Genomic DNA, 57,671 nt, shown 5'->3' with positions numbered 1-57,671 from the left:
AAAATCACGATTACCAATGAGCCGGTCATAGGAAATGCAGAATTGGTGAGCACCGTTTATAAAAACCTTCCAAATGATGTCAGAGGAGGAGATCGTATTTTGATTGATGACGGAAATATTGAATTAGCTGTTAACAATACAGATGGGAAAAATGTGCGCTGTGTAGTTATCCACGGGGGTATTTTGAAATCCAGAAAAGGTATCAACTTGCCAAACACCAAAGTGTCCGCTCCTTCCTTAACAGAAAAGGATTTGATAGATTTGGAGTTTGGGTTGGCTAATGATGTGGATTGGATTGCGCTTTCATTTGTAAGGTCTGCCGATGATATCCGTGATCTTCGGGAGCGTATCGTAAAAGCTGGTAAGCATTGCCGCATTGTAGCAAAAATCGAAAAGCCTGAGGCTTTGGAAAATATTGATGAGATCATCAAAGCTACTGACGCAATCATGGTCGCCCGTGGTGATTTGGGAGTGGAAGTGCCTATGGAAAAGGTGCCTTTATGGCAAAAGACCATCGTACAGAAATGTAAACTCGCCAGCAAACCGGTTATTATCGCTACACAAATGTTGGAAAGCATGATCAATCATCCAAGACCTACACGTGCTGAGACCAATGATGTGGCAACAGCTGTATTGGATGGAGCGGATGCCGTGATGCTTTCTGCGGAGACAGCATCGGGTCAGTTCCCTGTAGCAGCAGTAAAGGCGATGACTAGTATCATTTCTTACATCGAAAATAATCATGATGTCTACCATCATTTGTATAAAATACCGGAAGATGACCCGAAGTTTTTGAGTAAAAACCTCACGTTGATGGCTGCCAGGCTTTCGAGAAATGTGAAAGCAAAAGTATTGGTAGGGATTACTGCATCCGGTATGACAGCTTTCCGTCTATCATCCTTCAGACCTTTGGCTAATTTGATTGTGTTTACCAATAATAAAAACTTGTTAACACAACTGAGCTTGGCTTGGGGAGTACATGCTTATTACTACACTAGTAATGTATCTACGGATGCCACTTTTATGGATATTCAAAACAAGCTGAAAGCCGATAATTACGTGAAGACAGGTGATGTCATTATCAATACGGCTAGCATGCCTTTAAAAGAAAAAGGTTCTACCAATATGCTGAAGATTCATATTGTAGAATAATACAATCTTACCAACCAACCTTTCAGAGGCGCTTGATAGAATCAGGCGCCTCTTTTTTTTTCAATTCAGCTGGTTTAATGCACAGTTCAGCCTGTAAAATCTACGGTTCAGCCAAATCAATGTATCTACATTGGATTTTCTCAGTTAAAGAATACGAAACTAAACAAATTCAACTATGCAAAATTTATCAAAGTACCTATTGGCATTCGCATTTTTATTTGCGATCGTAGCATGTAATGACGATGAAGACATGCGACCAGAAATGGAAGCTCCAAATTTGGTTGAAGCTGCTTCTCAGGCGGGATTATCCACGTTATTGACTGCTGTACAAGCTATCCCTGGCTTGGCTCCAGCACTTCTAGAAGCACCAGCTATCACTGTGTTTGCTCCGACCAATGATGCATTCGGTGCAGCCCTTGCTGCTTTCAACGCTGGAGATCTAAATGAACTAGTGGATGCTTTGGGTGGAGCTGAAAACCTAGAGACTGTCTTGGGTTTTCACGTAGTACCTGCAGTTGCTTTTGCCGCTGATTTGAATGCTACTAATAACTTTACAACATTATCTGGTCAGCAATTGACTGTAAATAGATCAGGTAATACAGTAACAGTAGTAGACGCAGCTGGTAATACTGCTAACGTGGTTACGGCAGACGTACGAATCAGCAATGGTGTGGTACACGTGATCGACAGAGTCTTGTTACCTGAAATTCAATTACCTGAAGTGCCTGCTCCAAATTTGGTAGATGCCGCTAATAGCGCTGGTTTAACTACCCTTTTGGCTGCTGTAACAGCTGTGGATGGCTTAGCTGATGCCTTGTTGGCTGCGCCTGCTATTACAGTATTTGCTCCAACCAACGATGCTTTTGCTGCTGCTTTAGAAGCATTTAATGCATCTGATTTGAATCAGTTAATTGCAAGAATAGGTGGAATTGAAAATTTGCAAACGGTACTTGGCTTCCATGTTGTAGGTGCAACAGCTTTCTCTGGCGATTTGCAGGCAACCAATACTTTTGAAACATTAGCTGGTCAATCATTGACAGTAACTAGAAATGGAAATGGTGTAACTGTAACGGATGCTGCTGGTAACACAAGAAATGTAGTAGCCGCTGATGTGGCTATCGAAAACGGTGTGGTACACGTAATCGACGGTGTATTGTTGCCAGAGCTTGAAATCCCTAATGTGGTTGAAGCTGCAACTGCCGCTGGATTAACTACACTCTTGGATGCAGTAACTGCTGCTGATTTAGGTGGTGCGTTGTTAGGTGCTGAGGCTATTACAGTATTTGCTCCAACCAATGAAGCATTTGGTGAATTATTACAAACATTAGGAGTGACTTCTTTAGATGGTTTAATTGCAGAACTTGGAGCTGAGGCAGTAATTAAAGTGCTTGGATTCCACGTAGTTCCTACTGTTGCTTTCTCTTTTGACTTAGCATCAGGTGCACAGACAGTACCTACATTGGCTGGTGAAGAATTGACGGTAACAAGATCTAATGGAAATGTAACTGTAACGGATGCGGCTGGTAATACATTCAACGTAGTAGTTGCTGACGTAGCAATCGCTAATGGTGTGGTACACGTAATTGACGGAGTATTATTACCAACTTTAGACTAATACCTATCACAATATGGTAAGGGAGTTCGACAGGACTCCCTTATTTTTTTCAAAACATTTCCACAAACTGACGGTTAAATTAACTCATCCACCTCCCTTATTCTCATCAGATGTTTGGTCACGCATACAGGTATTTGTTTGCCACGCTCTTAGGAATTTATTCTTTTCTGAACATCTCTCTTTTGGATGGTGATCGCTTGTATCAAGTTGATCTTCCTCCGCAATATTTATTTGTTGTAGTTTTTTTCAATGTCTTCGGTATTTGGGTTATCAATGAGTGGCTCGAAAAAAAAACTGGAATTTTCCCCAAAAACATTCATCCTTTAATTACCCAATTCCTAAGCAGTTTAGTCTTGGTGGGATTATTGGCTTTGACTTCTGTGCTGATTACAGGCAATATCTTGGGAGGACCATTCGCATATTCTATACAAAACTTTTTTTTGACAGCAGCATTTGTTTATAGGGTAAATTTGTTTCTAAACTCCGTGAACGCCATTTATTTTTTTAATAAAAAATTTAATGAGAAAAAGCTCGAAGCAGAGCGCTTAAAAACATTAACAGTAAATGCCAAGCTGGATGCTTTGAATGCGCAGATCAATCCGCATTTCTTCTTCAATAATCTCAGTATACTATCCTCCTTGATTTATGAGGATCCTAAATTGGCAGATAAATTTCTCCACAAACTTTCGGATATTTACCGGTATATCCTGAATAAAAGGAATGTGGAATTGGTGACTTTGGAAGAAGAATTAAGTTTTTTGAAAAAATATCTAGAGTTATTGGAAATACGGTTTCAGGGATCCTTGACCTTTCACAAAGTCATTGACGAAAAGGCCCTTCCCAAGATGCTTCCCCCCGCTGTATTGCAGCTATTGGTGGAAAATGTAGTCAAACACAATTTTTTTACCGACGTAAAACCCTTGGAAGTTTGTATCCAAGCAAAGGAATCTTCCGTCATTATTCACAACAAAAAGCAGTTAAAATCCATCGTGGAAGTGTCTACTGGCATAGGACTTGAAAACATTCGAGCAAGATATAAGTTCTTAGGTAGAAAAGTAAGCGTAAGGAGTACTCAAGAGTTTTTTGAAGTTGAACTACCATTAATCGAAGGATATGAAAATAGCGATAGTAGAAGATGAGCCGTTTACCAAAAAAAGAATCCAAACGATTATTACCCAGCATTATCCTCATGCCCAAATCGTAAGCACTGGGCAGACCTTGGAGGAGCTTTCCCTTATCCTAGGGCGACAGCAGGAGATAGATCTGCTATTTTGTGATTTACACTTGGCAGATGGATTAAGCTTTGATGTGCTCAAAGTCTTTGAAATCAGCATTCCTATCGTCTTTATTACTGCTTATGATCAATATGCACTCCAATCGTTTGATCATAATTGTATTGATTATTTGCTCAAACCCATAGAAGAAGAACGCCTAATTCTTGCCTTGGAAAAAGCTAGTAAGTTTATCCGCGACACCCAAAAACCGGTCATCGCTCCCGAGATTTTACACCAAATCTTCCACGGCTACCAAAATAAAATTTACAAACAGCGTTTTTTAGCCAAATATGGCAACAAAATTAAGTTGATATCCGTCAAAGATATAGCCTATTTTTTTACAGAAAATAGCGTCACCTATTTGGTTTGCTCCGGTGAGTCAAAAAAGTATATTGTGGATTACAGCTTACAGGAATTGGAAGAACAGCTCTTAAATCCCTTGGAGTTTTATAGAATCAACCGTTCCTCTATTGTAAGCTTGGATTACTTGCAGGAAATGAAGCCTTATCAAAATGGGCGCCTGCAATTATCTTTGAATTCACCTGCATTTACCGATTTAATTGTGTCAAGAGAAAAAGTCAATCAATTTAAGGAGTGGATCAACAAATGAAAAAATTATTTACACTGGTATTGTTTGTTTTTTTGGGTGTACAAACTGGATTTTCCCAATCCGACCAATCAGCCGTGAACCAAGAAAGTATGCAGCGGACCATCATGCAATTGCAGCATGATGTCTATGAGGTGCAATTAAATTTGCATCAGGCACAGCGTCAATTGAAAAATGGTATTTTAGTGTCTACCATTGGGTATTCAGTAACTATCTTAGGAGGTCAATTACTCGGGAATAATCCGGAATTGGGTAGAGGATTACTGTATGCGGGTGGTGCTATTGGCATAGCCGGAACAGTCGTACTGGTCAAAGGTTTTAACAAAATAAGCTTAGGACCGCCGACCAAACCAAAATCCTGGAATTAGCGGTTTTGGGGTCCTTGAGGTACAACCAACACGGTTTTTTCTTTGTCCACCATAACTGCACCTGGAGCTGATCCTTTCACTTTTCGGACAAATTTGGCCGGTGTTACAATCACAGCTGCTAAACTTTCATTTTTATTTTTGGAATAGTAAGCAGCTAGGGAAGCAGCTTGTTCGATCACCTGTGTAGGAAAGGTTTTCCCTGATTTGTATTTGATCAGCACATGGGAGCCCGAAACATCTTTGGCATGTAACCATAAATCTTCTTTCCAGGCAAATCTCCTCAACAATTCATCGTTGGCTTTGGCTGACTTTCCAACCAATACTTCGAAACCTTCGATTTCAAATCGCTTGAATGGTACGGTGTCCTCTTGAGCTTGTGCTGCATGTACGAAATGATGGTCTTTGATAAATTGCCTTAGTCGCTTGAAATCCTCTATGACTGCTAGTTCTTCCTTTTGAGCTTGCAAGGAACTGATGAGGTTTTCCTTGGCCTCCAGGTTTTCTTCCAATTGGGCGATTTCAATCTTTCTATTTTTAGACTTCCTGTACCAGTTTTCGGCTACTTTTTGCGGACTCATCCCCTGTTTCCAGGTAAATTCTTCTTCCTGATTGGTGTAAAAATTAAAGAGCTTGGCTGAAATGCTACCCGATGGAATCTGATGCAAATTTGCCATCAGTACATCTGCTTTTTGTGCAGGGGATATCTCTTCGAGCAATTCGTACAGCTTCTCCTCTGTTTTTCGGATATAGGCCTGACTTTTCTTCAATTGCTCCTCTACATGCTTCACCCATTTAGCCTTTTCCTTTTGAAAAGTCTGCACGACCACCCGGTAGCGAAACAACTCGTTCACAGCCTCAATTGCCTGATTGCTTTGAAAAATAGGGGAGGACTCGGGTAAGAGAGAAAGCTCGTATTCCCCTCCATGTTGGATGATTGAGAATAAGGGGCTAGCCAACATGTCCTGCATTTCCTCCATCAACTCCCATTTACGGGAGAGTGGCGCCTCGATATATCCCCGTTTTTTCAGCCATTCCCTCGGGATTTTCCCTAAGGTCGGCAAAAATTGGGAGGCATTTCCCTCTAAGGCTTCAAAGCGTTCATAGCTGAGATCCAAGCTTACAGATATCTGCGATTTTTTTATCTCAAAATCTTCTTTCAGTTCATTCCGAAATACCTTGATAGGAAAAGCTGCTCCTGCAGGAAAGTACAGGATGTTGCTTCGAGTCCCGTGTAATTTGAAGACGATGCTATCTCCATTCGTCAGTGCCAATTCAAATGCACGCTCAAAACTGTAAGCAGTGACCGAAAGGACTTCCTGTCCCAACCATTCATCGAAGAGATTGATAGTGTTCTTTTTACTACGTTTGAAATCCTTGGGAAAGCTCAGGCAGGAAAAAATGGGGAGTAAATTGGCCCGTATACAGGCTGTTTCCTCTCCTTTGGAGAACAGGATGACCAATTCGTCCTTGTTTTGGGAAAAGCAGGAACTGATATGAAAGCCTTGAAAGGTCTCATGTAGTTCCGGGCAAAGAAATCGTAGAAAATGGTAATTGAGCTGCATGTCAGAGCGTGATTGTTAAGCCATCATACGCAAGTTTGACATGCGTAGGTAAATGCGGCTCTATCTCATGGTGAGCTCCCAGTTTGTGGCTGATATGGGTGAAATAAGCCTGTTCGGGCTGAATGCGATCTACCCATTCCAAGGCTTCATCCAAGGTAAGATGGGATAGATGATGCGTCTTTTGCAAGGCATTCAATACCAAAATTTTGCTTCCTTTGATTTTTTCAAACTCCTCATCTTCGATGTATTTGGCATCGGTGATGTAGGTGAAATCTCCAAAACGGAATCCAAATACAGGCAATTTATAATGCAGAACTTGAATAGGTGTAACTGTAGTACCGTTGATGCTAAATGGCGTATTGGAAATTTCATTGACTTGTACCGATGGTACACCCGGGTATTTGACTTCCTCGAATATATAGGCAAATTCCCGTTTGATTTGGTTCAAGACGCGGGGAGTGCCATAAATCGGCATGTCTTTTTTCTGTAAAAAATTGTAAGAGCGGATATCATCCAGTCCTGCGGTATGGTCTTTATGCTCGTGGGTAAAGATAACTGCATCTAGTTTTTTTACCTTTGCCAGTAACATTTGCTGTCGAAAATCAGGTCCTGTATCAATTACAAAGCTTTGATCGTCTATTTCAACTAAAATGGAACTTCTTAGTCGTTTATCTCTAAAATCCAAGGAACTACAAACCGGACAGTCGCATCCTATCACGGGTACGCCTTGGGAAGTTCCTGTTCCTAAGAATGTAATTTTCAAAGTTTAAGTACTGTTTGTTGTAATTCGATAAGTAAGTCTTGAATTTTTTTGTCTCCAAAATCTTGTGGATTAAAATTCAATTCTTTGATAATTTCAATCAACGTGTTGATCTTTCCATCAAGCGTATAATACTTGTTGACCACTACTACTTTATTGTCCTTTAGAATACAATAACCTGATTTGAAATTGCCTTTTTCATATCTCAGTATGTACTCAGAGGAAGCAAAAATATTTTCTAATTTATCAAGAAAGCTTTTCGTGAACTTAATTTGCATGAATTAGACTAAATGTTTTTTTACGGTGGCTAAGAGATGATCATAATCCAATGGTTTTTGGACATAATCATTCATTCCAGCCTTTTTAAAATCATCCATGGTAAAGTTTTTATAATTACCTGTTATGGCAATAATTGGAATCCTTGCTTTGTTTTGATCTTCCAATCCACGAATAGCCTTTGTACATTCAATACCATCCATCAATGGCATATTGATATCCATCAATATAAGATCGAAATCTTCGTTGAAAAGTTTTTCTAAAACTTGCTTCCCATTCTTTACAGCGGTAATGTGGTACTTTTCGAATAATAAAACATTTTTAGTCAAATTGATGATTACAGAACTATCTTCAGCAACTAAAATTTTTTTTGTAATAGTCATGAGTTTAAAATTGGATGAGACTTCAAATGATTTGCAAATTCAATTACTAACGATTTCAAATTTAGATATTCTTTTTCAATGTTATTGAATTTTTGATTTTTAATGTTCAATTCATAGGATTCACAAAATTTATACAATGCTATTGCTCCTAATGTACCAGAGTTCCCTTTGATTGTATGTAATTTTTTCCCTACCTCATTAAAGTTCTTTTGTTCCAGTAGTTCTTCTATTTCACCTAAAAGCATGTACGTTTCTTCAAGAAAATCTCGATAAACCGTTTGTATATTTTCAATAGAGTTGAATTTAAGTAATTTTTGAATAATTTCTATTGAAAAAATAGGATAGTCTTCAAAAGAATTATTTGGTGCTCTATTTTCCAAATAGGAATTAAGTAATCGCAGTAGTGTTTGAGGTTTGATAGGTTTAGGTAAAAAATCATCAAAACCAGAAGATATAAATAATGCTTTATCTGACTCATCAGCATATGCCGAAAGCGCAATGATAGGTGCTGTACTTAATTTTTCGGATTTTATTATTCTGCATGCTGTGATTCCATCCATAATAGGCATTTGAATGTCCAATAAAATAATGTCGAATGAATCCTGTTTTATTTTTTCAATTGCTTGGAATCCATTCTCTGAGGTTTCTAAAAAATATCTTTTACCTATAATGTTCTCAAAAACTTTTCTATTCAATGCGTTATCTTCAGCAATTAAGACCCTTTTGTTAATCATTTGATTAATTTAATATTTTTGTATCAATTTACTAAAATTCTTGATAAATTCCATTTAATCTGCTTAGACATTGAAGACTTATCCTTCCACGCTGCTTGTTTTAGCTGGTCCTACGGCTGTTGGAAAAACTGAAACAGCCATTTCTCTTGCCTCAATATATAAGACAGAAATACTATCAGCAGATAGTAGACAGTTTTATCGTGAAATGAACATAGGTACAGCAAAACCTTCAAAAGTTGAGATGGCTATGGTTCCGCATCATTTTATTGACTCTCATTCCATAAATGATGAATATGATGTAAAGCAGTATGAAATAGACGCACTAAAAATTTTGACAGAGCTGTTTAAGAAAAATAGATTGGTTATCCTAACAGGTGGGTCTGGCTTATATATAGATGCAGTATGCAAGGGGTTAGATGAAATGCCAGAAATATCTTCTCAAGTTCGAGAAAAAATTATTGAAAATTTTGAGCAAAATGGCTTGAATTGGCTTCAAGCCGAAGTTGAAAAAGTAGATCCGGAATATTTTCAAATAGTAGATCAAAAAAACCCTCAGCGACTCATGCGTGCTTTGGAAATTTTTTTAGGAACAGGAAAGCCCTATTCAAGCTTTAGGAGACAAAAATTCATAGAAAGGCCCTTTAATATTCTTAAGATAGCATTAGAGCGTGATAGAGAAGAATTGTATGCACGTATCAATCTACGTATGGATGCGATGCTGAATGGAGGCTTATTGGAAGAAGCTAGAGCACTCTATTCTAAAAAATCCTTAAATGCCTTGCAAACTGTCGGATACACAGAAATCTTTGATTTTTTGGAAGGAAGGTATGATTGGGAAGAAACAGTACGCCTACTAAAGAGAAATTCCCGACGCTATGCCAAACGTCAATTGACTTGGCTGCGACGGGATAAAGACTATCAGTGGTTCCATCCATCTGAAATTTCTGCTATCCAAACATGGATAGCTAATCAAGTTAATGGTTGATGACCCATTAACTTGCCAATAAAGCTATAGGGTTTCTCGGCTAGTAGCTGATTGTAACCGGCTTTTGCCATTTTAAGATTTTTCATAGTAGGAATCAAAGATTTTTCTGTAGTATCAGCGTTTGAGCTTAATAAAGAATCTTTTTTTTCCTGAAAGCTTTTAATCACCTGCTCAACAAATTGGAGATTACCAGAATTTTGTACGGTGATACTATTATCTATTTTATTCATTACTAAAAGCGCCTGCTCCGCTAATAGAAGGAGCCTCTTTTTTTTATTGTTAAAGGTGCTACTAACTACCATGACAAACAGCAATATAAATCCGCCAAAGGTTAGAAATAATGGAAGATATCCCATAACTTTTAAATGCTTAAAATTTCAATTAAACGTAAATGATCTTCATTGAGTGCCTTACTTTTACCAATACAATCAGCAAAAGGAGTATAAACTACTTCACCATTGACAACACCAGCCATACAGTTTTGTTCTCCTTTAAGCAATCCTTCTACGGCAGCCATTCCGCAACGTGAAGCCAATACGCGATCCCTTGCAGTTGGATTTCCTCCGCGCTGAATATGTCCCAAGGTAGTGACTTTAAAATCCTTATCAGCATCCTTCAATTTTTCTTCAACTTTGTGCATAATTTCTTCCCCACCACCTTCTTCGTCTCCTTCTGCTACTACAATGATGCTCGAGGACTTACTTTTTCTAAGATTTTTGAGTGATTTTACGACTTTATTTAAGTCTGTTTTAGTTTCCGGGACCATTACAAATTCAGCGCCTCCACCAATGCCACATTCAACGGCAATGTAACCAGAATCTCTTCCCATAACTTCAACAAAGAAAATCCTGTCATGAGCAGCTGCTGTGTCCCTGATTTTATCAATTGCTTCTAAAGCAGTGTTTACAGCAGTATCAAAACCTATCGTATAGTCAGTCCCATAAATGTCATTATCAATTGTACCAGGACATCCAATAATAGGCATTCCAAACTCCTCAAAAAAAGTTTTTGCACCCGTAAATGTTCCATCACCTCCAATAGCAACAATTCCTTCTATACCCTGTTCAGTGAGTTTAGCAAATGCTTTTTTTCTCCCCTCAGGGGTTCTGAAATCTTCACTTCTAGCTGATTTTAAGATTGTTCCACCCCTTTGAATGATATTACTTACAGAGTAAGAGTGCATCCGCTTGATGTTACCATTGATCATTCCGTCGTACCCATATGAAATGCCATAAATTTCAATATTGTGAAAAATTGCCGTACGAACTACAGCTCGAATACATGCATTCATCCCTGGGGCATCACCACCAGATGTGAAAACTGCGATTTTTTTCATCGTTTAATAGGTTAGTCTCCGCAAAAATACTGATAAATAGGTGTATTTGTTTGCTTATTTTAAAATACAAGAGTAAAAAATGGAAGCTGCAGTGAATTCTAAAAAGTTAATATACAACAGCAGCTTCCTTTAAATCATTGATTAACTTGAAACTTTTTCACCAAATAGAACGAATTCCTCTACAATTATTTCAGTCAGATATTTTTTTACTCCATCTTTATCTTCATAAGAACGGTTAGAGATTTTGCCTTCAATAGCCACTTCAGAACCTTTATCCAATAGCTTGAGCATGTTTTCAGCAGATTTATCCCAAGCGATAAGATTGTGCCATGTTGTTTCTTCTACTCGCTCACCGGCTTTATTATAATAATACTCATTGGTAGCTAAGCTAAAAGAAACTTTCTTCTTTCCTGATTCAAATTCTTTCATTTCAGGTTTGGTACCTAATCTCCCGATCAGTTGTACCTTGTTTCGGATACTACTCATAATGTTTGTTTTTTAGTTGATAAGGTGTATGTTTTATTAGATAAATTTCTTGAAAAAAAAATTAACTAGCCATTTATGAAACGTTTATAGTCGTTTATAAACGTTTACAAACTAAACTATTGATAACAGAGGTAATTCTCGGAAAAAGTAAATCGCTTAACTCCATAGATTGTCCGTCTAGTTGATTTATTTAAAATTCATCCTATTAATTTATTTATCGTTAGTATCTTTCTTTAAAAAATAATGAGATTTACCACAATTACACTGGAGTTAAAAAGAATATATTGCGATGATCGACCATAATTAACGTTATATAACAATGTGATCCTTGTAAAGTTAGTTATTTGATCAATTGTATAGTTTCTGTAATGAATGCGGACAATCTTAAAAAAATAATCATTAAAATGGCAACAAAAATATATCAAGTTGATGCTTTTTCTGAGCAAATATTTGGAGGTAATCCAGCAGCTGTGGTACCATTAAATTCATGGTTGCCAGACGAACGTTTGCAAGCCATTGCTTTAGAAAATAACCTTTCAGAAACTGCTTTTTATGTGCAAAACGAAGAAGGGTTTGATTTGCGATGGTTTACACCTACCACTGAAGTTGCTTTGTGTGGACATGCTACACTTTCCGCTGCGCATGTCCTGTTTGAAGAAGAAAACTATTGTAGCAATGTTATTAACTTTTATTCCCGATACTCCGGTCTTTTGAAGGTTTATCGCACTGCTAATGGTATCACACTAAACTTTCCTGCAGATGAAATTAAAAAAATACCGTTAACAAAAGAATTAATGGAGGGTTTTCAATATCCTCCATATGAAGCTTATATGGGGAAAACAGATATCATTTTAGTTTTTGATTCAGAACAAATGATTCAAACCATGAAGGTTGCAATACCAGCTATTGAGCGTATTGATGCCAGAGGAGTAATAATTACAGCGCCTGGATATCAAGTAGATTTTGTTTCCAGATTCTTTGCTCCTAAAGTAGGAGTTCCGGAAGATCCTGTGACAGGTTCAGCACATACAAGTTTGACTGTACTATGGAGTCTCAAAATGAATAAGACAAAATTTGTAGCAAGGCAATTATCAAAAAGAGGTGGAGAATTAAATTGTGAGATTTTGGAAAATAGGGTATTAATAACAGGTAAAGCAGTTACCTATCTTAGAGGTGAAATAAATTATTAATTGATTGAAAGCTACGGACTGATTTCATAAATAATAAAGTGATTAAATTATTTAGCCAATTGAGTATCTATTGTTATTGTCTCTCCATCGTTAAGATAAGTTTCTTTAATTTGGCTGAATATGCAAGCCTTGAAATATTCCCATGAGTGTCAAGATTAATATCCGCAACTGGTTTCCATACGTTTTTGGAAACATTTCTGGAAACTAATGTTGAACCTGAACCCATTAAAAGGATGTCCTTTGAAATCCAAATCATATCTTCTGAATCTGGTGATGTTCTACCGAAATCATGATAGATTCTATTTTTAATATCAAAACCTTTGATTGCATAAGTTTTTCCTTCTGGAGTGTCTAGTAGATCGCTTTTATCTATGTAACTGATAATTGAACTATTTGGTCTTAAATGAATACTTCTTCCTACATTTTCTGCTATGGTAAATATTTCATCGCGGGAGTAAGGGTATATTAGTTTATTTGGTGAGCCCAAAATAAATAAAGCAGCTTTATTATCATACCAAGCATAATATCCTACTGGTTCAAGATTATCATACAGTAGTTCTGGTTCACCAAAGTTATTTGGATACAACCATAATCGTTGTTTACCTGTTGGCTCTACTGTTACAGAGGAAACATACAAACCGCAATCGGTGGTAGCAGGCGAAAATTCATTAAAATCGCGTGTTTGGGTTAAGTTAATGAATTTTTTTGAGGAGAATGTATAGATAATTATGTCATGATTTCCTTTGTCGTCTGCCGCAGAAAATGCCAACTGTTTTTCATTAATAAAAAAAGGCTGATTGTCATACATATTTCGATTTGTAAGAAGTTCTAAGGATTCAACATCGATTTGCAGGCTTCCTTTTTTTAATCGAGCATCTACTACTACTAGATCAGTTTGTTGCTGTGCTAAACTGATTTGCCAAGTGGAAAGGATAAGATAAAGTGTTACAATATAAAATCTCATGAAGAATATGTCCTAAATTCAAGAAACTAAAGTAGCAATTCGGAGTTAAATTCTTGTGAAAAATTTATCTTACTACAAAAAATCTTACCTAAACGCATTACGTCAACAAGGCGACCCTTTGGCTGATGCGCTTATTCCAGAATTGTTAGCAAACCCTGATTGGGCAGTCGCAATAAATTCATGGAAAGGATATGTACCAGTTGTAGCTGATTTAGCCGCTTTTAGTAACAATTTTCAGAATTTTTTTGCTGTTTATCGTAGTGTTCCCAAACAATTGGACCAGCGAAAAGTGAACCTTGCTCAAGATTTTTTTGGCTCTCAGGGAAATGATTATTTGTCTCTTTTAGGTCTTTACTCGTTACCTTATTGTTATGCATTTGCAGATGGGGCACAGGTTTTAGTCCGTTCCAAACGGATCACTGAGGAAGTTGGACAGCGCTTAATGGAAACTGCTTTATTTCTCCTAGACGCTTTTAAGCCAGGGACATTTTTACAAGTCAATGAAAGTTTGTTGACCTTGGCCAAAGTTCGATTGATTCATGCTTTTAGTCGGTACTTTGTAAAGCATTATGCAAAAGATTGGAAAGCTGAGTGGGGTGTTCCTATCAACCAAGAGGATATGATTGGGACCAATCTTGCTTTTAGTATGTTGGTAATTCGGGGTTTGGATAAGTTAGGTAAATATCCGGGTTTGGAAGTTTATGAGGCAGTTTTGTATTACTGGAAGCTCGTAGGTCAATATTTAGGATTAACTATAGAGTCCTGGCCGGAGACTTCCAAAGAAGCCTTTGAATTGGAGCGCTTGATTCGAAAACGTCATTTGAAGCAGTCTGAGGCTGGAATTCAGTTGATCAATTCTTTGATTCATTATTATGAGCAAACCTTTGGTGAACCTGGTATAACGGCATCACTAAAGCGTGTTATTGCTTTTTTAGTAGGTAAAGATGCATCAAAAGCATTAAACTTACCATATACTGAACAAGTTCCTGGACTTGCATTTAGAATTTTGTTGGACTGGAGTTTTACTAGACAGCGGGAATCCAATGCTTCTATTACCTATGACAATACCCGAAGAGAGTTTTTGCGCCAAAGTGTAATCCGATTAGGAAAGCAAGTAGAGTTGACCGTGCCTGTCATAAAGCGTTCATAATCGTACATTTTTTGTCCGATTTTGGCAAGAAACTTTCTTAAAAAGCCCTGAAATGCTCTTTTTAGGCCGATTTTAAAGCTGGCATCTTTTTGGTATTTTGAACAAGTATATGAAAGCAATCAGCAAGTATGTATCTAAGTTTTCGCTCGAATTGATCTTTTGGATAGGTGCTCTCATGGGCATTTTATTAATTGATCCTAATGGGCCACAACATTTCACACTTTGCCCCTTGGATAATCTAGGGTTTCATTGGTGCCCTGGGTGTGGGTTGGGTAGGTCAATGAGTTTGTTAACACATGGTGATTTTCAAGCCTCTTGGTCTATGCATCCGATGGGTATGTTTGCCTTTGCTGTCATTACTTATCGAGTTATTCAATTAATCAGAAACTTTAAAACAACTAGAAATCATGGCTAATGTATTAAGACACCTTCCGGAGTTAGAAGGAATGGAATTAGGTTATATCCAAGGAATCATGAAAGAAATGGATGATGAGCAGGCTAGCTTATTTTCTTCGGTTTATCGTGCACGTCGTAAAGATAACCAAATGGTTTTGATTCTATGCTTACTGGGTTTTGTAGGCTTTGCTGGACTTCACAGGTTTATACTTGGACAGGTTGGGCTTGGTATTTTATATTTCTTTACGGTTGGACTTTGTTTTATTGGAACCATTGTTGATTTGGTGAATTACAAAAGCCTTGCTTATGAATTTAATGTAAAAGTAGCGCATGAAACACTGAATATGATGAGTTTCAATAGAGGTTAGTGTCGATTATCTTCAAAAAATCAAAAAAAATAGCGTCTTCAATGCTTACTAACATGGTAAATATTACTATGAAATAGTGGGTTTTGGAAGCGCTTTTTTTGTTATATGGTATATACTGACTATACACTTATTTTTTATACTTTATGCTGGTTAATTGTTTGTCAATCTTTTTCGTCTTTTGGCACGATTGTAAGATAATTCTTCATTTTACTTAATTAAACCAATTTCAATTTCCGATCGTTAGGAAATAAGTTGATATATCTGGCAAATGACCCTCCTACATTTCATTTATCCTTTTACAAAAAAACTATTTGGAACTCCAAACTTTCCTTCTAGCTTTTCGGAAATTCTGTCTATATGAAGAAATTTAACCAACTGTTAATTGCTTATTTTATATGCTTGTCAGGGATTGTAAATGCCCAGAATTTACCTTCTTCAGCATTATATCATGATCTGTTGAAGTTTAAAGAAACCAAACGTGTGCTCTATGTCGCTGCTCACCCAGATGATGAAAACACACGTCTGATCGGTTACCTTGCTAATAAGGAGCATGCACAAGTAGCTTACCTATCTTTGACAAGAGGGGATGGGGGACAAAATTTGATCGGCAAAGAACTTGGTATAGAATTAGGTTATATCCGAACCCATGAATTGATGAAAGCCCGGGAACGGGATGGTGGAAGACAATTGTTTTCCAGAGCCTTAGACTTTGGCTTTTCCAAAAACCCAGATGAAACCTTGATGAACTGGGATAAAGACGAACTGCTTTCAGATGTGGTTTGGATCATCAGACGCTTCCAGCCTGATATCATCATCAACCGATTCAACACCATTCCCGGTACCACTCACGGGCACCACACTACTTCAGCTATTTTAGCATCCGAGGCTTTTGATATCACAGATAAAAGAGATGTTTTTCCAGAGCAATTGACCAGCGTTCAACCTTGGAAAGCCCGCAGGATTTTTTGGAATGCCTACTCTTGGGGAGGGCAGTACGAACCCAAAGAAGACAAATTGTATCATACATTCAGCACAGTAGGGGACTTTAATCCACTTTTGGGTGAAACCTATTCCCAAATAGCCGCTGATTCCCGTACCATGCACAAGTCACAAGGGTTTGGTTCTACGTCTCAAATTGGAAGAGGCAATGATTTCATCGAACTGGTCAAAGGAGAGGCGTTTAAAGATTCACCTTTTGAGGGTATTCCCAATCGTTGGCTTGAAATCCCCAATGGAAAGGACATAGAGGCGAGGATAAATCAATTGATTGCTTCCTTTAACTTCATTCAACCTACCCAGCATGCGCAGCAATTATTGGAGATTAGAAAGCTGTTGAACCCAATTCAAAGCAATGCGGTGTGGGTAAATGAGAAAAAAGCCCATTTGGATCGAATGATTTTGCAGACCTTGGGTGTCAAAACAGAATTCACTATCCGCAAAGAAATCGGTTACCCGGGAGAGGAATTAGCGGCTGAATTTGTATTCAATAACCCTAGTGGCATTCAGTTGAAGTTGATTGATTTCAAAGGAAAGCTGTTCAATCAATCCCTGAATCAATTAGCCGTCAATAATCAAGTGGTTTCCCAACCATTAAACTTCAAAGTCCCGGTTGACTATCCGGTATCTCAACCTTTTTGGTTGGCCAACGGAATCGAACAAAGTCTTTTTGACATACAAGATCCTCAGTTGATTGGACCGCCGATTAATGAGCCAAGTATTTCAGGGACAGTAAGTATTGACGTAGATGGACAGAGTATTTCCTGGGAGGTTCCTTTGCGATACAAATACAACGACCAAGTGGATGGAGAAATCCAACAGCCATTTACGTTGGTTCCGGAAGTCAATGTGAGTTTGGATAAAAACAATGTATTCCTCATTCCGGGCTCACGTCATGACCTCAGAGTAGAAGTGTCTTTCAGAGATCAGTTTAAAAATAATGGTTCCATCGTCATCGACGGCTTGCAGTCTAATCAATACCGTGTAGCATTGGCAGGAACAGATGAGCGAAGAAAACGGTTGGTTTACAACATTACATTCCTTGATTCCGATCAATTGACCAAGGAAGTAAATATTCGATATGTATTGCCAAATGGCCAATCTTTCGGTCAGGATACCAAACGTATTTTGTACAAGCATATTCCGAATCTGACCTATTTTACCGAAACCAAAATCAATTTGGTGAAAATGGATTTGAAAATATCGGGAGGGAAGATTGCCTACATTCAAGGGGCAGGGGATGATGTACCGGAAATTCTCCGAAGCTTGGGTTATGATCTAACTATTTTGGATGATGCAGAACTGAACTTGCTTAGATTTACTGAATTCAAAACTGTGATTGTGGGCATTCGTGCTTTCAATACCAACCAATCCTTGGCAAACAATGCGGATCAATTGATGGAATATGTCAAAGAAGGGGGGAATGTGATTGTGCAGTACAATACATCTTCGCCATTACTGACCCGTGAATTGGGACCATATCCTTTCTCCATTTCCAGAGATCGTGTGACGGTGGAAGGCAGTCCTGTAGAAGTGGATTTCAAACACCAATTGATGAGTTATCCTAACCAAGTTACCCAAACTGATTTTGACGGTTGGGTGCAGGAGAGAGGATTGTATTTTGCCAGTAATTGGGATGCCAACTATCAAACTCCATTTACCATGCAGGATCCGGGAGAAAATCCAACCCAAGGTTCTCTGATTTTTACAAACTATGGAAAAGGTACCTATTCTTATTCCGGAATTTCATGGTTTAGACAGTTACCGGCAGGTGTGCCTGGTGCTATCAAGCTTTTTGTCAATATGATAGAACAAGGCAATGGAAAATAAAATCAATTGGCGTAACTGGTATATTGGTTTGATGCTCGCTTTGATCATTCTGATTGGGCTGTTTTACTGGATAACCCTGCATTTCTCATGAGTCTGATAGATTGGTTGGTCATGTTTGGTACCCTAGCAGCCATTGTGGGCTATGGGGTATGGAAAACTTATGGTGCTAAGGATATGGAATCCTATATCCGGGGGGGGAGTGATATGAATTGGTGGACCATCGGTCTGTCCATCATGGCTACACAGGCTTCGGCCATCACCTTTCTGAGTACGCCCGGACAAGCCTACGAAGACGGGATGCGCTTCATCCAATTTTATTTTGGATTGCCGGTAGCCATGATTATCCTTTCGGTGACTTTTCTTCCTATGTACTACAAACTCAAGGTGTATACTGCTTATGAGTTTTTGGAATCAAGATTTGACCTGAAAACCCGAACGCTTGCGGCCTTATTATTTTTGATCCAACGAGGGCTTGCGGCAGGGATTACTATTTATGCCCCTTCCATTATTCTTTCCACCTTGTTAGGCTGGAATTTGACATTTACCAATGTGTTTATTGGAGTTTTAGTAATCATTTATACCGTATCAGGCGGAACCAAAGCTGTGTCCATTACTCAAAAACAGCAAATGGCGGTGATGATGGGAGGGATGGTACTAGCGGGCATTTTCGTAGTGAACATGCTTCCAGTCAAGTTTACTGAAGCCATGCATGTGGCAGGGAAAATGGAGCGCTTGAATATTGTCAACTTCGAATTTAACCTAGCTGACCGGTATAATTTCTGGTCTGGGATGACAGCAGCGGTGTTTTTGTTTTTGTCCTACTTCGGAACAGATCAATCACAGGTGCAGCGCTACCTTTCCGGGAGTTCCTTGACCCAAAGCCGCATGGGCTTGATGATGAATGGCTTGTTGAAAGTTCCCATGCAGTTTATCATCCTCTTTATTGGGGTGATGGTGTATGTGTTCTATCAGTTTTACGAGCCTCCGGTAGTTTTCAATAAGGTGCAGACGGAACAATTGGAGCAATCACCGTTTAAGCAGGATTTTGATTTCCTAAAAGAAGAGTACAATCAAGTCTTTGTAGAAAAGAAAAAGGATATTCAGGATTTATTGGATGCAGTGGCCATCAATGATAAGCGTGGGATTACTTTGGCGCAGGATAATATTAAAAAGAAGACTTTCTATCAGGAAAGTATCCGGAAGGAAACCAAGGAGCTGATTGTTCGCAATGACGAAAAAGCCGAAACAAGAGATACGGATTATATCTTTATGCGCTTTGTGATGGACTATTTACCAAAAGGTATTGTGGGTTTGTTGTTTGCCGTAATCTTCTCTGCTGCCATGTCCTCTACAGCCTCTGAACTCAATGCTTTAGGTAGTACAACCACAGTAGATTTGTATAAGCGCTCCATTGCGAAAAGGGGTTCTCAGTACCATTACATGCTTTCTTCCAAATGGTTTACGGGACTATGGGGAGTCATAGCGATTCTATTTGCCACCTATGCGACCTTATTCGAAAACCTGATACAGGCAGTAAACTTGTTAGGCTCACTCTTCTATGGGACCATTTTAGGGATCTTTGTAGTTGGCTTCTACATGAAATGGGTTAAAGGCAATGCGGTATTTATCGCAGCTTTTTTAGCAGAGGCATTGATTCTCTTGATCCATTTCAACAATGGAGGCAGCCTGCTAGGTATTCCGATCAATATTGGTTTTCTCTGGTACAATGCGATTGGCTGTATTGCAGTGATGCTTTTTGCTGGATTGATTCAGGTGGTTTATAGGAAGTAGCTATTGATTGATATTGGATATTTGTAGATATTGGATATTGATAGATTTTGGGTGTTTGATAGAGGAAATATGCTTCGCGAAATAAGGTGGATATAAATTGAAATATGCTTCGTGAAATAAATCTTGATACTGATTGATATTGGATAATGATTGATATTAGGATTGAGGTGCAAAAAAGAGTCGTCAGCCCTGCGATCTTAAACTAACGGGTAACAAAAAACCTGGTAGGTTTGCGAGGTACTAAAGCCTGTCCCGATTCTCGGGAAATCAAGTAGGGATTATGGTAGTAGAGATGAGAAGCGAGATGCTAGATGGGCTTGTACCAAGTACGAAGTACAAAGTACCAAGTAGGGATTCTGGTAGTATAAAGGGTCTTTGTTTATTTACCACGGAATAGGAAGACCTCTAAGAGGTCATATGTTTATAGCTAAAATTTTGGCAACTAACACATTCGACCACGTAGGGGTCGCACTCTACCCCATACGTACGTTTGTACTATAAACATATGATTCCGTTGGGATCGGGATTATCTCGCTGAACATGCTGAATCCCCAGAATACCGAAAGTCAGCTAAGTTTTTGTGAAATTGCGAGCCATGCGAGTTGAAATTTTTTGGTGCTATACCTAACAATGATGAATATAACCAACGAAAGAGAACCGATAAAAATATTTGTGTAATTCGGGTAATTCGTGGTTCAAAGGGTCGCTAGCCCTGTTATCTTCGTAGCCAAGATTAACGCAAGTCCAGGCCAAGGGGCGTCAGCCCTGAGATCTTAATTTACAGGGAACGAAAAACCTGGCAGGTTTACGAGGTACTAAAGCCTGTCCCGATTCTCGGGAAATCAAGTAGGGATTATGGTAGTAGAGATGAGAAGCGAGATGCTAGATGGGCTTGTACCAAGTACGAAGTACAAAGTACCAAGTAGGGATTCTGGTAGTATAAAGGGTCTTTGTTTATTTACCACGGAATAGGAAGACCTCGAAGAGGTCATATGTTTATAGCTAAAATATTGGCTTCCAGCACATTCGACCCCTTAGGGGTCGCACTCTACCCCATATGTGTGTTTGTACTATAAACATATGATCCCGTTGGGATCGGGATTATCTCGCTGAACACGCTGAATCCCCAGAATACCGAAAGTCAGCTAAGTTTTTGTGAAATTGCGAGCCATGCGAGTTGAAATTTTTTGGTGCTATACCTAACAATGATGAATATAACCAACGAAAGAGAACCGATAAAAATATTTGTGTAATTCGGGTAATTCGTGGTTCAAAGGGGCGCTAGCCCTGTTATCTTCGAAGCCAAGATTAACGCAAGTTCAGGCCAAGGGGCGTCAGCCCTGAGATCTTAATTTACAGGTAACGAGAAACCTGGCAGGTTTGCGCTAGCGAGTGGATATAAAAAGCTTTAATAGATATCTAAAACCTGCCGAGTTAGCTTCTCATCAAACTGCTGTACCTGTTACTGCTACGTGGTACTTAGTACTTGGTACAATGTCCTGACGGCAGATCAGAAGGTTTGCAACGTAGAGACGTAGTTTTGTTTTTTTACTTTTTTATGTAGGAATTCGATACAGTTATCAAATTTACCAAAAATTGGTAAATTTGTAAAAAAGAAATACCATAAAAAACACATCTATTTCACTAGGTTCATATTTTGACGAATTCGTTGCCCAACAGGTGTCAGCTGGACGTTATAAAAATGTTAGCGAAGTTATTCGTGCTGGACTTAGACTTTTGGAAGATGAAGAAAATAAAATGTTAGCATTGAGGCATGCTATTGAAAAAGGATTAGAAAGTCCAAGGGTAGAAAATTTTGATTTTAAAGAAAATCTTAAAAGATTTAAAAGTTGAAGTTATCAGGATTTTACCTGAGCAAATGGATATAGAAAGTAGGCTTGGCAATGAAGATTATTAGTTCATTTTAAAAAATGTATGATCAGCCCAAACTTTTTAGGTACCAAGTTCTGTTAAACTAGCCGGAAACAGTTATTAGGGGTTCATGGGTTCGATTACTAGAAAAGCTCGAAAATTCATCTTTATTCTTACTTTCTTTTTAGGATTCCAGCTATCTTCATATGCTCAGTTTGTTGGAGAAATCTTTTCCTCAAGAGGCTATACCAGTCATGAATTTTGGGGACAATTGGCATTTTCAGACAGCTCTCGCTTTAGCTTTTTTAGTTACAACATTTTCCGAATTGGCCATAGTCCAGACTTTCAAAATCAATTGTTTAACTATTCAGCAATTGACTATGCGCTTAATGAAAACTTTGGATTGGCTTTGGGAGGGTTTGTAACCCAAGAAGGCTTTTCCCCTGTAGCAGCAGTAAGCTTTACAAAGGTAACCGATACCTGGCTGGTAAGCTTATTTCCGAGTGTTGAACTTCGGTCAAGTGCAAACATGGATATCTTTGGTTTTATTCAATTCAGACCAAAGCTTACAGATAAGCTCAAACTTTTCACCCAAGTTATTGCCAATTCTAACTTTAATTTCAGGACACATAATTTCAGTGAACAAGCGGCAAGAGTCGGTTTGGATTACCGCACATTCCAATTTGGATTCGGATTAGATACCAGTCAATTTACTGCCGAGGAAAGTGGCATCCGACAAACCTCTTGGTCACAAGCCTTCGGTTTGTTTGTTAGAAAGGAGTTTTAGTGGCCCTTTAGTACTAAAACTCTTCTAGAAAGTTCTTGGATACCCAACGGTCTTCCAAGCCTATTTTTGCCCAAATCCCGGAAAATTCAGAGATAAATACATCTTCATCTTTCCTCAGCTTATCTACGATAAAAAAGTTGGTTCCCGGTCCTGAACGCACATTGAGAACCGCCGGTTTAACTTTGAATCGAGTCACATCTTGAGTAAACCGGGAAGAAACCCAATGATCAGCATTTTTGGAAATTTGATACCAGCTAGGTTGCTCATTGTAAATCCGAATGACGGAATTTGCTTCTAGCGGTGCTCGATCTTTTGCCAAAGGGAAATTTGTTCCTGGTCCTCTACGGACATTCAATCTCGAAGCGGTAGTAATGGCGTATTTCAAAATGCTTTCATCGCTGCTTTTAACAGAACCCTGCATGGCTTGTCTTACCAAGGGCAAAAAGTGCTGCTCGCAATCATTTCGCTTGTTGCCTCCAAAGAAATTTGTTCCGGGACAGGATTTACTGGAGTACCAATGATGGTAAATAATCGTCTGCAAATTGACAGGAAGGTTAAATTTCTTGCAGAGAAGCGCAGTAACCCCAACAATTGAAGCTGCTTGCTCCGCGCTCATTTGATCTTTATTCTTGTCAAAAAAACCGATATGCTCCATGCAAATGGCATTACTGTTTTGACCAACGATACCTGCTGGTGTACTTTCCAAAGATCGTCCAGTCATAATGGTTCCATCTGGGAAAATCGTGAAATGTTGGGCAATATCCGACCAGCCATTGCTGTTGATATGCACATTTTGCATGCTCCGTTGCATTTGAAAATGATTGGAACCGTTAAAATGCTGGTAGGAAGGAATGTAGGTATGGTGCTGCTGGACTTTTAAAATGGTCCGACCGACCCTGATAGCTTGAAGCCAAGTTTCAAACTCAGCTAGCGTCATTTTGGTGAAATTGAATTTGGTTTCCATGGTGGTTTGGTGAAAAATGAATGGTTGAAACAAGTTGTCAAGAAAGCTACAGTAAAAAATCCATAAATACAAGTGAAATACTTGATTTTCAACACATTAAAAATGTGTTTATAGTTGAAAATTTCGTGTCAAAAAAACAAAAAGAGTACAAAGCTCAAGAAAATGCCTTCACTTATCCTGACCTTGTACTCCTTTATGGTGTTTAACTCATAGATGAGATTATTTCAAAACTTTTTTAAGCCTGATTTAGCGGGTAATTGGTTGAGGAAAGACTGCTAAACTTTCATCTCCATCCTGACCAACGGATTGAACAGCAAAGAAGTAGTTGTCTTTGGAGTAGGGGATGGTTAAGGTAAGGTCTTCAGTGTAGAATTTCTTCTGCCACATGGATTGGTCAGTTTCCCGCATCAACACATAGTATCCTTTGGCTTTTCCTATGGCAGGAGCTTCCCAACGCAAAGTAGTAGTATTGGTCAACCTTCTAACATCGACACCTACATTCTGAGGTTCAGAAGGTGCCGAGGCCAAGGATGCCAAAGAGGCCAAATTCAATCCCGTGTTTTTACGCATATACTCGAAATCCACAAATTCAGGTAAATCACCGTATTGAATACCATTTTCAACCCGTACATCCTCATGTTGCCGGTAATAATTTTCATTCATCTCTGTCACGCGGATCGCTGTAAAGCCTTGCTGTACAAATGGAGTATGATCACCACCTCGTAAGAACCGATCATTTCTGTAGATTAATTTTACTTCTAACTGATCCACATAGCGTTCTCCTAGTTCTTTCATATACCGAGCAAGCTGACGGGCTTTGCCATCATTTTCAGAACTCGTATAGCGTCGGATAGCTGCCATACGCTCTGTTTCTGCTGCTGGGATACCTTCAGAAAAAATTCGTACACGGGTGTTATCATTGATATTGGTTTGAGAGGAGTTGCTGTTACCGAGCATATCGTTATTGAGTAATGCAACCAAGTTCCAATTTTCATTCTTGGCACGCTCAGCCAAATGATTAGCACCTTTCAGTCCTTGTTCTTCACCAGTTAAAGCAACAAAGACAATCGTGGCCGGAAATTCTCTTTTGGACATAATCCTGCATAATTCAATGACTGCTGCTACTCCCGAACCATCATCATTTGCTCCTGGTGCATCGATCGTGGCATTCATCACATCGGTGGCACGGCTGTCAATATGTGCGGTTACCATAAAAATGCGATCATCTGTTGGATCAGTACCTTTTAAGGTTGCCATAACATTGCCCATCTGAACATCTTGCGGAATCCTGCGACCATCACTTGCTACCGTAAAGTAATCAATTGTAGCACTTAACCTACCGCCTGCTTGCGCTTCAAATGATCGAAACAATTCCAATACATAGGCTTGGGAAGCGTCGATCCCTTCTTTATTAATAGTGCCTTTGCTTAAGGAATGGCGGGTGCGGAAATCCGATAGGTCACGAACGTACTTTTCCAAATTCTCAGCAGAGATTTCATCGATCATCTGAGCGATGCTAGCTTTGCGATGGATGAGCTGTGTCTGGGAAAAACCACTGAATGTAATCCACATACAGCAAATCAGAAAAATATTTTTCATAGGTTGATTTTTTAAATGCGCTTAGGATTCTAATTTAGCTTGAAGTATAAACCCAATAAAACAGCTTTTACATGAATGCAAGCATGATGCCCTCAACGGGAGAATACCACCCGTATTACCAAAGTTATTTGGAAAACATCGCTGAAAAAGATGTTCATGCGTTGATTGTAGATCAAATTGAGGAAGTACGGTCTATTTTTAAAGATAAGCATGAAGCTTGGGCTGAAACTCCTTATGCGGTCGGCAAATGGACTCCCAAGGAATTATTAGCCCATATTACCGATACGGATCGGGTCATGGCTTTCCGGGCCTTTTGTTTTGCCAGAGGAGAAGAAGCGAGTTTACCGGGCTTTGATCAGGATGTTTATATTGCCAATGGTCAATTCAATCAATTTTCCATAGAAAGTTTGATAGAAGATTTCGCCGCCAATAGAAAGGCAATTGCAGCGCTTTTGCAAACCATCACGCAGGAGCAATTTCTACTAACAGGAACTGCTAATGATAACAAGGTATCCGTAAGAGCTTTGATTGCCATCATTCCAGGGCATGCAGCGCATCATTTAACTATTTTACGTGAACGCTATCACTAGAGCAAAAACAGATTTTTAACGATTGATAGTAATACTCTCGTGAGAAATATGTAATTTTGCCGAATTTATCTAATAACTAATTTTAAAATTATGCAAAGAACTAGAGCACAAGAATCAAGAGCCGCCATCGAAAAACTGTACATCACCATGAGACATCTTTTTATGAGAGGGTCTTACAAACCGATGGGAGTTTCCGGTGAATCGCTTGTAGATTCACTTTTGGTGTTAAGTCCTGAAATATACGGCGCATTGGCCGAGGACGAAAAAATCGAGTTGGACGGGCTATTATATGTCATGGAGCGTCTTCCTAAAGGAATTGAAGAATGTAGATACATTCGCTTGATCAGTAGAGAAGGCTACGAAAATTCTACTTTCCCTACAATCGTACCTCCAAAAAGAAAAAGAAACTGCTACCGTGTAGATGCGGATCAGATGTATGTGGAGATGACAAGGGGTCGCTCCGATATCTACGATATTTTGACACATTTGACATTCTTATATATTGAGTCTGAAAAAATCCGTCGCAATAGTACAGACCCTAAGGGCAGGATTGACCTCAATTGGAGGATGCTTGGTCAGTTGGTAGAAAAAGAGGCGAGGGGAGAGGAGTTTGATTTGGAGGTGGCTTGTTCCTACCTAAGCCATGTTATCGGACGTACCTTCGAAGAAACACATGAAGCTGTAATGAAGTTTGAAAAGTCTAATCATGTGCACAGTTTATTCCATGTGGTATATCACTTGGGAAAAATGTCCATGGATGAGGCTTTCCATGAATTAGATCGGGAAATTTCATTCTCAGCAACGCTTCGTATGCGCGTTGGTCACCACGTATACGGGGAGTTATGGGCGAATGATATCAAGAAAGTATTGTACGAAGAAGGCCTGATTGATAGACCTATCCACATCATTTCAGCGAATCTACACTCTGTATTGAATACGGTCTATGGTCATCAGGCTTTGGGACTCAAATCATTTGATGCCATTGAAAAAGAAGCCATTGCCATCAGCCAAAATGCCAAAAACAACAAAGCAAAGGATATTTATTCCTATGCCTTAAACCATGGATTTATTGAGGTCAATGATGAATCTGGTACCAATATCCATGTACAACTATTGGATACAGCTAAAATGACTGTAGATACCATCATTCCTGGTAAAAAACTACCGAAAGACAAAAAGGATAGACCGGTGATTTTGGTAATGGATTATGCCTTTGGTGAGCAAGCTTATGAGTGTTTCGATGAATTATTGAAGCCTTACGAAGCGGCTGATGGCAGTTTGCATCCTTTACGGGTACAATCAGCAAGCATCATGGGTAAAGCCGGTATTTTGACAGGTCATAAGGGAGATATCATGATCCCGGATAGCCATGTTTTTGAAGGTACTGCTGATAATTATCCATTAGAAAATCTATTTACCAAAGAAGATTTTGAAGGTTATGGTTTGGGAGTTTACCAAGGAACCATGTTCACCGTATTGGGAACATCCTTGCAAAACAAAGATGTTCTAAGCTATTTGATGCAATCCTCCTGGAAGGCCATAGGTTTGGAAATGGAAGGTGCCCACTACCAAAAAGCCATCCAATCTGAAAGTCGTATCCGCCAAAGCATTGGCAAAGATGTCAAGGTATTGTATGCATATTATGCTTCAGATAATCCACTAGAAACAGGAAGCACCCTCGCTTCAGGTGCGCTAGGAATGGAAGGAGTGAAGCCAACGTATTTGATTACCTATAAGATTTTCGAAAAATTGTTTTAATTGTAAGTGAAAATCATCGAAATAAAGGGATGAAGTGGAATCACTTAATCCCTTTTTTTCTTTAATATAAAATCATAAACCATTTTTTGTCAAAGAGTTACCCATGGAAACTTTGTGTGATGATTAGTAGGGTTATTTCTATAAAAGTAAACTAATGAAGCAAAAAAAAGCCAGTCTAAACTGGCTTTTTGTCGGGGTGGCAGGATTCGAACCTACGACCTCCACATCCCAAATGTGGCGCGATACCGGGCTACGCTACACCCCGAGGGTTAAACTTTCCATTTGAATCGTTTAACGAGTTGCAAAGGTATAAAAACGAATTTGTTTTCAAAGTTTTATTTTTAAAAAAAGATTTGTTTCGGACCAATAGTTAATGTTCACAAATCTGAAATGCTATTTGTAGTTGCAAGTGATAAAGCCAAATTATTTAATTTGAAGATATATTATGAGTTCTTTATTTTTTAAAATACTTATGAAATTGATTAAACCCAATTGATGTAATCTATTAATGGTAATGCTGCATTTAGTTTATTTGAACCGAGCTTATAAAACTTTGAATACAAAACTAAACTCTTTTTTATATTTTTGTAATATGGATAGCTTACATTACATTGAATATTGGCGTTGGTTTAAAAGGCTTATTTCGTATAAGTAAATTGAGAAATAGATGTGCAAATTGGATCAAAAAAGAATAATAGAATGATTATGACACTAAGGCTTATTTACTGTGTATTGTTATGCAGTGTGTTAACGTTCAATGTTTTTGGACAACAAATATTTGAAGTTGATGCAGAGGAAAGGGATAACTCAATTGTTATCACCAATACCGCAATTGACATGATGAATAAAGGAAATATTGAATCTGCATATAGGATTTTGGAAAAAGTTGTTGAGTCGGATCCTTCATTTATTTTTGGTTACATGAACTTGTATAAAGCTGGAAGTCAGCTTCCTGATAAAACAGATCAAACAGTCACTATTCTTAAAAAAGCACTAACTATTTTTGAAGAGAATGATGAATTAGCCTATTATTTAGGGAACATATTACAAAAGAATGGTAGATTACAAGAGGCAATCCAAGCTTATTCTGACGCCATAGCCTACAGTAAAATAAATGGTGAGGATTTTCCTTTAGTTTGGGCGTATTATTTCAATCGTGGTAATTCATATTTAAAAGCTAATCAACATGCAAAAGCAATCCCTGACTATGATTATGCTTTAAAACTTAATCCCAAAAATCCAGATGTGTTAACCAATCGTGGTTTTTGTTATTATAAAACCAATCAAGGTAATAAAGCGTGTGCAGATTGGACTTTAGCTTCAAGTTTAGGAAGAAAAGAGGCAGACAAATATTTATCCAATTATTGTAAATAGATGTTGTGTACCTATTTACTTTTTTGGGAGATTCATTAAAAACTCCCTACCTTTCGCTTATCAATCAATATCTTTTTTATTTAATTGATTAATAGGAATCGTTACTTATGGGAATGAATATTGTCATAGCTGGAGCTGGTGACATGGGTTATCACTTAGCTGAACAGTTAAGTTTTGAAAACAAAGATATCACGCTGATCGATCAAGATAAGGATGTGTTAGACAATGCATCTGCCCATTTGGATGTTTTATCTGTTTTAGGAGATGCTACATCATTGGAAATTTTAAAGAATGCCAATGTTCGGACTGCAAGCATGTTTATGGCAGTGACTACTTCTGAAAAGACTAATATCATTGCGGCCACGTTAGCAAAGCAACTAGGTGCCAAACGTGTGATTGCACGAGTACGAAATCATGAATACCTTCAAGTAGATCACGAGCAATATTTTAAGAACCTTGGTATCGATAATTTAATTTCTCCAACTGTTCTTTGTAGTGGTGAGATATCAAGGATGATGCAAAATTCAACATTTACAGATGTTTTTGAATTTGAAGGAGGAAAGCTCAATGTTGTTGGAATTCCCTTAGACCAATCCTGTACTTTGGTCAATAAAAAGATTTCAGACATGAAAAATAATCCTCTATTTGAGGACATCAAAATTATTGCAATTGTCCGTGATCAGTTGACAATTATCCCTAGGGGCAATACACTCATCCGAAATAATGATCACGTATTTTTTATTTCCAATAAAAAAGCGGTATCATCTATTATTGAGTTAGTAGGACAGCGAAAAGTAGGTATAAAGAATGTCATGATTATCGGAGGCGAAGATATGGCGTATACCACTGCATTGAAATTGGAAAAAGATTATCGTGTTACATTAGTTCACAAAGATAAGGAGCGATGTAAGTGGCTTGCTGAACGATTAAATGACACACTTGTCATTCATGGAGATTATAAAAATATTGAATTATTGATAGAGGAGGGATTAGAAGAGATGGAAGCATTCATCTCATTAACAGAGTCCTCTGAAACTAATATCATTACTTCTCTCTCTGCAAAGAATCATGGTGTTTATAAAACAATAGCTCATGTGGATACTCGTGAGTACATTCATATTTCTCATAGTATTGGTGTAGACTCTTTGATTAATAAAAAAATTGTAGCTGCTAATGAAATTACCCGATACTTAAGAAAGGGTAAGGTGGAAGCATTGACCGGTATTTATGGTGTGGATGCTGAAATTATCCAATATGAGATAACTAAGGGGAACCGAGTGACCAAACATGCCTTGAAGGATTTGCATTTTCCTGAGGCGGCTATTGTTGCTGGAGTTATTAGGGGAGAGGCAGTATTTATTCCAAATGGTGATTTCCAGCTCATGATTCATGATAAAGTGATTATTTTAACTTTGCCTGAAGCAAAATATTCCTTGGAAAAATTATTTAATTAGAATGATACATTATAAAGAAATCGCTAAAATCATGGGTGGTCTACTAATGCTGTTAACAGTATTGATGTTACCTGGAATAGCCTTTTCTTTTTATTTTAACTCAGGAGATCAAAGGGCCCTAATTTCGGCAGCTTTGGCATCTTTGACCATAGGAGGTTTACTTTTTTTTTCATTTTCAAAACAAGATCAAAATATTCGTAAGCGGGAAGGATATTTAATAGTATCCTTAAGTTGGTTATTTATGTCCATTTTTGGGATGCTTCCATATGTACTTATGGACAACCCAATGAGTATTTCAGATGCCGTGTTTGAGACAATATCTGGACTTACTACAACAGGGGCAACAACTATGGTTGATATTGAAATTATGCCTCAGGGTATTTTATTTTGGAGGTCCATGACGCAATGGATTGGCGGTTTAGGTATCATTGTACTGACAGTTGCTATTTTTCCTTTGTTAGGGATCGGGGGTATTGAATTATTTGTGGCAGAGTCTCCTGGGCCAACATCAGACAAGCTGCATCCTAGAATCCGAGAGACTGCAAAAAGGCTTTGGTTGATTTATGTAGGCCTTACTATCACTGTAATTGTGTTATATTTTTTAGAAGGAATGACATTTTTTGATGCAGTCAACCATGGCTTAACGACCATGGCTACAGGAGGGTTTTCAACTAAAAATGACTCCATGGCCTTTTATGATAGCGAATTAATTCAGTACACAGCTATTGTTTTTATGTTTCTTGCTGGAACAAACTTTACAATCACCTATTTTGGGCTCCAAGGTAAATGGGACCGTGTTTGGAAATCAGATGAATTTAGGGCATATCTTTTCACACTGATTATTTTAGCTGTATTATTGTCTGTTCCTATTTTTGTATATGGAAATCACTCTGTAGAACAATCTTTCCGAAATTCTCTTTTTCAGGTAGTTTCTTTAATTACTACAACGGGTTACATCACTGATGATTACACATTATATCATCCTGGAGTTACTTTAGTGTTTTTTATGATGTTGTTTTTGGGAGCGTCCGCAGGTTCTACTTCAGGTGGGATTAAATTTGTAAGACATCTAACTTTTTTCAAAAACTCTTATCTGGAGTTTAAAAGGATTGTACATCCACGGGCAGTAATTCCTTTAAAAATAAATGGTGATCGTGTTACAGGTAAAATCATTACACATATTATGACTTTTCTATTAATCTACCTGATGATATTTGTCTTTGGTTCTATTATTATTTCAATTATGGGTTACGATTTGATTACTTCATTTGGTGCGGTTGCTACTTGCTTGGGCAATGTAGGGCCTGCTATTGGTATGGTCGGACCAACGGATAATTTTGCGTTTTTCGATCCTTTGGCAAAAATATTTCTTTCTTTTTTGATGCTTTTGGGAAGATTAGAACTCTTTACAGTGCTAGTTCTTTTTACCCCGTATTTTTGGAGGGCTAATTAATGTTTTGGTACAGTAAAGATAAACTTTGAACCAATACCCTCTTCACTCTCCACCCAAAGGGTTCCCTTGTTATGTTCAATTAAATCTTTTGAAATAATCAAACCTAATCCAGTACCGCCTTCATTATTAGTACCAAGAGTGGTATAAAAATCATTTTTAAACAATTTATTTTTTACGATTTGATTCATACCAACTCCTTTGTCTTCAACACAAATCCAGTAATTATCTGAATGGTCTCTTGAATTAACTAAAATTTGTTCTCCATTATTAGTGAATTTTAATGCATTATTTAAAAGGTTCCTAAGAACAATTTCAATCATATTTTTATCAGCGTAAATTTCTGTCCCTTCAGGGACTTTATTCTTTAAATCCTGCTGTTTATAATTGGAGGAGGCCTGAATAAGCTGAAAATTTTTGCAAATCATTTCCGAAAGATCGAATTTGGATTTATTGATTTGCATTCCTTGCATTTGGTTTTTTGACCACAGTAAGAGATTTTCAAGCAAGAGCACGTTGTTGCCTAAGTCAACTGAAATTTGAGGTATATATGTTTGAAACTCTTCTTGAGTCAGATATTTTAAATTTATTAGATCCAACATGCCTTGTAGAGATTGTAAAGGACCTCTCAAGTCATGGGATAAAATACTTAATATTTTATCTTTAACTTGATTGATTTGAACTAGTTCTTTGGCTTGAGCTTCTATCTTAATTTTTTGTACTTTAAGATCTTGATTTAGTTTTCTTTGGTGGTTTAAGTATCTCCTATATAGGATTACCAAAGACAACAAGATTATTTTCATAACAAAAAGTAGTATGAAAATGTAATTCCTGAATTTTTCAGCTTTTAGTTTTAATTCATTTTCTCTATTAAGCTGCTCTATTTCTCTTTTTTGTCGCTGAATTGTAAGTTTAGCGAGGTAATCACGAACTTTTTGAGTATTATATTCTTTTTTCTCTTCAGCTAATAACTCTTCTAATTCGGATAACCAATTATCATTTTTTTCTAAAGTTGCCACCTCAATTGCTGCTGTTAGAATTGCAATAATTGATTCACTATTTGGACGTTGGTTATGAAGGATTAAAGCTTCATCTACATATTTTTTCAGATTGGTGAAATTTCGGTTTTTTTGTTCTATCACTACTAATTGTTCTAAAGCCTGTAAAGCACGGAAATAGTCATACTCTAGACCGTATTCGTATAACGCTAAAACATCTTTTTTTGCGGCATCCAAATCGCCCATATCTATGAGCAGTTGTGCTTTATTGAATTTAGAAACTATCAATTGTCTTGAATTTCCATTGGTACTTCTAATCGAAATAGCTGTATTGATAGCTTCCAAAGCATTTAGATATTGTCCCAATGCACCTAAAACAAGACTTTTGCCAGTTAAATTGTAGGCTAGTCCATATAAATCCCCTGATGTTTGAAAATAGTATTCTGCATCTGTGTAATAATTAAGGGCCTCATCAAACAGGCCTTGCAAATAATAAATTTGACCGATATTATTCAATGAATGGCCTATTTGGACATAGTCATCTGCTTGCTTACTTACGGCTAGTGCTTCTTCATAGTATAAAAGTGATTCGTCTTGTAGATTTTTATTTCTGTAATATACTCCCAACCTATTCAGATTCTCTGCTAGGAGTCTGGAATTATTTAGTTCTCTTGCTAAGGAAATGGCTTCCAAGTAGTAAGGTTGGGCTGAATCAGAATAATGAATTTCTCGGACAAGACCAGCCAATAGTTGTAGTCTTACTTTTGATTCTACCGTCTGCTGTAGGTTTTTGTAAAGGCTATCAACAAGTTTAGATGAATCTTGGGCATTTGAAGGAGAAAATAAAAAAAACAGTATAGCTGCCGCAATTAGTGGAGAGAAATTGAAGGATTTAACTTCTGAATATTTCATTGATGACATCTTGACAAATCAAAAATAGATAAAATGGAAAATAACCCAAATGATTTTCTATCATTTAAAAAAAAATTAATACGTTAAATCAATTTCCAGAAAACATATCCTCTATTTCTCTATCTCCAATGTTTTTACTAAACCTTCGTAAGTTATATGTAAAAGTTATCATTGCGTAGCGTTGAAGAACATTTGATTGAAAGTCTTCAATATACGTTTCAGTAATTCTCCGTCTGACGTTTGCATTTTGTCCAAGTAAATCGTAAACCATTACACTGATTTCACCTCGCTCATTTTTGAAGAGCTTCTTGCCCAAACTCATATTTACTAAAGTAAAGGTCGCGTCGAAGCCATCTGCTAAGCCATTATTTATTTGATGATTGACATCCATTCTGTATATGATTCCTTTCCAAATAATCCAATTGAGATTAACTCTAAAACGCTGTTGGAAAAAATTGTTGCTAAGTCTGGGGTTAAGTGAATTGTTCACTTGATTGTATGATGACCTGGACCAAATATTAAAATCTATAGTTTCACTTATATTGCTGCTAATATTGAATCCAGCAGAGTAGCGGTTAGAATTGTTAAAACCTATTTCTTCATTAACTTGACCGGGTCTTTGGGTAATTCCCAATCCTGTATTTAGACTTAAATTTGACTTTATAAAACCTAAAGGTAATCCATAACTAAACCATGATCTGAATTCCATAAAGCCATCTAAATTCACAGGTCTATTTAGTTGCGCTCCTTGTTGTAATAGTATTCCATCTCCAATATCTATCGGACCGTCGGCAATAAACGTGCTGTTGGAAATGAAGTTATCTGTTAGTCTAGTTTGTGCAAAAAGATTCCAGTTTTGATCTTTTTCTGGATTATTACTTCTGAACCTCAATCTAAATTGATTGGTAAATGCCTGATCTAGATTAGGGTTACCTGTCCGCAATTGAAGAGGATTATTATTATTTATTGCAGCCTGAAGCTGCCCAACATTTGGTTCATTGGTGTAAGTGTCATAATCCAATTGAAGATTTGTTCTACTCGAAAATCGATATTCCAGTCGAATAGTTGGTAATATGTTAGAAAACGTACGGTTAAGAACCTCTGCATTGGGAAAAAACTGATCGTTATCCAATTTTGCATTTTGGTATTCAATCTCTACCTGAATTCGTAATTTTTCTTTTTTATATTGGTATCCCCATTCTAATTGATTCCTTAGAAAGGTACTCTGAAATGAATTACTAAGGGCTGTATCCAGCATTAACTGCTCTGAAACCCCTGTATCCGATAATATATTAAAGAGTAATTGATCAGATCGATTATTTCTGTTTCCTAGTGAGTATTCCAACTCCATTTGTCCATGATCTCCTACTGGTTCAGTATAGGAGAGCCTTACATTCCAGGAATTACCTCTTCTTTCTCTGGTCGTTAACTGATTAAGGATTTCCTCATCCGCTCCAGTTTCATTAAAAAATGTATTTATAGCCTCTCGGTTAGATTCATCGTTGTTCCAATTTGTGCTAAAATTCAATCGAGTAGTAAAGGTCCTGCCAGGCTTATTGAATTTGTGACTATAGTAAAATCTATTAAATAAATCAAAATCACCATATGCTCCTAATCGTGTATTTTCTACGGTGTTGATCAGGTTTCCTGCCTGAGTAGTTTCACCTTCGAAGCCAGATTTCTCATTTTCAAAGCGAGCAGAGAAACGTGGAATATATAGAATGCGGTTTTTTTCATCAATCTGATATTCAAATCTTAGATTGGCCTGATGTCTGTTATTTATTCTAATATCACGGCTATTTTCTGCATAAAATTGGTTTTCATCATCAGATGTAATAAACTCTCTTATCCTGCTTTCAATCCCAAGATTTTCTGTACGTGTAAATACATAACTACCAGTGACCTTTATTTTCTCTCCCCAAGTGTCTGTGTAATTTGCACCAAATAAATTGGTGGTAATAACTCCTTCTTGAGGGCTTGCATTGGTTTGAGCGTTGGGATCTGCTGAATAATTCAGAATGTTTACATTGTTACTTAAACCGGTAAATGTTAATCGGGTGTCTTCATCAAAAACATTGATTGATGCCCCAGCAAGGTAGCGGTCATCAGATCCATAACCAGCTGTAGTTTTACCGAATTGGCCTTTTTTTCGGTCAGGTCTAGTAATAATGTTGATGGTTTTTTGTCTCTCTCCATCATCAAATCCACTCAATTGGGCCTTTTCAGAAAGTTGATCAAAAATCTCAATACTTTGGATCATTTCAGCTGGGATATTTTGTAAAGCAGCTGTTACATCGTTTCCAAAAAAAGGTTTTCCATCAATCAGTATTTGTGCAATATTTTCTCCTTGGGCTTGAAGAACACCACCATCTGAACTTATTCCTGGTAACTTTTCTATTAAAGCTTGGGCAGAAGCATCCTTCATTGTCTTAAATGCGTCGGCATTAAATTGAGTAGTGTCACCTTTTTGTGTTCCCGTTGATCTTCTGGCTTGTACGACCACTTCATTTAAATCTTGTGCTTCCTCTCGTATGTATAAATTTCCTAAATTAAGGGGTTCTGTCAATTCAATTACTTTAATTAAGTCTTTATAGCCTATGAATTGTATCCTTAAAATGTAGCTTCCACGCCTTTCATTGGACAATTCAAACGTTCCATCTATATCCGTTACACTTCCACTTACTTGTGAGGAATCTGATGCTGAAAGAAGTAACACATTTACAAATGGCATTACGTCGTTCTTGCGCTCATCTTTTACTGTTCCTTTGATAGAAAAAGATTGTGTAAATCCTGATTTTGGAAAAATGATAAGAACAAGAAAAAAAGAAATCCAATACTTCATGATTAGGCTAATTTTAATAGGCCCTCAAATTTATGGAAGTCATGTTTTGGAAACAGCAGATATCTGCTAAGAGGTAATTCTTAGTTCTAAACTGTGGCAATAAGTGTTGAACTGGGGAATCTTTCCCCAAAACATATTTAGCAAACCGAAAAATTCCTCTTATTTTTCAATTAAACATAAAATAAATAGAATACTGCAACTGTTAAAATCACAAAAATCACTGTCAAACCGCTACCAGCTTTTATGTAATCTTTGTTTTGGTAACCTCCTGCTGAAATCATTAGTGCATTTACTTGATGTGTAGGTAACAAGAATGAATTTGAAACACCAATTGCAGCCAATAAAACCAAAGGTCTAGGATCAAGCCCAGCAATCTCTGCCATTCCAATCACTAATGGAGCCAATACAACCACTGCTCCTACATTCGACATAAATAGAGAGAATATAGTACTAAGAATCGTAATAGCTGTTAATAAAACGATCACTGGCTGACCTTCTATCACTTGCATTACATATTGGGCGAGAAAATATGCAGCTCCAGATTTTTGCATCGCTATTCCGAGTGGAATTAAGCCAGCCAAAAGGAATACTACTTTCCAATCCACTGCATTATAAGCTTGCTGAATCGTAATTACCCTTGATAAAATCATTGCTATAGCACCTGTCAAAAAAGCCAAAGCAATGGGGACTCCAAGAAATGTTAGAATTATCCCAAAAGCGAAGCTCGTAATTGCAGGAACTGCTTTGGATTGGTTTTTAGGTTCAGCCTCAATCGGAGTAGCAAGAATAAAGTCTGTATTATTTTTAAGGCTTCTGATATTGTCCCAAAGTCCATAAACAATCAAGGTATCACCTTTTTGAAAATGATGATCCGAAAAATCACCTTTGATCTCACTGCCATTATTAAATAAAATCAAGGGTTCCAAGGCGAATTTTCTTCGAAATGCAAAATCTCGTAGTGAATGCCCGATCAATTCTGAACCTGTTCCAATGATGATTTCCGCAAAACCAGATTCATCTGGCTTACTTAGTCGATTGAAAATTGCCGGTTGTGTTGTCTCTTTTAAACCAAAAATGCTTGCTAACCGCTTAGCTTCTTTTTCAGAACCTAAAAGTGCGAGGATTTGACCTTGTGAAAATGAAGTCTCCCTCCAAGGAGCATATATAACATTTTCACCATCAGCTAAGGCAATTAGATTTAACTGGAAGTCTTTCCAAATGCCGGATGATTCAGTGGTTTTTCCTATGAGAGAACTTTCTTTTTGTATACTAAAATACCATAAATTATTTGGCAGCTGAAGTGTTTCTATCAATTGCTCTTGTGCAGATTTCTTTTTTTCGCCTTTTCCTTCCTTAGGAAGTACATAATTTCCTAATACAAAGAAATATACGATTCCAGCAATCAATAAAACACTGCCAACTGGTGTTACTGCAAAAAGAGCATAGGGCTCTAAGGATGCATTTTTAAGTAAATCATTGATTAGAATTAGATGTCCGGATCCCACCATTGTCAAGGAACCTCCGAGAATAGCAGCGAATCCCAAGGGCATGATAAGTTGCGTGGCAGGAATATTCGTTTTTCTGGAAATATCTAATGTACCTGGTAAAAAGAGTGCTGCTGCGCCTATGTTTTGCATAAATGCGGATAGTGTACCCACCGAGAGACCAAGAAAGCCAATAATTTTATTTTTATCATTACCTACTTTTTTAAGAACTGCCTCAGAAAAACGCTCCATTACGCCTGTTGTGGTGATACCATATCCCAAAATCATTACTGCCAGCATGGAAATTACTGCATTGGAGGAAAAACCTTTGAGCATCTCATCAGGGGTCAATACGCCTGACCACCCAAGTGCTAGCATTGTAATAATGGCAACCACGTCAATTCGAAAAATTTCAAAAACCATCATGATAACTGTGGCAACTAAAATTCCTAAAACAATGACAATTTGTATATCCAGTTCCATAGCTTAAGTTAATAAAACAAGGTCAAAAGTACGTTCTTTACCAATCAAAAAAATGTGCTGAATGTCACACCAACAAAAAAAAGTCCTGATTGAGGACTTCTTTTTATCTAAATGAATACCTAATAAAGAAATTTTACTTCCACAAAAGTAAATATTTGAAAATGGCTAGTGATTACCTATATATTAAACTAGTGTTGTATTTAAGTTTCCCAAACACGTCTATTTGTGAACATGGTCATTTTTTATATCTTCGAATGTTGAATTTTAAATTTAATCCTTCAAAACTCCTTTTTCTCAACAAATTTCCCATGACAGAACAAGCGCCTTTATTGACTAATGACGCTACAGTATTAGGTCTATTAATGCTGATCTTAGCATTCGTGTTCAGCACATCAGCAAGCAAAGCACCATTTTGGCAGAAATTTTACAAGTATATACCTTCTGTATTGTTATGTTATTTTATACCAGCCGTTTTTAACTCTTTGGGAGTTATATCAGGGGATAGTTCAAACTTGTATAAAGTTGCTTCACGTTATTTATTACCTACTTCATTGGTCTTATTAACTTTGGGAATTGATTTTAAAGGTATTTTAAAATTAGGACCTAAAGCATTGATTATGTTTCTAGCAGGTTCTTTAGGTATAGTTTTAGGAGGTCCCTTGGCACTTTTGACTATCTCGATTATCTACCCAGAAATATTGGGAGGAGTGGGGCCAGATGAAATCTGGAGAGGATTGGCTACGATTGCAGGAAGTTGGATAGGAGGAGGGGCCAATCAGACCGCAATGTTGGAGGTCTTTGGTGCAAGTCCTACATTATTTTCACAAATGATTGCTGTAGATGTCTTGGTAGCCAACGTGTGGATGGCAGTATTGCTTTATTGGGCTGCTAAGCCTGGGAAAATTGATAAGATTTTTAAAGCTGATGCATCAGCGATTACAGAATTACAGGAAAAAGTGGAAAAGTACCGAGCAAGTATTATGAAGCTCCCCTCACTTGCTGATACCATGAAAATATTTGGTGTAGGTTTTGCGATTACAGGCTTGTCCCACCTCGTTGCAGATTATCTTGCGCCATTTATTGGTAAAAATTACCCTTCTTTAAGTGCGTATTCGTTAGATTCGACATTTTTTTGGATTGTCGTGATTGCTACAACAGGTGGATTGATCCTTTCTTTTACTAAAAGTAGAGAATTAGAAGGCGTAGGCGCTTCACGTATGGGCTCATTGCTTTTGTATGTTTTGGTAGCTACAATTGGGATGCAAATGGATTTAGGGGCCATTTTTGACAATCCCGTATTCTTTTTAATTGGCTTGACTTGGATGCTTTTTCATGTAATCATTATGTTATTGGTAGCGTATCTTATAAAAGCTCCATTTTTCTTTGTAGCAGTCGGGTCTCAAGCTAATGTTGGAGGTGCTGCTTCTGCACCAATTGTAGCATCCGCCTTTAATCCTTCTTTGGCGCCTGTTGGAGTATTGATGGCGGTATTGGGTTATGCGGTAGGGACTTATGGAGCCTATTTGTGCGGGTTATTAATGCAGCTTGTGCATGGAATGTAGAAACCATTACATCATGTAATCGGTTTAGTTGATAAAATAGCTAGAGGCACATGCTTACTATGGAAATCTTAAAAAAAGCAAAATCAAGGTGGCTTGACCCTGAATTTGAATTTATCATGAGCAGGTCTTCAGGACCAGGCGGACAGCACGTCAATAAAGTGAATTCTAAAGTACAGCTAAAATTCAATGTAAGTAATTCTGATATACTAAGTGAAGAAGAAAAAGTCTTATTGCAAAAAAAATGGGCTTCAAAACTTGATGCTACAGGTGCTGTCCTAATCCAATGTCAAGAAAAAAGATCACAACTTCAAAATAAAGAGTTGGCAATAAGAAAGTTTTATGAAATGGTAGTCAAGGCCTCGGAAAAAAAGAAAGTACGTGTGGCTACCAAGCCTTCTAAAGCAGCAATTGAAGAACGTTTAAAAACAAAAAAGGCTCAATCTGAAAAGAAAAAGTGGAGAAGCGATTATTGATATGAAAGCCCCTATCTATCTAGATTACAATGCAACAACTCCCTGCCATCAAGAAGTAGTTGATGAAATGCTTCCTTTTTTTACCCAGCAGTTTGGAAATGCGGCAAGTAAGAATCATGCATTTGGTTGGCTTGCAGAGGAGGCGGTAGAACTTTCAAGGGCAAGAGTAGCGCAATTGATTCATGCCAAACCCAAGGAAATTATCTTTACCTCTGGGGCTACGGAATCTATAAACTTAGGGATAAAAGGGACTTTTTACAGGTATCAAGGTAAACAACAGCATTACATCACTTGTGTTACTGAGCATAAAGCTGTTTTGGATACCTTTTCCACACTTGAGCTTTGGGGAGCAGAAGTTACGTATTTGCCAGTTGATCAGAATGGTAGAATTGATTTAAAAGAACTTGAATCAGCAATCAAGCCCTATACTCGGATGATTTCACTCATGTGGGCCAATAATGAAACAGGAACTATTCATCCGGTAGAAAAAATCTATGCAATAGCTGAAAAATATAAGGTGATTTTTTTTACAGATGGGGTTCAAGCAGTGGGAAAAATTCCTGTAAATGTTAATTTTTGTCATTTGATGGCACTGTCAGCCCATAAATTTTATGGCCCAAAAGGCGCAGGTGCTTTGTATATCCGTCACAATGACTTACATCCAAAGCCGCTTCCCTTGATGGATGGAGGTAATCATGAAAAAGGTTTTCGTAGTGGCACTCTCAACGTTCCCGGTATTGTTGGTATGGGAAAGGCAGCGGCTATTGCTGCAAAAGGTCTACTTGAAAATCAGTTCACAATGAGTCAATTAAGGGATTATTTGGAGCAAAATCTTCTTGCCTTGGGTGGAGTTTATGTTAATGGAGATTCAAGTAATCGGTTGCCCCATGTTAGTAATTTACGATTTAGTGGAGTTCAAGGGGAAGAATTACTGTTTCAGGTAAATAAGTTTGTTGCCTGTAGTTCTGGTTCTGCTTGTACTTCTATCACACCAAGAGCATCCCATGTGCTCAAGTCTATGGGACTTACTGATGAAGAAGGGAAGTCTTCAATTCGTTTTTCACTGGGTTGGCCTACATCTAAGGATGATGTACAAATGGTTACAAATAAATTAAAAGATTACCTTTCAATTCGAGTTAGCTAACAAAAGCTATTTCTACGAGATTGAAAAATACATAGTTTTTCATTATTATCGGCTATTTAGGATTTACGTTTAAATGACCAAGTAACATAAAACTTCGCTACCACGTCCCCTTGGGGATTGCGGCCGGTGGATATCATGGTGAGGGTGCCTGTTTCTTGAGGTTGAAGGGAGTCGATTAACTGGGTGAGTTCGGCTCCTTGGTCGCAGGTGAAGATGATTTTTTGATTGGCTTTTTTGTGGTACTCGGCACGGAAATCTACTACCAACATGCTGAAATTTCCTTTGCCTGCCATACCCAATTGGCATAAAGCTCCGGTACTAAGCTCAGCCGCACCCGCTAAGGCAGCAAAATAAATGGACTGAAAAGGATTTTGACTTCTCCAAAAGAAGGGGATACTTACCTCACATTTCTCTAAGGATAAGGACTTGATTTTCAGTCTCCAAAAAACTGCCGATGGTAATTTGAAAAACATGGCCCACCAAAAGATGAAGGGATTTGTCATTCTGCTTAAGTATTTTTCAGCCTCTTTTGTCATAGAATTCCTAGGTTTTAAGGCTCCAATATACAAGAAAAATCAACTTATTTTTTTCTATTGAAGGTAAGTTTAGCTGAGCGCATTACATGCACCTTTATTTTATTTGCAACAATGTTGAACTTTTTGGAGGATTCCGTACTTTTGTACCTGTAATAGTATTGCAAATGCACCTGCGTCCCAACAAATATTTTCTTTTACTCTTCTTTTTCCTTTGGATACTGACAGAATCTTCTGCACAGAGCCGTCAGCCGGTTTTGAAAGGAAAAGTTACGGACAGCAAGCAGATGCCTTTGGCAGCCATTATTTCTATTCATGAATTGGGGAAATCTACGTTGGCATCCTTGGATGGGGATTTCCAATTTTCAAATCTGAATCCTGGAGTTTACCACTTGCATGTGACGCATTTGGGCTTCAAATCCTACAGTAAAAATGTGGAAGTAGGCATGGAGGGTGCTGAGCTGAGCATTCAATTGAATGAATCAGAGATTTTGTTGGCGAGTTTGACGGTGGAAGCTAATCCCTTCAAGAATGGGCCTTTGGAGCAGTCCCAAACTATCTTGATTTTGGATCGGGAGTTTATTCAAAGAAACAATGGAGGAACATTTGCCAATGCCATTGAAAAACTTCCGGGAATTTCTACCATCAATACGGGGGTGGGGATTAGTAAGCCTGTGATCCGAGGAATGAGTTTCAACCGCATCATGGTGAATGACCGTGGCATCAAGCAGGAAGGGCAACAGTGGGGGGCCGATCATGGCTTGGAAATCGACCCCTTTGATGTAGATAGGGTGGAGATTGTGAAAGGACCAGCTTCGTTGATTTACGGTTCGGATGGGATGGCAGGTGTGATCAATATTGCTCCAGCAGCTTTCCAACAGAATGGAGCTATTGAGGCGAATTACTCCGGAATGTACCGCTCCAATAATGATATGATTTCCCATTCCGTGTTTGTGGATGGCAATGAACAGGATTTTGTGTTTCGTGCGAGATTTACAGCACAGGATTTTAGTGATTATAGAGTTCCTGCCGAGAACTTTGTGTATGCAGGGTTTTTATTGCCCATTTTTGATAACCGACTCAAAAATACTGCGGGGCGTGAGCGTCATTTTTCCTTTACCGGAGGTTTGCAAAAGGATTGGGGAGTTTCTACTGTAACCGTAAGCGGGTTTAATCAACAGGCAGGAATTTTTGTAGGAGCCGTTGGCATTCCTAATATCAACAACCTACGGCATGATGGAGATCATCGCAATATCGATCTGCCCAAGCAGGATAACCAACACTATAAAGTGATTTGGAATAATACAATACAGCTAGGCAAAAACTGGATGGAACTGGATTTGGGCTATCAGCGCAATCAGCGTCGGGAGTTTTCTTTTCCGCATAACCAAGGCTTGGGAGAGAATGAATTTGGGAATTTGGCTTTATCGCTGGATTTGAATGTATATACGGCAAACCTTCGCCTGAATCAGCAGCATGGAGAAGGAGGGCAGTCTGTTGCGGGTTTTAATGTACAGCATTCCGTCAATAGGCAAAGTGGTTTTGAGTTTCTATTGCCTAATTTTGAATCCCTGCAAGGAGGAGTTTTTTATTTCAGGGAGCAACGTTTGAATTCCAATTTGGTATGGAATGGAGGAATTAGGGTAGATGGGGCGTTGCACGATATTCAGGAGCATTTGCAACCAATTTTTGTACGTCTGCAACCTACAGGAGAATTTGAGCAACGCAATGCTGATATCTATCGCAGGTTTCTGAATTGGAGTGGAAGTACGGGGATTTCCTGGGTGTACAAGGATGATGTAAATGTAAAATTCAACCTAGGTTCAGCCTATAGAATTCCAACGCCAATTGAACTGGCTTCCAATGGGGTTCATCATGGGAATTTCAGACATGAGGTTGGGAATGCCAATTTAACTGCGGAGAGAAGTTATCAGGCAGATCTGAATATTTCCTTGTCCAAAAAGAAGGTATTGGTGAGCATCAGTCCATTCTTTGGCTACTTTGATAATTACATTTATTTGGCTCCTGCACCTCGTTTTTCCCCTTTGCCGGGGGCTAGTTTATTGTGGGAGTATAGACAAAACAATGCCATATTTACCGGTGGTGAGTTGCTGTCGCAGGTGTCCTTGGTTAAGAACTTAAACTTCTCCCTTGGTGCGGAATATGTTTACAACCACAACTTGGATACGGGTTTGCCCTTACCCCTGACACCTCCTTTTTCTACCTTGGCCGGTTTGGAGTATAAGATTCCTGCTTTGGGTAAAAATATCCAAAATATGTATGTGTTTGTGGAATCCCGTTGGGCTGCTTCGCAGAATCGGGTGGATAGAAATGAGCGGATTACGGAAGGCTACCAATTGTGGGAAGCAGGTTTGGGTTGGGACCTTCGGTTGAAGAATCAGCCCTTACAACTCCAATTATCAGGTCAAAATCTCGGAAATGCTGTTTATTTCAACCATTTGAGTCGCTATAGGTTGCTGAATTTACCTGAGCAAGGAAGAAATATTTCCCTGAGTATCAATATTCCTGTAGGAATTCGATAAAAAAACGAAATAATAGTTTGTGGCTTCAAATGCCTTTTCTATATTTGCAACATTATTGCAAATTAAACATTGTAACAAAAAATAAACTATGAGAAAGTATCTAGGATTGCTAGCTATGGGTGGTGTGTTGGCTTTTTCGGCCTGTACGGATGATGATAATCCAGCGATTGCTGATCGTGAAGCTCCGGTAATTGCTTTTGCAGAAGGCAGAGATGGATTTAGACCTGCGAATAATGAGGTGAGGCTTGCAACTACAGACCACATGCACATTCGTTTCAGTGTAACAGATGAATCCGGTATAGGTCAGGTATTGGTAGATATCCATAATTCTTTTGACGGTCATACCCATGCCCGTATGTCCAATTCTTTTGAGCCTCTGAATGTGAAGGATATTTACAGTGCAGATGCAGCAAACTTTGCTTTCCGTTTCCCACAAGGAGCTAAGCGATTGAATGTTGATAATACAGCGACTGATATTTATTGGGAGGGGCCTACTTCCAGAGTTCAGGGAAATGTATTAGCTGGACCTTATGATATTATCATTTCTGCTGTAGATATTCATGGAAACCAGACAAGCTTCGCAGATGGCAGCAACTATCTAGCGACTTTCTTTATCGAGCGTGCTTATGCCCCACAAGTGGCTGTAAGCAACTTGAAGAATGGCGAGATTGATGCTGAAGCTGGTGAATTATTAGATGTAAGAGGAAGTATTGCTAAGGGTACACATTCTTTGAGTTCAGATATCCGCTTTGTGTGGATTAGACTGGCTGAGGAGCATGAGCATAATCATAACCACAGTGCTATGGCAAGAGTGGCAGATGAGGTGTTTGCTGAAAGAATCTGGGGTTCTTCTGCTTGGAGACAAGGTATGTCCGGTGCTACTTTACCAAACACCACAGATTTACGTTTCGAAGATCTATTGACTGGTTCTAATGCTATTACTGTTCCTGCGGGAGAAGATCACTTAGACCTAATCGTATGGGTTGAGGATGTAGCAGGCAATGTAACACAGAAGACCTATACAGTGCATATAGATTGATTGTGATAGGGGACTTTTCCAACGTTTGCTCACAAGCGAACTAGCTAGTTGGGACTTATACTTTAGAAAAGTTTTCCAATCTACTCAAGAAGAATTTATTCAAATTTAGAAGAGGGCAGGGATGTCCTCTTTTTTTGGTTTAGGAGACACTCCAATGAAGCTACAGCCTATTTCATAAACTGCATCAATCAAGAACTGCCCATACCGGAGATCGGCACTATGAGAATATTGTAGGTTACTTAAAGATTATGAAAAAATTAAACCTTTTGTAAGTTCAAGAACTAGTTCAGATGTTGAGAACGGAATATAAAAGGAGAAGGAATTTGATGGGTGTGTTGGAGGTAATGTAAGCTAAGCTATTTCCAAAATGGAAATAGCTCGATAGAATGAGTAAGTATGTGCAAAAAATGCACATACTGTGCGGTTAAATGATTCAGTTATAATCTATGCCTAATTCCAAGTGAAGCTATATCAGTTCATCAAGTGATTTGACACCAATGATTTTTAGAACTTCGTCAAGGTGCTTTTCATCCTCGTTCATTTCAAAATTCATAGTTTTCCTATCCAATACTATACTGGCAGAATTGCCAACCATCATTTGATCTTTATTCTTATAAATAAGAGATTCCCCAGCCGCAAAAAGTCCTAACTTTTTCATTGATTCCGGTTTAATCGCAATATTTAGTCCTTGACCTTCCATCATGAAACTTGGATAGAGAATTCCGTCTATGTTAGCATGATTACACATCATATCAGAAAATATTGCTGAAACCTGATAGTCAAGTGAATTCTTTATTTCCTTGGAAAATTCTAGAGCCATATAATCGTAAAAACTAAGTATAGCATTACGGTATTCAAGACTATGCGCATTAAGATTATTAAGAAAAGCTTGGTAAACCTCTTCTGAAAAGGAATTTACTCCATGGAATCCTTTATTATTAGCAATTGCTAATAACTCTAATGGCTCTTGAGTAATCCATTTCCCATAAGCTATTTTCTTAATTCCTGAGACAGTCTTATCCCTTATCCAAGGCATAGATTCTGCCAATGTTATCAATCTAGGAGTATCTATTTCCCCGGGTTTAAGACCTTCTCTGACCGTGGATCCGTAAAACATGGTCCTTCTTGGCGTACTTGCTCTTTGGAACTCTCGGTTCAAATGTTGTGGCTTGAATGAAAAATCCGAAACCGTGGAAAATCTTGGTTCTCCGTCTCCCATAGGTCTTGCCCTCAATATCCCTTTTCCAGCATTATAGGTGACCACCATTGTCCCTACATTTTTCACATGATCAAAAACAGACCGAATGACTTCTTCATAATTTCTAGTCAAATCTAATCGGCTAAGGATTTTTACGGCTTTTGGAAGGTAAATTTCAGGTTTCATCTCAAATTCAATTCTAAGCTTTGTTTTCGATTAAAGAATAATGAAATCAAAATTAACCTTTAAAGGTTAATTATTTTTAATAAATTTGTTTTTTAACACTTTATCGTGGTACCTTTGCAAAACACATCTGAAGAAAAAGTCGGCCAATTCTTAAGAGAATTTAAGGAAAAAATGAAGGTTTGGGGCGTGTTATTCCTTGATGATAGAGGAAAAAACTTTGAAGCACTTACCCAGCTTGATATCCGTCCGATGGATCGAGAGCAGATCTTAGAAGCATTAATTGTTGAAGATTACTCAGAAGGTCCTAAACCGGAGGAAATTCACGGTACCAAAGAAATGTGGGTCTTTGGGAAAATTGTAAAAGGGCAAGAGATCTATATAAAGATTACAAAAGGGATAATAGGTTCAAAAGTCCTTTGTATTTCATTTCATCTTGCAGAGCGAAAAATAAAATATCCTTTCAAATAACCATTTTATGAAAAGTCCATTCACTGGAAAAGAAATGCCTTTAAAGCATGAGGTACGAACTGTCACTTTTCGGAAGGAAGAAATTAAAACAAGATTCCAATTTTACCTGTGCGATGATACCGGAGAGAAATTTACCACAACAGAATTAGATGAATACAATATGTTGATGGTAGAGCATGCCTACCGGGCAAAAAATCATATTCCTCAACGGGAAGAGATCATTGAAATAAGAGAAAAATATGGTCTCTCCGCAATTAGGATGGGAGAAATTCTGGGTTTCGGTCAAAATACATACGGACTTTATGAGAAGGGCGAACTTCCTTCCTTGGCAAATGCCAATTTGATTAAACTTGCAAGAGACCCATTTAAATTTAGGAGCCTAGTTGAGGACTGGACCCCGAAATCTGAGAATACAAAAATTGATCTTCTAAAAAGAATTGATCGGTTAATATCTTTAGACAAACAAAAACTAATCAATCTCGAGGATTATTTAATGGGTGATGATGAGGCCAATATTTTGACTGGCTATAGTAAGCCAAATCTTGAAAAATTTGTCGAAATGATTGTTTTCTTTGCCCATAAAACGCCATGCTTTAAAACAAAGATGAACAAGTTGCTATTTTATGCAGATTTTTCTTACTTCAAATATTTTGGAAATTCTATAAGCGGAGTTAAGTACAAAGCAATAAATTTTGGACCTGTCCCCAATATGTTTGAAACCATCTTTGAAAATTTATCTGAAAATGATGTGATAGATATTTTTTATGAAGATAAGGCAGATGGAATTAGGATAGAGAAATTAATTGGTAGAGAAGATAGACCATTCAATTCAGAAGTTTTTTCAAATGAAGAACTGGCCACCCTTGAAAATATCGCATCTCAATTCAAAGACATTTCAACAAATGGGATTGTTGAAATCAGCCATCTTGAAAAAGGTTGGTTAGAAAATATTCATGGCAAAAAATTTATTTCTTACGATTTTGCGATGGAACTCAAAGCGGTTTAAAGTGGAATCCAATCGTACCTCCGTTAACCATTAACAATGAACTCAAAGCACCTACAACAACCTAAAAAACAGCTCATTTGAGCAAGGGGAAGCCTTTTGCTTACAAACAATGAAGCAAAAGGCTCTAAAAAAAGGATAGTAGTAATTAACCGCTATCAAAACCTCCTTTAAGAAACTAGATTACTTAACCAGCAGGATATACTCCAAGCTTTTAATCCCCATAGCTAAATCTCCGCTCAACCCTGCTTAGTTCCGAGCAATTGGGATCGACAGGGAATAATTCCGAAATTACGCTGTTGTTCACTTCGGTTTAGCCCTACATGTTGTGGGCAGTATTTCTCATATCTTCCATGATAATTTTAAGGAAGATATTTGCATCAATTGAAATGTTCCTGTGTTATCATACCCATGCTTATATTCATAGCCTATTCCTAATGATTCTTGTTTACCAGGATATAAATAAACAGAACTTGCTAAGATTGGCAGAGATGTTCTTAGTGATGTAGAATTGTTAATAATTTCTCTGTATGTTCCATCAATGTTCACTTGTAATGTTTGTGGTATTACCCATATTTCAGTAAAAAATCGAATAAAAAAAGTTGAAAAATCTTCTGTTTGTCCTTTAGTCACCAAGTCAGGCAGGTAGTTGTATTCAATGCCGAAGTATGGATAGTATCTTGCTCGGAAATTTTCATTTTTGTCCCTAATTGATGAACCCGGAAGAAACCTGTAGTTACTAGAAAGCGAAACTTGAAGCGATAGCTTGGTTTCATATACATTATTTATAAAATTTCTTTTAAATGATGAATTTCCAATAAAATATGGTGCAATAACAAATTTCCCATTTGGAAGCCCGTTAGCTATATTAGGTGCTTTTAAACCAAATGGTATAAATTCGAAATTTAATCCCCCATCTAATTTATTTTTCAAGTCAGTTGAATCATTTGATTTATGCCACTCAACTTTTGGATAAAATAAAAGAATTGATCCTTTATTTTTCAATAGTTCTAATTGTGATAATTTTATTGCTATATCAGCATTAAAAAAGTCATTAGTGGTTTTATGATTTTCTTGAAAGGAAATGCTTGCTGGCTTGTTCTCATTTTTTGAACCATCAAATGTTTGTCTTATGGCAAAATTTTTATCGGTAAGCCATTTATTAATTTTAATGAATGTGGAATCCTGAGCAAGAAGATGGTCAGAAAATAAGAATATCAATATGCTAATAATGAAGATTTTTTTCATAGCCCTGCTTTTTTGATAATAAGCTCATAAGTTTTCTTGACATCCATATCCTTTTTTCGAAGCTCTGATGCTAAGACAGTCTCATCAGGATTAATACTTTTTAAATATGCTCTTAACGCAATTGCAAGTAAACCAAGTTTAACATCATCAAGTTTAAGAGGATGATTTTTTAGAATATAATCATCCGTCACATTAGAAGGTTTCATATTTGCAAAAGAAGCAATATATGCAACGACATTAGTTTTTATTGTCTCGTTCATATTTTGATGATTTGGTTTTTAATTTTGGTCACAACTATTCACCTCAAACAATCTATTACGCTATGTACCTAATTTGGAATTAGTAGCGAAGCTTCTAATGGATTTTTTTAGATTAATTTTTTTTTATTCATTGGCCTAACATATAATAAAGTTGTCATTGGGAACAGCCTTTCGAAAAAACTAAATATCCTAAGAAAACTTGATTAAAATAATTTATCAACACCCCAAAAAAGGTTGAAATCCACCCCTCAACCCTTTTTCAACCCCCTTCCTTACCCAAAAAACTCCAAAATCTCCTGCCTTCTACTCACTTCCAACTTCTTGTAAATATGATTGATGTGGGATTTGAGGGTGCTGGGGGAGATAAAGAGCTCGTCGCTGATTTGTTGGTTGTTTTTGTGTTGGAGGTTAAGGTTGAGCACTTCCCGTTCTTTGCGGGAGAGGGTTTTGAGTTTGGCTTGGAGGATGGCTTCTTTTGTTTCAGTTTCTGAAATGACAGCCTGCGCTTTTTGGTACTCTTTGTTTATAGCTCCCGCATAAATCCATGAAACAGAAAAACCTAAAACCATTAACCAATACAACCAATAAAAGGAGGTATTCCATTCCAGTAATGGCCCTACTTCTGCAAAGCATAGATAATTAGAACCTATAAATGTGAGAACAATACTGGGAAGCATGATGCTATGCAAATGCTTCTGCCGGGAGTGTTTATAATGAAAGAAATTCATGATAATAGGTTTGATGGCAAAATGAAATCAGCGAAAATCACTAAGAGTTTCGCTATACTAAACTTCTGTCAGTTAAAAATAATTGATAAAAAAATGGAATACCATACCCTGATCAGGGTATTTTTTATTCATTTTCAAGGGTTTAGAACTGTAAATGGTTCTCGCATATCGAGGGGATTGAACAGATTGGGCGCAGATTGATTGGATTGGATTTTTTCAGATTAAAGAACTTTACAGCGCTCAGTTGATTTGTGTTTCACTTGATATTAATTGCTTGGTCATTCAAGCCATTGGTGTTATAAAGCTGTATGTGGTGATTAGTTTATTAGTGATTAGTTATTGAGTGATTAGTGATTAAGTGATTAGTTTATTTGGGATTTAGTGATTGGTTATTAAGTGATTAGTATTAGTTATCCTAAATCTAAAATCTAAGATCTAAAATCTAAAATCTAAAATCTAAGATCTAAGATCTAAAATCTAAATCCCACCCATCCACCTACTAGTTACCTTGGCAGTGCTTCCAGTACTTTAGCTACCAAGCTGGCTTTTTCATTATTTTTGATCCAGCGGGCCACAATAACCAATTCATTTTCTTGATCAACGTAGACCATGTTTGTTCCGGCCCCAAGATGGAAAAAGGCGGATTCAGGGGCAGCGGGGATTTCTTTTTTATCCGTATTGAGGAAGTAGTTCATAAAACCATAATTTGGCTGAACACTTGTGGGGGTTTTAGATTTATTGATCCAATCGTGAGAAATAACCTGCTCTCCATTCCATTGGCCATTTCTTAGTGTCAGATAGCCAAATCTTGCTTGGTCATAAGCAGAAATAAACAAACCACCACCCCAATGAGAACCACCGCTCACCGACTGCATGATCTGACCATCAATAATAACGAAGGAATTTTCATAGCCAGTCCATCTCCAAGTAGGGCTAGCACCGATCTTATCCATTAAGCGTTCTTTTAACACTACCGGTAGAGGTTTTCTCCAAACATTTAGCAAAGCTAGTGCAAGCACATTTACACGGGTATCATTATACTTGTAGACAGTGCCGGGCTCATTTCTATCTCGTGTCAACCAATCCTTGGCATTCCCCTGTGGTCTATCTGCCCAATCAGGCTTTCCCCATAAGCTTCCTTCCCAATCAGATGTTTGTCGAAGCAGATGTTCCCAGGTAATCTTTCTATTATGCGCTCCTTCAAATAGGTCAAAAACATCTTCCTGCATTAAGTGATCGGATTTGTTTTGAAGGAGTTGGTGAGGCATATAAGGTATGATGGGTGCCATGTAAGGATATACTAGATCCTTTTCTGATTGAATCAAACCTGCATCAACAGCCAATCCTGCCGTTGTCGAAAGAATACTTTTTGCCACAGAAAAAGTTAAATCTACTCGAGAAGGATCTCCCCACTTGCCAATGATATATCCCTTATAGATAATCAAACCAGTAGATTCACCACGATCTTTCATAGGGCCAATGGGATACCCAAAGGGTTCTCGACCAAATGCAGATTGATAATGGGCAAGTTTTAAATTCTTAGCTTCTGTACTTTCAATATCCTTGGCAAATTGAATGGCCTCAGCCAACTTCACGACATTAACACCCATCTCATCAGGTTTCTTTTCTTCCCAATGGTTGGAAGCAGGAAAATAGGTTTGGGCAAAGCCAACTTGAAGAATACAGAATGTTAGTAGTAAAATTGGCGTTAAGGGTCTTCTCATGGTTGTCATTTGTAAATTACCTACTAAATGTAAGGAAGATTTTAAGACAGTCGACAGAATTTACAGGACCAAAAGCAAAGATTATTTAATCGGTTTACTATTGGTTCTCGTATGATATGAAACAATTTGCATTAATTTTGGTCTTATCTACATATTTTAAACACACATGCACGAACAAAAACCCGTTTGTATTATTGGCGCTGGTCTTTCTGGATTGATTGCTGCGTATGAGTTGGAAATGGCTGGTTACAGCCCTGTGATTCTCGAATCATCTGATGGCGTGGGGGGTAGAGTTAGAACAGATGAAGTCAGAGGATTTCTTTGTGATAGAGGTTTTCAAGTTTTAAATACAGCCTATCCGGAAGCTCAACGGTATTTGGATTATGATGCTTTGGATTTAAGAAAATTTTCCCCAGGGGCAATTGTTCTTAGACCGGGAAATAGTTTTGCTATTCATGACCCCTTAAGAGATCCCATGAAACTCTTTGGTATGGCTTTTTCAGAAGTGGGAAGCTTAACAGATAAAGTTAAGATTTTCACGCTCACCAATCAGTTGAAATCACAGTCAGAAGAACAATTATTTGCGGAAGAATCTAAACCAACGATTCAGTTTTTAAAAGAATATGGGTTCTCGGATATCATTATTAATAATTTCTTTAAACCCTTTTTTAAAGGCATATTTCTAGAAAATGAGTTGAGCACCTCCTCACGTATGTTCAAATTCGTGTTCAGGATGTTTGCTTTAGGTTATGCAGCTGTACCAGCTAAAGGGATGGGGCAGATTTCGGAACAATTGAAAAGCAAACTGCAAAAAACGGAAATTCGATTAAACACCTCTGTTGCTTCCATTACCGGAACTACTATTCAATTGACTAACGGTGAAGTATTGGAAGCGAGAAAAATAATAGTTACATGCAAACCTGATTTGGTAATTCCACAGCTGCAGGGGCAAGTAAATCCTTACAGGAAAGTTGTTAATGTGTACTTTGCATTGGATCATTCGTTCACGGCAAGTCCTATGATTTCTTTGATCACAGATTCCCAATTCATCATCAACAACTTAGTATTTATGACCGATGTAAGTAAAGCATATGCACCTCAAGGAAAAGCCTTGCTTTCTGTTTCGATTGTAAAGCCTGTGAAAGTTGATGATAAACTCATCTCCCTGATAGGAATTGAATTGGAGGCTTTAACAGGGATCTCTGCTACTCATTTTGAGCATATTACCACTTATGAAATTACAGAGGCTCTTCCTGATGTGCAGGATATGAAAGGAGATATTACACCTACTCAATGTAAGTTGATGGATGGGGTGTTTCTGGCAGGAGATCATATGCTTAATGCCTCAATTAATGCAGCGATGACTTCTGGTAGAAGAGCAGCTGAAGCATTAATTTTATCAGAACAACCACCTCTTTAACTTGAAAAAAAAGATAGCCATAGCAGGTGCGGGTGGATACATCGGAAGATGGTTTATCGATAGGTTTAAAGACTGCTACGATATTATTGCATTAAGCAGGAGAGCAGTTGTGGATGCAGAAGACTTAGGAGTTACTTGGAAACAAGTGGAGCTCTTTTCAATTACCTCTACGACGAATGCATTGGAGGGGGTAGATTATGCAATCTATCTCATCCATTCTATGTCTGCCTCTACTCGGCTGAATCAAGGCAGCTTTCAGGATACAGACTTATTATTAGCAGACAATTTTGCTCGTGCAGCAGCTGCCAATGGTATCAAGCAGATAGTATATCTTGGAGGGATTTTACCAAAAGAAATAGCTACTGAAGCGATTTCTGTTCATCTCAGAAGTAGACTAGAAGTTGAAGAGGCCTTAGCTTCCAAAGGGGTTCCTGTTACTGCATTACGGGCGGGAATTATTGTAGGGCCAGGTGGTTCCTCATTCGAAATGATGTTTCATTTGGTCAACAAACTACCTGTGCTCATTTGTCCCCAGTGGACTTTATCCGAAACACAAGCGATTTCCTTAGAAGACACTCTAACAATTATGGATAGCTGTATTGGAAATGCAAATGTCTATGGAAAAGCAATTGAAATAGGGGCTCCTGAAATTTTGACCTACAAGCGTATGTTGGAAGAAACAGCCCGGGCAATGAATAAGAAACGATTGATTATTTCGGTTCCTATTTTCTCCGTTGGATTTTCCAAATTATGGGTTTCCTATTTTGGGAAAACTCCAATGAAATTGGTTTCCCCTTTAGTTGAAAGTCTCAAGCATACGTTGACTGTTTCTCCTGAATTGGCGTTTAAAGAGAAAAAAATTGACTATTTGGATTATCAGAGTGCTGCGCAGAAGGCGTTGGATCCACATGCAATCCTTCCCAAATTACCAAAATTTAAGTCTTTGATAGGGGAGGAAAATACAGTAAGAAGTATTCAGCGTTTTCCAAATACACGTCATCAATCAGCTCTTTGGGTGGCTAATCGTTACAAGGTTTGGTTGCCTACATTCTTCAGTTTTTTGATAAATGCCAAGGAAAACAGTAGGGGTGACATAGGGTTTCATTTGCTAAGCTTTTCAAAGCCCATGCTACAACTCACCTTGATTCCTGATCGTAGTGATATGAAGAGGCAGTTGTTTTACATTACAGGAGGTTGGCTCGTAAAGCGGTTTGATTATGGATGGTTGGAGTTTAGGGAAGTTTTGGACGGAAAATACATGATTACCGCTATTCATGAATTTGTACCACGGCTGCCTTGGTTCATTTATGTCAATACGCAAGCTAGAATCCATCTTTGGGTAATGAATCGATTTAAAAGATACCTAGAGAAGTTTAGATTTGATGGAAGATAACCGTTGGAAAAAATTATACCTAGTCAATTGAAGTAATTGTGCTAAATTTACTCTCATTCAATTTTACTCATGAAAACATTACAGTTTAAAAACGGAGATCATTTACCAATTATAGGTTTAGGAACTTGGAAATCTAAACCTGGTCAAGTATATCAAGCAGTGTTATGGGCTTTAGAATCAGGTTACAGACATATTGACTGTGCTGCCATATATAATAATCAATCAGAAGTAGGAGAAGCTTTGACTAAAGCCTTTGGAGATGGATTAGTCAAAAGAGAAGATGTTTTTATTACGTCCAAACTGTGGAATTCCAATCACCGCTTAGAAGATGTAGAGGAAGGTTTAACCAAAACATTATCAGAATTGAGGCTTAGTTACGTGGATCTTTATTTGATGCATTGGCCTATAAGTTTCAAAAAAGGGGTGGAGTTTGCTCAAAATCGGGAAGAATTTTATACCTATCAGGATGTTCCGCTAACACAAACGTGGGAAGGATTGGAATCCTGCTATATCAAAGGGCTCACGAAGCATATAGGAATGTCTAATTTCAATATTGCCAAACTAAGCGAAATATTGGATAACTGTAAAATAAAGCCTGAAATGAATCAGGTGGAAATGCATCCTTTTTTACCGCAGGAAAAACTCGTGAAGTTTTGTAAAGATCAAGGCTTACTTATGACTGCCTACTCACCATTGGGTTCAGGAGACCGCGCTTCTTCTATCAAAAAAGAGGATGAGCCAGATTTGATGAATCATGATTTGATACAAGATCTAGCAAATAAATACGGTTGTTCAAACGCACAGATTTTAATAGCTTATTCTGTAGCAAGAGGTATTGCCGTAATCCCAAAATCTGTAAATCAAGAGCGGATCAAACAAAATCTGGAAGCAATCACGATCGAACTCAGTGATGAGGATATGCTTGCTTTAAAAAATATAGGTAAAAACTATCGATTTATCGACGGTAGGTTCTTTACAGGTCCAAGAAGTCCATATACCTTAGAGGACCTTTGGGAAAAAGAATAATAGGATGATCAAAAGTATTAAAAAGTTAACAGCATATACAATAGTTAAAGATTCAATAAAAGACTTTATATCAGGCGAGTCAATGGGACTTGCAGCGGGAACTGCTTTTTACACAATTTTTAGTTTACCGGCATTTGCCATTATTATTTTAAATATTGGAACGGCCATTTTCTCTGAGTCCGAAATGCAGGCGGAAATCTTGCATCAAATTGAAGTTTTGGCAGGTTCTGAAAGTAAGGCATCTATAGAAGAAATCTTTAACAATTTTGACATAGGAGAGAATAAGGGAATACCAAACGTTGTAGCCGTACTGATACTAGCATTTAGTGCAACAACTGTTTTTGTAAGTTTACAAAATGCCATAAATCATATTTGGCATATCAAGCCAAAACCTGCTAAAGGGATTTTGAAGTTTGCCATCAATCGTTTATTGAGTTTCTCCTTGATTGCCTCCATAGGATTGATTTTGGTGATATCATTGATTTTAGATGCAGCCTTTGTTATAGTCAATAATTATTTAACTCAGTTTTTGATTGTAGATATTCCGTTTGATGTGGCAGCCTTAGTTCATTTTTTTACTGCTCAGGCTTTTTTTGTATTGATATTTGCACTTATGTATAAAATTCTGCCTGATGCAAAAGTTCGTTGGAAAGACACTTGGATGGGCGCATTTATCACCATGGTTTTGATTGGTGTTGGGAAATATCTCATAGGTATTTATTTAGGGAATTCTGATTTAGGTAGTACTTATGGAGCTGCGGGTTCTTTAGTGATTCTTTTGGTTTGGACCTATTATTCGATTGTTATTTTTCTTTTTGGTGCACAAATCACCTACTACATTGCAGAGAATGTAGGAGGCAGTATTATTCCAAAAGATGAAGCAGTACGGGTGGAGCTACGAGAAATAGAATAAGCAGCCATTTTTAAATTGAG

50 protein-coding genes and 1 tRNA gene (1 of these 51 running past the window's edge) are annotated in these 57,671 nt (G+C 37.8%); 30 read left to right on the top strand and 21 right to left on the bottom strand.

Translation table 11 applies throughout. The annotated features are described in order from the left end of the window. The 5 genes from pyk to IE080_RS00935 all read left to right on the top strand — a co-directional run. Positions 1-1,152: the 3' portion of a pyruvate kinase gene (gene pyk / locus IE080_RS00955; protein ID WP_189578497.1), read on the top strand. It extends 279 nt beyond the left edge of the window; the window shows 1,152 of its 1,431 coding nt (coding positions 280-1,431); its start codon lies beyond the left edge, outside the window; the stop codon is at positions 1,150-1,152. 175 nt (positions 1,153-1,327) lie between these two features. Next, positions 1,328-2,767, top strand: coding sequence for a fasciclin domain-containing protein (locus tag IE080_RS00950; RefSeq protein WP_189578495.1), 1,440 nt, complete (start codon positions 1,328-1,330; stop codon positions 2,765-2,767). A gap of 110 nt (positions 2,768-2,877) precedes the next feature. Further along, positions 2,878-3,906: a sensor histidine kinase gene (locus IE080_RS00945; protein ID WP_189578493.1), complete on the top strand. Its 1,029-nt coding sequence runs from the start codon at positions 2,878-2,880 to the stop codon at positions 3,904-3,906. Further along, positions 3,881-4,651 (top strand): LytR/AlgR family response regulator transcription factor, encoded by a 771-nt coding sequence (locus tag IE080_RS00940; protein ID WP_189578491.1) that lies wholly within the window; start codon positions 3,881-3,883, stop codon positions 4,649-4,651. Before IE080_RS00945 ends, IE080_RS00940 begins: the two co-directional genes overlap by 26 nt. Continuing rightward, positions 4,648-5,016, top strand: a complete 369-nt coding sequence (locus IE080_RS00935) for a hypothetical protein (RefSeq protein WP_189578489.1) — start codon at positions 4,648-4,650, stop codon at positions 5,014-5,016. The genes IE080_RS00940 and IE080_RS00935 overlap by 4 nt, the downstream gene beginning before the upstream one ends. Here the strand turns inward: IE080_RS00935 and IE080_RS00930 are convergent. Genes IE080_RS00930 through IE080_RS00910 form a run of 5 tightly spaced genes read right to left on the bottom strand, consistent with a single transcriptional unit; the run spans position 5,013 to position 8,731 of the window. Next, a complete protein-coding gene (locus IE080_RS00930; protein WP_189578487.1) occupies positions 5,013-6,578 on the bottom strand; it encodes an NFACT RNA binding domain-containing protein in 1,566 nt (521 codons plus the stop codon). The genes IE080_RS00935 and IE080_RS00930 overlap by 4 nt on opposite strands. Before the next feature lies 1 nt (position 6,579). Then, entirely contained in the window at positions 6,580-7,341 is a 762-nt protein-coding gene (locus tag IE080_RS00925) for an MBL fold metallo-hydrolase (RefSeq protein WP_189578485.1), read from the bottom strand. Then, on the bottom strand, positions 7,338-7,616 hold the full coding sequence (locus IE080_RS00920; protein ID WP_189578483.1) for a hypothetical protein: 279 nt from the start codon (positions 7,614-7,616) through the stop codon (positions 7,338-7,340). Before IE080_RS00920 ends, IE080_RS00925 begins: the two co-directional genes overlap by 4 nt. Before the next feature lie 3 nt (positions 7,617-7,619). After that, the gene (locus tag IE080_RS00915) at positions 7,620-7,997 is read right to left on the bottom strand and encodes a response regulator (RefSeq protein ID WP_189578481.1); all 378 of its coding nucleotides are present in this window, start codon (positions 7,995-7,997) and stop codon (positions 7,620-7,622) included. Next, complete coding sequence (locus IE080_RS00910) at positions 7,994-8,731, bottom strand: response regulator (RefSeq protein WP_189578478.1); 738 nt, start codon at positions 8,729-8,731, stop codon at positions 7,994-7,996. The genes IE080_RS00915 and IE080_RS00910 overlap by 4 nt, the downstream gene beginning before the upstream one ends. Positions 8,732-8,801: 70 nt before the next feature. Here IE080_RS00910 and miaA point away from each other — a divergent pair, with 70 nt between their 5' ends. Then, positions 8,802-9,716: a tRNA (adenosine(37)-N6)-dimethylallyltransferase MiaA gene (miaA, locus tag IE080_RS00905; RefSeq protein WP_189578476.1), complete on the top strand. Its 915-nt coding sequence runs from the start codon at positions 8,802-8,804 to the stop codon at positions 9,714-9,716. Here miaA and IE080_RS00900 read toward each other — a convergent pair. From IE080_RS00900 to IE080_RS00890, 3 genes are all read right to left on the bottom strand, one after another. Then, positions 9,701-10,072: a hypothetical protein gene (locus IE080_RS00900; protein ID WP_189578474.1), complete on the bottom strand. Its 372-nt coding sequence runs from the start codon at positions 10,070-10,072 to the stop codon at positions 9,701-9,703. The two genes, miaA and IE080_RS00900, sit on opposite strands and share 16 nt — an antisense overlap. A 5-nt stretch (positions 10,073-10,077) precedes the next feature. Further along, positions 10,078-11,052, bottom strand: a complete 975-nt coding sequence (gene pfkA, locus IE080_RS00895; protein WP_189578472.1) for a 6-phosphofructokinase — start codon at positions 11,050-11,052, stop codon at positions 10,078-10,080. A gap of 141 nt (positions 11,053-11,193) precedes the next feature. Continuing rightward, entirely contained in the window at positions 11,194-11,538 is a 345-nt protein-coding gene (locus tag IE080_RS00890; RefSeq protein ID WP_189578470.1) for a single-stranded DNA-binding protein, read from the bottom strand. A gap of 404 nt (positions 11,539-11,942) precedes the next feature. Here IE080_RS00890 and IE080_RS00885 point away from each other — a divergent pair, with 404 nt between their 5' ends. Continuing rightward, positions 11,943-12,728 (top strand): PhzF family phenazine biosynthesis protein, encoded by a 786-nt coding sequence (locus IE080_RS00885; protein ID WP_189578468.1) that lies wholly within the window; start codon positions 11,943-11,945, stop codon positions 12,726-12,728. A gap of 73 nt (positions 12,729-12,801) precedes the next feature. On the opposite strand, the gene IE080_RS00880 is transcribed toward IE080_RS00885, so the two are convergent. Then, entirely contained in the window at positions 12,802-13,692 is an 891-nt protein-coding gene (locus IE080_RS00880; RefSeq protein ID WP_189578466.1) for a hypothetical protein, read from the bottom strand. A 55-nt stretch (positions 13,693-13,747) separates the two neighbouring features. Here IE080_RS00880 and IE080_RS00875 point away from each other — a divergent pair, with 55 nt between their 5' ends. From IE080_RS00875 to IE080_RS00845, 7 genes are all read left to right on the top strand, one after another. Then, positions 13,748-14,842, top strand: a complete 1,095-nt coding sequence (locus tag IE080_RS00875) for an oxygenase MpaB family protein (protein ID WP_189578464.1) — start codon at positions 13,748-13,750, stop codon at positions 14,840-14,842. A gap of 109 nt (positions 14,843-14,951) precedes the next feature. Beyond that, positions 14,952-15,257 (top strand): DUF2752 domain-containing protein, encoded by a 306-nt coding sequence (locus IE080_RS00870; RefSeq protein WP_189578462.1) that lies wholly within the window; start codon positions 14,952-14,954, stop codon positions 15,255-15,257. Then, positions 15,250-15,606: a TM2 domain-containing protein gene (locus IE080_RS00865; protein ID WP_189578460.1), complete on the top strand. Its 357-nt coding sequence runs from the start codon at positions 15,250-15,252 to the stop codon at positions 15,604-15,606. Before IE080_RS00870 ends, IE080_RS00865 begins: the two co-directional genes overlap by 8 nt. Before the next feature lie 357 nt (positions 15,607-15,963). After that, positions 15,964-18,432 (top strand): PIG-L family deacetylase, encoded by a 2,469-nt coding sequence (locus tag IE080_RS00860; RefSeq protein ID WP_189578458.1) that lies wholly within the window; start codon positions 15,964-15,966, stop codon positions 18,430-18,432. Between the two features lie 87 nt (positions 18,433-18,519). After that, a complete protein-coding gene (locus tag IE080_RS00855; RefSeq protein WP_189578456.1) occupies positions 18,520-20,223 on the top strand; it encodes a sodium:solute symporter family protein in 1,704 nt (567 codons plus the stop codon). Between the two features lie 1,623 nt (positions 20,224-21,846). Further along, positions 21,847-22,077 carry a type II toxin-antitoxin system ParD family antitoxin gene (locus IE080_RS00850; protein WP_189578706.1) on the top strand — a complete coding sequence of 77 codons (231 nt, stop codon included), beginning with the start codon at positions 21,847-21,849 and terminating at the stop codon, positions 22,075-22,077. Between the two features lie 148 nt (positions 22,078-22,225). Further along, positions 22,226-22,882 carry a hypothetical protein gene (locus IE080_RS00845; protein ID WP_189578454.1) on the top strand — a complete coding sequence of 219 codons (657 nt, stop codon included), beginning with the start codon at positions 22,226-22,228 and terminating at the stop codon, positions 22,880-22,882. A gap of 13 nt (positions 22,883-22,895) precedes the next feature. Here IE080_RS00845 and IE080_RS00840 read toward each other — a convergent pair whose 3' ends face one another. Further along, the gene (locus IE080_RS00840) at positions 22,896-23,846 is read right to left on the bottom strand and encodes an N-acetylmuramoyl-L-alanine amidase (protein ID WP_189578452.1); all 951 of its coding nucleotides are present in this window, start codon (positions 23,844-23,846) and stop codon (positions 22,896-22,898) included. A gap of 246 nt (positions 23,847-24,092) precedes the next feature. Next, positions 24,093-25,445 carry a M20/M25/M40 family metallo-hydrolase gene (locus IE080_RS00835; RefSeq protein WP_189578450.1) on the bottom strand — a complete coding sequence of 451 codons (1,353 nt, stop codon included), beginning with the start codon at positions 25,443-25,445 and terminating at the stop codon, positions 24,093-24,095. Positions 25,446-25,516: 71 nt separating this feature from the next. Between IE080_RS00835 and IE080_RS00830 the strand changes: the two genes are divergently transcribed. After that, positions 25,517-26,035, top strand: coding sequence for a DinB family protein (locus tag IE080_RS00830; protein WP_189578449.1), 519 nt, complete (start codon positions 25,517-25,519; stop codon positions 26,033-26,035). A gap of 90 nt (positions 26,036-26,125) precedes the next feature. Then, positions 26,126-27,793, top strand: a complete 1,668-nt coding sequence (locus IE080_RS00825) for a DUF6909 family protein (protein ID WP_189578447.1) — start codon at positions 26,126-26,128, stop codon at positions 27,791-27,793. A 191-nt stretch (positions 27,794-27,984) separates the two neighbouring features. On the opposite strand, the gene IE080_RS00820 is transcribed toward IE080_RS00825, so the two are convergent. Beyond that, positions 27,985-28,058, bottom strand: a tRNA-Pro gene (locus IE080_RS00820). A 404-nt stretch (positions 28,059-28,462) separates the two neighbouring features. Here IE080_RS00820 and IE080_RS00815 point away from each other — a divergent pair. From IE080_RS00815 to IE080_RS00805, 3 genes are all read left to right on the top strand, one after another. After that, entirely contained in the window at positions 28,463-29,167 is a 705-nt protein-coding gene (locus tag IE080_RS00815) for a tetratricopeptide repeat protein (RefSeq protein WP_229800441.1), read from the top strand. Between the two features lie 107 nt (positions 29,168-29,274). Then, entirely contained in the window at positions 29,275-30,621 is a 1,347-nt protein-coding gene (trkA, locus tag IE080_RS00810; protein WP_189578445.1) for a Trk system potassium transporter TrkA, read from the top strand. A gap of 1 nt (position 30,622) precedes the next feature. Further along, the gene (locus IE080_RS00805) at positions 30,623-32,074 is read left to right on the top strand and encodes a TrkH family potassium uptake protein (RefSeq protein ID WP_189578444.1); all 1,452 of its coding nucleotides are present in this window, start codon (positions 30,623-30,625) and stop codon (positions 32,072-32,074) included. On the opposite strand, the gene IE080_RS00800 is transcribed toward IE080_RS00805, so the two are convergent. From IE080_RS00800 to IE080_RS00790, 3 genes are all read right to left on the bottom strand, one after another. Continuing rightward, positions 32,071-33,981, bottom strand: coding sequence for an ATP-binding protein (locus IE080_RS00800; protein ID WP_189578442.1), 1,911 nt, complete (start codon positions 33,979-33,981; stop codon positions 32,071-32,073). The genes IE080_RS00805 and IE080_RS00800 overlap by 4 nt on opposite strands. Positions 33,982-34,069: 88 nt before the next feature. Then, positions 34,070-36,823 (bottom strand): outer membrane beta-barrel protein, encoded by a 2,754-nt coding sequence (locus IE080_RS00795; protein ID WP_189578440.1) that lies wholly within the window; start codon positions 36,821-36,823, stop codon positions 34,070-34,072. Positions 36,824-36,993: 170 nt separating this feature from the next. Next, a complete protein-coding gene (locus IE080_RS00790; RefSeq protein ID WP_189578438.1) occupies positions 36,994-38,790 on the bottom strand; it encodes an SLC13 family permease in 1,797 nt (598 codons plus the stop codon). A 308-nt stretch (positions 38,791-39,098) separates the two neighbouring features. Between IE080_RS00790 and IE080_RS00785 the strand changes: the two genes are divergently transcribed. Genes IE080_RS00785 through IE080_RS00775 form a run of 3 tightly spaced genes read left to right on the top strand, consistent with a single transcriptional unit; the run spans position 39,099 to position 41,969 of the window. Beyond that, entirely contained in the window at positions 39,099-40,352 is a 1,254-nt protein-coding gene (locus IE080_RS00785) for a DUF819 family protein (protein WP_189578437.1), read from the top strand. 50 nt (positions 40,353-40,402) lie between these two features. Beyond that, positions 40,403-40,825 carry an alternative ribosome rescue aminoacyl-tRNA hydrolase ArfB gene (arfB, locus tag IE080_RS00780; RefSeq protein ID WP_308428132.1) on the top strand — a complete coding sequence of 141 codons (423 nt, stop codon included), beginning with the start codon at positions 40,403-40,405 and terminating at the stop codon, positions 40,823-40,825. Between the two features lies 1 nt (position 40,826). Beyond that, positions 40,827-41,969 (top strand): cysteine desulfurase family protein, encoded by a 1,143-nt coding sequence (locus IE080_RS00775; protein ID WP_189578436.1) that lies wholly within the window; start codon positions 40,827-40,829, stop codon positions 41,967-41,969. A 56-nt stretch (positions 41,970-42,025) separates the two neighbouring features. Here IE080_RS00775 and IE080_RS00770 read toward each other — a convergent pair whose 3' ends face one another. Next, complete coding sequence (locus IE080_RS00770) at positions 42,026-42,505, bottom strand: DUF4442 domain-containing protein (protein WP_189578435.1); 480 nt, start codon at positions 42,503-42,505, stop codon at positions 42,026-42,028. Positions 42,506-42,591: 86 nt separating this feature from the next. Between IE080_RS00770 and IE080_RS00765 the strand changes: the two genes are divergently transcribed. Beyond that, on the top strand, positions 42,592-45,045 hold the full coding sequence (locus IE080_RS00765; protein WP_229800440.1) for a TonB-dependent receptor: 2,454 nt from the start codon (positions 42,592-42,594) through the stop codon (positions 45,043-45,045). Positions 45,046-45,133: 88 nt separating this feature from the next. Next, positions 45,134-46,084: a DUF4625 domain-containing protein gene (locus IE080_RS00760; protein ID WP_189578434.1), complete on the top strand. Its 951-nt coding sequence runs from the start codon at positions 45,134-45,136 to the stop codon at positions 46,082-46,084. 466 nt (positions 46,085-46,550) lie between these two features. Here the strand turns inward: IE080_RS00760 and IE080_RS00755 are convergent, their stop codons facing one another. Beyond that, positions 46,551-47,468: a hypothetical protein gene (locus tag IE080_RS00755; protein ID WP_189578433.1), complete on the bottom strand. Its 918-nt coding sequence runs from the start codon at positions 47,466-47,468 to the stop codon at positions 46,551-46,553. A 114-nt stretch (positions 47,469-47,582) separates the two neighbouring features. On the opposite strand from IE080_RS00755, the gene IE080_RS00750 reads away from it, so the two are divergent. Together IE080_RS00750 and IE080_RS00745 are read left to right on the top strand one after the other, a co-directional pair. Further along, positions 47,583-47,936 carry a hypothetical protein gene (locus IE080_RS00750; RefSeq protein WP_229800439.1) on the top strand — a complete coding sequence of 118 codons (354 nt, stop codon included), beginning with the start codon at positions 47,583-47,585 and terminating at the stop codon, positions 47,934-47,936. Between the two features lie 7 nt (positions 47,937-47,943). Beyond that, on the top strand, positions 47,944-48,942 hold the full coding sequence (locus tag IE080_RS00745; protein ID WP_189578432.1) for a type II TA system antitoxin MqsA family protein: 999 nt from the start codon (positions 47,944-47,946) through the stop codon (positions 48,940-48,942). 339 nt (positions 48,943-49,281) lie between these two features. On the opposite strand, the gene IE080_RS00740 is transcribed toward IE080_RS00745, so the two are convergent. From IE080_RS00740 to IE080_RS00725, 4 genes are all read right to left on the bottom strand, one after another. Further along, the gene (locus IE080_RS00740) at positions 49,282-50,187 is read right to left on the bottom strand and encodes a hypothetical protein (protein WP_189578431.1); all 906 of its coding nucleotides are present in this window, start codon (positions 50,185-50,187) and stop codon (positions 49,282-49,284) included. Next, positions 50,184-50,447: a hypothetical protein gene (locus IE080_RS00735; protein WP_189578429.1), complete on the bottom strand. Its 264-nt coding sequence runs from the start codon at positions 50,445-50,447 to the stop codon at positions 50,184-50,186. The genes IE080_RS00740 and IE080_RS00735 overlap by 4 nt, the downstream gene beginning before the upstream one ends. A gap of 272 nt (positions 50,448-50,719) precedes the next feature. Further along, a complete protein-coding gene (locus tag IE080_RS00730) occupies positions 50,720-51,175 on the bottom strand; it encodes a response regulator transcription factor (protein ID WP_189578427.1) in 456 nt (151 codons plus the stop codon). Positions 51,176-51,678: 503 nt separating this feature from the next. Further along, complete coding sequence (locus IE080_RS00725; RefSeq protein ID WP_189578425.1) at positions 51,679-52,899, bottom strand: serine hydrolase domain-containing protein; 1,221 nt, start codon at positions 52,897-52,899, stop codon at positions 51,679-51,681. A gap of 166 nt (positions 52,900-53,065) precedes the next feature. On the opposite strand from IE080_RS00725, the gene IE080_RS00720 reads away from it, so the two are divergent. The 4 genes from IE080_RS00720 to IE080_RS00705 all read left to right on the top strand — a co-directional run bounded on the left by IE080_RS00720 (position 53,066) and on the right by IE080_RS00705 (position 57,651). Next, entirely contained in the window at positions 53,066-54,319 is a 1,254-nt protein-coding gene (locus tag IE080_RS00720; RefSeq protein WP_189578423.1) for an NAD(P)/FAD-dependent oxidoreductase, read from the top strand. 1 nt (position 54,320) lies between these two features. Then, complete coding sequence (locus IE080_RS00715; protein WP_189578421.1) at positions 54,321-55,712, top strand: NmrA family NAD(P)-binding protein; 1,392 nt, start codon at positions 54,321-54,323, stop codon at positions 55,710-55,712. Positions 55,713-55,781: 69 nt separating this feature from the next. Further along, complete coding sequence (locus IE080_RS00710; protein ID WP_189578419.1) at positions 55,782-56,738, top strand: aldo/keto reductase; 957 nt, start codon at positions 55,782-55,784, stop codon at positions 56,736-56,738. A gap of 4 nt (positions 56,739-56,742) precedes the next feature. After that, complete coding sequence (locus tag IE080_RS00705) at positions 56,743-57,651, top strand: YihY/virulence factor BrkB family protein (protein WP_189578417.1); 909 nt, start codon at positions 56,743-56,745, stop codon at positions 57,649-57,651. The last annotated feature ends 20 nt before the right edge of the window (positions 57,652-57,671 follow it).

It is taken from the genome of Mongoliitalea lutea (genome assembly GCF_014652135.1).
GTDB lineage: Bacteria > Bacteroidota > Bacteroidia > Cytophagales > Cyclobacteriaceae > Mongoliitalea > Mongoliitalea lutea.
Note: the sequence above shows the minus strand (reverse complement) of the source record. Positions and strands in the feature narration are given on the sequence as shown.

Coding starts and splice junctions, on each gene's coding strand:
- IE080_RS00855 (WP_189578456.1), top strand. CDS start 18,520: ATGAGTCTGATAGATTGGTTGGTCATGTTTGGTACCCTAGCAGCCATT.
- IE080_RS00910 (WP_189578478.1), bottom strand. CDS start 8,731: ATGATTAACAAAAGGGTCTTAATTGCTGAAGATAACGCATTGAATAGA.
- IE080_RS00735 (WP_189578429.1), bottom strand. CDS start 50,447: ATGAACGAGACAATAAAAACTAATGTCGTTGCATATATTGCTTCTTTT.
- IE080_RS00765 (WP_229800440.1), top strand. CDS start 42,592: ATGCACCTTTATTTTATTTGCAACAATGTTGAACTTTTTGGAGGATTC.
- IE080_RS00890 (WP_189578470.1), bottom strand. CDS start 11,538: ATGAGTAGTATCCGAAACAAGGTACAACTGATCGGGAGATTAGGTACC.
- IE080_RS00915 (WP_189578481.1), bottom strand. CDS start 7,997: ATGACTATTACAAAAAAAATTTTAGTTGCTGAAGATAGTTCTGTAATC.
- IE080_RS00760 (WP_189578434.1), top strand. CDS start 45,134: ATGAGAAAGTATCTAGGATTGCTAGCTATGGGTGGTGTGTTGGCTTTT.
- IE080_RS00745 (WP_189578432.1), top strand. CDS start 47,944: ATGAAAAGTCCATTCACTGGAAAAGAAATGCCTTTAAAGCATGAGGTA.
- IE080_RS00725 (WP_189578425.1), bottom strand. CDS start 52,899: ATGAGAAGACCCTTAACGCCAATTTTACTACTAACATTCTGTATTCTT.
- IE080_RS00755 (WP_189578433.1), bottom strand. CDS start 47,468: ATGAAACCTGAAATTTACCTTCCAAAAGCCGTAAAAATCCTTAGCCGA.
- IE080_RS00940 (WP_189578491.1), top strand. CDS start 3,881: ATGAAAATAGCGATAGTAGAAGATGAGCCGTTTACCAAAAAAAGAATC.
- IE080_RS00720 (WP_189578423.1), top strand. CDS start 53,066: ATGCACGAACAAAAACCCGTTTGTATTATTGGCGCTGGTCTTTCTGGA.
- IE080_RS00900 (WP_189578474.1), bottom strand. CDS start 10,072: ATGGGATATCTTCCATTATTTCTAACCTTTGGCGGATTTATATTGCTG.
- IE080_RS00865 (WP_189578460.1), top strand. CDS start 15,250: ATGGCTAATGTATTAAGACACCTTCCGGAGTTAGAAGGAATGGAATTA.
- IE080_RS00870 (WP_189578462.1), top strand. CDS start 14,952: ATGAAAGCAATCAGCAAGTATGTATCTAAGTTTTCGCTCGAATTGATC.
- IE080_RS00770 (WP_189578435.1), bottom strand. CDS start 42,505: ATGACAAAAGAGGCTGAAAAATACTTAAGCAGAATGACAAATCCCTTC.
- IE080_RS00920 (WP_189578483.1), bottom strand. CDS start 7,616: ATGCAAATTAAGTTCACGAAAAGCTTTCTTGATAAATTAGAAAATATT.
- IE080_RS00785 (WP_189578437.1), top strand. CDS start 39,099: ATGACAGAACAAGCGCCTTTATTGACTAATGACGCTACAGTATTAGGT.
- IE080_RS00835 (WP_189578450.1), bottom strand. CDS start 25,445: ATGAAAAATATTTTTCTGATTTGCTGTATGTGGATTACATTCAGTGGT.
- IE080_RS00805 (WP_189578444.1), top strand. CDS start 30,623: ATGATACATTATAAAGAAATCGCTAAAATCATGGGTGGTCTACTAATG.
- IE080_RS00885 (WP_189578468.1), top strand. CDS start 11,943: ATGGCAACAAAAATATATCAAGTTGATGCTTTTTCTGAGCAAATATTT.
- IE080_RS00790 (WP_189578438.1), bottom strand. CDS start 38,790: ATGGAACTGGATATACAAATTGTCATTGTTTTAGGAATTTTAGTTGCC.
- IE080_RS00950 (WP_189578495.1), top strand. CDS start 1,328: ATGCAAAATTTATCAAAGTACCTATTGGCATTCGCATTTTTATTTGCG.
- pfkA (WP_189578472.1), bottom strand. CDS start 11,052: ATGAAAAAAATCGCAGTTTTCACATCTGGTGGTGATGCCCCAGGGATG.
- IE080_RS00845 (WP_189578454.1), top strand. CDS start 22,226: ATGGGTTCGATTACTAGAAAAGCTCGAAAATTCATCTTTATTCTTACT.
- IE080_RS00705 (WP_189578417.1), top strand. CDS start 56,743: ATGATCAAAAGTATTAAAAAGTTAACAGCATATACAATAGTTAAAGAT.
- IE080_RS00825 (WP_189578447.1), top strand. CDS start 26,126: ATGCAAAGAACTAGAGCACAAGAATCAAGAGCCGCCATCGAAAAACTG.
- IE080_RS00830 (WP_189578449.1), top strand. CDS start 25,517: ATGAATGCAAGCATGATGCCCTCAACGGGAGAATACCACCCGTATTAC.
- IE080_RS00945 (WP_189578493.1), top strand. CDS start 2,878: ATGTTTGGTCACGCATACAGGTATTTGTTTGCCACGCTCTTAGGAATT.
- IE080_RS00860 (WP_189578458.1), top strand. CDS start 15,964: ATGAAGAAATTTAACCAACTGTTAATTGCTTATTTTATATGCTTGTCA.
- IE080_RS00840 (WP_189578452.1), bottom strand. CDS start 23,846: ATGGAAACCAAATTCAATTTCACCAAAATGACGCTAGCTGAGTTTGAA.
- arfB (WP_308428132.1), top strand. CDS start 40,403: ATGCTTACTATGGAAATCTTAAAAAAAGCAAAATCAAGGTGGCTTGAC.
- IE080_RS00935 (WP_189578489.1), top strand. CDS start 4,648: ATGAAAAAATTATTTACACTGGTATTGTTTGTTTTTTTGGGTGTACAA.
- IE080_RS00710 (WP_189578419.1), top strand. CDS start 55,782: ATGAAAACATTACAGTTTAAAAACGGAGATCATTTACCAATTATAGGT.
- IE080_RS00775 (WP_189578436.1), top strand. CDS start 40,827: ATGAAAGCCCCTATCTATCTAGATTACAATGCAACAACTCCCTGCCAT.
- trkA (WP_189578445.1), top strand. CDS start 29,275: ATGGGAATGAATATTGTCATAGCTGGAGCTGGTGACATGGGTTATCAC.
- IE080_RS00800 (WP_189578442.1), bottom strand. CDS start 33,981: ATGAAATATTCAGAAGTTAAATCCTTCAATTTCTCTCCACTAATTGCG.
- IE080_RS00730 (WP_189578427.1), bottom strand. CDS start 51,175: ATGAATTTCTTTCATTATAAACACTCCCGGCAGAAGCATTTGCATAGC.
- IE080_RS00795 (WP_189578440.1), bottom strand. CDS start 36,823: ATGAAGTATTGGATTTCTTTTTTTCTTGTTCTTATCATTTTTCCAAAA.
- IE080_RS00930 (WP_189578487.1), bottom strand. CDS start 6,578: ATGCAGCTCAATTACCATTTTCTACGATTTCTTTGCCCGGAACTACAT.
- IE080_RS00740 (WP_189578431.1), bottom strand. CDS start 50,187: ATGAAAAAAATCTTCATTATTAGCATATTGATATTCTTATTTTCTGAC.
- IE080_RS00880 (WP_189578466.1), bottom strand. CDS start 13,692: ATGAGATTTTATATTGTAACACTTTATCTTATCCTTTCCACTTGGCAA.